Origin of the sequence: Pseudonocardia charpentierae (assembly GCF_031845345.1) — a bacterium.
Classification (GTDB): domain Bacteria; phylum Actinomycetota; class Actinomycetes; order Mycobacteriales; family Pseudonocardiaceae; genus Pseudonocardia; species Pseudonocardia charpentierae.
In genome coordinates, this window is sequence record NZ_JAVREJ010000007.1 from 55783 (window position 1) to 111764 (window position 55982).

At 71.2% G+C, this 55982-nt stretch carries 56 protein-coding genes (1 of these 56 running past the window's edge); 22 read left to right on the forward strand and 34 right to left on the reverse strand.

Annotated features, from left to right (window positions below; genetic code table 11):
- From RM445_RS12220 to RM445_RS12230, 3 genes are all read right to left on the reverse strand, one after another.
- On the reverse strand, nucleotides 1-1428 hold the 5' portion of the coding sequence (locus RM445_RS12220) for an ATP-binding protein (RefSeq protein WP_311556322.1). The gene continues 1134 nt to the left of window position 1, outside the view; only the first 1428 of its 2562 coding nucleotides appear in the window; it begins with the start codon at nucleotides 1426-1428; its stop codon lies off the left edge, out of view.
- A gap of 61 nt (nucleotides 1429-1489) precedes the next feature.
- Entirely contained in the window at nucleotides 1490-2683 is a 1194-nt protein-coding gene (locus RM445_RS12225; RefSeq protein WP_311556323.1) for a serine hydrolase domain-containing protein, read from the reverse strand.
- Between the two features lie 40 nt (nucleotides 2684-2723).
- On the reverse strand, nucleotides 2724-3332 hold the full coding sequence (locus RM445_RS12230; protein WP_311556324.1) for a hypothetical protein: 609 nt from the start codon (nucleotides 3330-3332) through the stop codon (nucleotides 2724-2726).
- Nucleotides 3333-3498: 166 nt separating this feature from the next.
- Between RM445_RS12230 and RM445_RS12235 the strand changes: the two genes are divergently transcribed.
- The gene (locus RM445_RS12235) at nucleotides 3499-4413 is read left to right on the forward strand and encodes a slipin family protein (protein ID WP_311556325.1); all 915 of its coding nucleotides are present in this window, start codon (nucleotides 3499-3501) and stop codon (nucleotides 4411-4413) included.
- 171 nt (nucleotides 4414-4584) lie between these two features.
- Here RM445_RS12235 and RM445_RS12240 read toward each other — a convergent pair whose 3' ends face one another.
- The 5 genes from RM445_RS12240 to RM445_RS12260 form a co-directional block, all read right to left on the reverse strand.
- Complete coding sequence (locus RM445_RS12240; protein WP_397469287.1) at nucleotides 4585-7512, reverse strand: FAD-binding and (Fe-S)-binding domain-containing protein; 2928 nt, start codon at nucleotides 7510-7512, stop codon at nucleotides 4585-4587.
- A 24-nt stretch (nucleotides 7513-7536) separates the two neighbouring features.
- The gene (locus tag RM445_RS12245) at nucleotides 7537-7965 is read right to left on the reverse strand and encodes an FmdB family zinc ribbon protein (RefSeq protein WP_311556326.1); all 429 of its coding nucleotides are present in this window, start codon (nucleotides 7963-7965) and stop codon (nucleotides 7537-7539) included.
- 7 nt (nucleotides 7966-7972) lie between these two features.
- Nucleotides 7973-9262 carry a hydroxyacid-oxoacid transhydrogenase gene (locus tag RM445_RS12250; RefSeq protein ID WP_311556327.1) on the reverse strand — a complete coding sequence of 430 codons (1290 nt, stop codon included), beginning with the start codon at nucleotides 9260-9262 and terminating at the stop codon, nucleotides 7973-7975.
- The gene (locus tag RM445_RS12255) at nucleotides 9259-10071 is read right to left on the reverse strand and encodes an N-acyl homoserine lactonase family protein (protein ID WP_311556328.1); all 813 of its coding nucleotides are present in this window, start codon (nucleotides 10069-10071) and stop codon (nucleotides 9259-9261) included. The genes RM445_RS12250 and RM445_RS12255 overlap by 4 nt, the downstream gene beginning before the upstream one ends.
- A gap of 154 nt (nucleotides 10072-10225) precedes the next feature.
- Nucleotides 10226-10972: an IspD/TarI family cytidylyltransferase gene (locus tag RM445_RS12260; RefSeq protein WP_311556329.1), complete on the reverse strand. Its 747-nt coding sequence runs from the start codon at nucleotides 10970-10972 to the stop codon at nucleotides 10226-10228.
- Nucleotides 10973-11080: 108 nt separating this feature from the next.
- On the opposite strand from RM445_RS12260, the gene RM445_RS12265 reads away from it, so the two are divergent.
- The 7 genes from RM445_RS12265 to RM445_RS12295 are packed head-to-tail and all read left to right on the forward strand — an operon-like array spanning nucleotide 11081 to nucleotide 17605.
- Nucleotides 11081-12073 (forward strand): sensor domain-containing diguanylate cyclase, encoded by a 993-nt coding sequence (locus RM445_RS12265; RefSeq protein ID WP_311556330.1) that lies wholly within the window; start codon nucleotides 11081-11083, stop codon nucleotides 12071-12073.
- 4 nt (nucleotides 12074-12077) lie between these two features.
- Nucleotides 12078-12689 (forward strand): TMEM175 family protein, encoded by a 612-nt coding sequence (locus RM445_RS12270; protein ID WP_311556331.1) that lies wholly within the window; start codon nucleotides 12078-12080, stop codon nucleotides 12687-12689.
- A 40-nt stretch (nucleotides 12690-12729) separates the two neighbouring features.
- The gene (locus RM445_RS12275; protein WP_311556332.1) at nucleotides 12730-13569 is read left to right on the forward strand and encodes a S1C family serine protease; all 840 of its coding nucleotides are present in this window, start codon (nucleotides 12730-12732) and stop codon (nucleotides 13567-13569) included.
- A 40-nt stretch (nucleotides 13570-13609) separates the two neighbouring features.
- The gene (locus RM445_RS12280; protein ID WP_311556333.1) at nucleotides 13610-14626 is read left to right on the forward strand and encodes an AAA family ATPase; all 1017 of its coding nucleotides are present in this window, start codon (nucleotides 13610-13612) and stop codon (nucleotides 14624-14626) included.
- Nucleotides 14623-15546, forward strand: a complete 924-nt coding sequence (locus RM445_RS12285; RefSeq protein WP_311556334.1) for a DUF58 domain-containing protein — start codon at nucleotides 14623-14625, stop codon at nucleotides 15544-15546. The genes RM445_RS12280 and RM445_RS12285 overlap by 4 nt, the downstream gene beginning before the upstream one ends.
- Nucleotides 15540-16541, forward strand: a complete 1002-nt coding sequence (locus RM445_RS12290) for a vWA domain-containing protein (RefSeq protein ID WP_311556335.1) — start codon at nucleotides 15540-15542, stop codon at nucleotides 16539-16541. Before RM445_RS12285 ends, RM445_RS12290 begins: the two co-directional genes overlap by 7 nt.
- Complete coding sequence (locus RM445_RS12295; RefSeq protein ID WP_311556336.1) at nucleotides 16541-17605, forward strand: vWA domain-containing protein; 1065 nt, start codon at nucleotides 16541-16543, stop codon at nucleotides 17603-17605. Before RM445_RS12290 ends, RM445_RS12295 begins: the two co-directional genes overlap by 1 nt.
- 39 nt (nucleotides 17606-17644) lie before the next feature.
- Here the strand turns inward: RM445_RS12295 and RM445_RS12300 are convergent, their stop codons facing one another.
- The 3 genes from RM445_RS12300 to RM445_RS12310 all read right to left on the reverse strand — a co-directional run bounded on the left by RM445_RS12300 (nucleotide 17645) and on the right by RM445_RS12310 (nucleotide 22363).
- On the reverse strand, nucleotides 17645-18328 hold the full coding sequence (locus RM445_RS12300) for a toll/interleukin-1 receptor domain-containing protein (protein WP_311556337.1): 684 nt from the start codon (nucleotides 18326-18328) through the stop codon (nucleotides 17645-17647).
- Nucleotides 18329-18734: 406 nt separating this feature from the next.
- Nucleotides 18735-19349, reverse strand: coding sequence for a hypothetical protein (locus RM445_RS12305; RefSeq protein ID WP_311556338.1), 615 nt, complete (start codon nucleotides 19347-19349; stop codon nucleotides 18735-18737).
- A gap of 1331 nt (nucleotides 19350-20680) precedes the next feature.
- Nucleotides 20681-22363: a hypothetical protein gene (locus tag RM445_RS12310; RefSeq protein WP_311556339.1), complete on the reverse strand. Its 1683-nt coding sequence runs from the start codon at nucleotides 22361-22363 to the stop codon at nucleotides 20681-20683.
- A 508-nt stretch (nucleotides 22364-22871) separates the two neighbouring features.
- Between RM445_RS12310 and RM445_RS12315 the strand changes: the two genes are divergently transcribed.
- Nucleotides 22872-23219: a hypothetical protein gene (locus RM445_RS12315; protein WP_311556340.1), complete on the forward strand. Its 348-nt coding sequence runs from the start codon at nucleotides 22872-22874 to the stop codon at nucleotides 23217-23219.
- Nucleotides 23220-23606: 387 nt separating this feature from the next.
- Here RM445_RS12315 and RM445_RS12320 read toward each other — a convergent pair whose 3' ends face one another.
- The gene (locus RM445_RS12320) at nucleotides 23607-23975 is read right to left on the reverse strand and encodes a hypothetical protein (protein WP_311556341.1); all 369 of its coding nucleotides are present in this window, start codon (nucleotides 23973-23975) and stop codon (nucleotides 23607-23609) included.
- A gap of 334 nt (nucleotides 23976-24309) precedes the next feature.
- Here RM445_RS12320 and RM445_RS12325 point away from each other — a divergent pair, with 334 nt between their 5' ends.
- Nucleotides 24310-24672 carry an alpha amylase C-terminal domain-containing protein gene (locus RM445_RS12325; protein ID WP_311556342.1) on the forward strand — a complete coding sequence of 121 codons (363 nt, stop codon included), beginning with the start codon at nucleotides 24310-24312 and terminating at the stop codon, nucleotides 24670-24672.
- A gap of 66 nt (nucleotides 24673-24738) precedes the next feature.
- Here RM445_RS12325 and RM445_RS12330 read toward each other — a convergent pair whose 3' ends face one another.
- Together RM445_RS12330 and RM445_RS12335 are read right to left on the reverse strand one after the other, a co-directional pair.
- Nucleotides 24739-24942 carry a cold-shock protein gene (locus RM445_RS12330; RefSeq protein ID WP_311556343.1) on the reverse strand — a complete coding sequence of 68 codons (204 nt, stop codon included), beginning with the start codon at nucleotides 24940-24942 and terminating at the stop codon, nucleotides 24739-24741.
- Between the two features lie 167 nt (nucleotides 24943-25109).
- Nucleotides 25110-25724: a class I SAM-dependent methyltransferase gene (locus RM445_RS12335; protein WP_311556344.1), complete on the reverse strand. Its 615-nt coding sequence runs from the start codon at nucleotides 25722-25724 to the stop codon at nucleotides 25110-25112.
- 254 nt (nucleotides 25725-25978) lie between these two features.
- Here RM445_RS12335 and RM445_RS12340 point away from each other — a divergent pair, with 254 nt between their 5' ends.
- Genes RM445_RS12340 through RM445_RS12350 form a run of 3 tightly spaced genes read left to right on the forward strand, consistent with a single transcriptional unit; the run spans nucleotide 25979 to nucleotide 27455 of the window.
- Nucleotides 25979-26857 carry an endonuclease/exonuclease/phosphatase family protein gene (locus tag RM445_RS12340; protein ID WP_311556345.1) on the forward strand — a complete coding sequence of 293 codons (879 nt, stop codon included), beginning with the start codon at nucleotides 25979-25981 and terminating at the stop codon, nucleotides 26855-26857.
- Nucleotides 26858-26862: 5 nt separating this feature from the next.
- Nucleotides 26863-27273 carry a hypothetical protein gene (locus tag RM445_RS12345; protein ID WP_311556346.1) on the forward strand — a complete coding sequence of 137 codons (411 nt, stop codon included), beginning with the start codon at nucleotides 26863-26865 and terminating at the stop codon, nucleotides 27271-27273.
- Complete coding sequence (locus tag RM445_RS12350) at nucleotides 27270-27455, forward strand: hypothetical protein (RefSeq protein WP_311556347.1); 186 nt, start codon at nucleotides 27270-27272, stop codon at nucleotides 27453-27455. Before RM445_RS12345 ends, RM445_RS12350 begins: the two co-directional genes overlap by 4 nt.
- Nucleotides 27456-27465: 10 nt before the next feature.
- Here the strand turns inward: RM445_RS12350 and RM445_RS12355 are convergent, their stop codons facing one another.
- The 5 genes from RM445_RS12355 to RM445_RS12375 all read right to left on the reverse strand — a co-directional run bounded on the left by RM445_RS12355 (nucleotide 27466) and on the right by RM445_RS12375 (nucleotide 31751).
- Nucleotides 27466-28374 (reverse strand): carbohydrate kinase family protein, encoded by a 909-nt coding sequence (locus RM445_RS12355; protein WP_311556348.1) that lies wholly within the window; start codon nucleotides 28372-28374, stop codon nucleotides 27466-27468.
- A 66-nt stretch (nucleotides 28375-28440) separates the two neighbouring features.
- The gene (locus RM445_RS12360) at nucleotides 28441-29661 is read right to left on the reverse strand and encodes an RNA polymerase sigma factor (protein WP_311556349.1); all 1221 of its coding nucleotides are present in this window, start codon (nucleotides 29659-29661) and stop codon (nucleotides 28441-28443) included.
- 10 nt (nucleotides 29662-29671) lie between these two features.
- Nucleotides 29672-30019: a YciI family protein gene (locus tag RM445_RS12365; protein WP_311556350.1), complete on the reverse strand. Its 348-nt coding sequence runs from the start codon at nucleotides 30017-30019 to the stop codon at nucleotides 29672-29674.
- 107 nt (nucleotides 30020-30126) lie between these two features.
- Entirely contained in the window at nucleotides 30127-31389 is a 1263-nt protein-coding gene (locus RM445_RS12370) for an RNA polymerase sigma factor (RefSeq protein WP_311556351.1), read from the reverse strand.
- A gap of 2 nt (nucleotides 31390-31391) precedes the next feature.
- The gene (locus tag RM445_RS12375; RefSeq protein WP_311556352.1) at nucleotides 31392-31751 is read right to left on the reverse strand and encodes a YciI family protein; all 360 of its coding nucleotides are present in this window, start codon (nucleotides 31749-31751) and stop codon (nucleotides 31392-31394) included.
- A gap of 223 nt (nucleotides 31752-31974) precedes the next feature.
- Here RM445_RS12375 and RM445_RS12380 point away from each other — a divergent pair, with 223 nt between their 5' ends.
- The 3 genes from RM445_RS12380 (at nucleotide 31975) to RM445_RS12390 (ending at nucleotide 34122) form a co-directional block, all read left to right on the forward strand.
- Nucleotides 31975-32850 carry a LysR family transcriptional regulator gene (locus RM445_RS12380; RefSeq protein WP_311556353.1) on the forward strand — a complete coding sequence of 292 codons (876 nt, stop codon included), beginning with the start codon at nucleotides 31975-31977 and terminating at the stop codon, nucleotides 32848-32850.
- 77 nt (nucleotides 32851-32927) lie between these two features.
- On the forward strand, nucleotides 32928-33530 hold the full coding sequence (locus RM445_RS12385) for a dihydrofolate reductase family protein (RefSeq protein WP_311556354.1): 603 nt from the start codon (nucleotides 32928-32930) through the stop codon (nucleotides 33528-33530).
- Nucleotides 33531-33534: 4 nt separating this feature from the next.
- On the forward strand, nucleotides 33535-34122 hold the full coding sequence (locus tag RM445_RS12390) for a dihydrofolate reductase family protein (protein WP_311556355.1): 588 nt from the start codon (nucleotides 33535-33537) through the stop codon (nucleotides 34120-34122).
- Between the two features lie 12 nt (nucleotides 34123-34134).
- Here RM445_RS12390 and RM445_RS12395 read toward each other — a convergent pair whose 3' ends face one another.
- From RM445_RS12395 to RM445_RS12460, 14 genes are all read right to left on the reverse strand, one after another.
- Nucleotides 34135-34941: an endo alpha-1,4 polygalactosaminidase gene (locus tag RM445_RS12395; RefSeq protein ID WP_311556356.1), complete on the reverse strand. Its 807-nt coding sequence runs from the start codon at nucleotides 34939-34941 to the stop codon at nucleotides 34135-34137.
- Nucleotides 34942-34952: 11 nt separating this feature from the next.
- Nucleotides 34953-35606 carry a spherulation-specific family 4 protein gene (locus RM445_RS12400; RefSeq protein ID WP_311556357.1) on the reverse strand — a complete coding sequence of 218 codons (654 nt, stop codon included), beginning with the start codon at nucleotides 35604-35606 and terminating at the stop codon, nucleotides 34953-34955.
- Entirely contained in the window at nucleotides 35603-37039 is a 1437-nt protein-coding gene (locus RM445_RS12405; RefSeq protein WP_311556358.1) for a hypothetical protein, read from the reverse strand. The genes RM445_RS12400 and RM445_RS12405 overlap by 4 nt, the downstream gene beginning before the upstream one ends.
- A complete protein-coding gene (gene pelF / locus RM445_RS12410; RefSeq protein ID WP_311556359.1) occupies nucleotides 37036-38505 on the reverse strand; it encodes a GT4 family glycosyltransferase PelF in 1470 nt (489 codons plus the stop codon). Before pelF ends, RM445_RS12405 begins: the two co-directional genes overlap by 4 nt.
- The gene (locus RM445_RS12415; RefSeq protein WP_311556360.1) at nucleotides 38502-40502 is read right to left on the reverse strand and encodes a hypothetical protein; all 2001 of its coding nucleotides are present in this window, start codon (nucleotides 40500-40502) and stop codon (nucleotides 38502-38504) included. Before RM445_RS12415 ends, pelF begins: the two co-directional genes overlap by 4 nt.
- A 1-nt stretch (nucleotide 40503) precedes the next feature.
- Nucleotides 40504-41457, reverse strand: a complete 954-nt coding sequence (locus RM445_RS12420) for an NAD-dependent epimerase/dehydratase family protein (protein ID WP_311556361.1) — start codon at nucleotides 41455-41457, stop codon at nucleotides 40504-40506.
- Between the two features lie 272 nt (nucleotides 41458-41729).
- The gene (locus tag RM445_RS12425) at nucleotides 41730-42542 is read right to left on the reverse strand and encodes an alpha/beta hydrolase (RefSeq protein WP_311556362.1); all 813 of its coding nucleotides are present in this window, start codon (nucleotides 42540-42542) and stop codon (nucleotides 41730-41732) included.
- Nucleotides 42539-42847: a cupin domain-containing protein gene (locus tag RM445_RS12430; RefSeq protein WP_311556363.1), complete on the reverse strand. Its 309-nt coding sequence runs from the start codon at nucleotides 42845-42847 to the stop codon at nucleotides 42539-42541. The genes RM445_RS12425 and RM445_RS12430 overlap by 4 nt, the downstream gene beginning before the upstream one ends.
- A 10-nt stretch (nucleotides 42848-42857) precedes the next feature.
- The gene (locus RM445_RS12435) at nucleotides 42858-43031 is read right to left on the reverse strand and encodes a cupin domain-containing protein (RefSeq protein ID WP_311556364.1); all 174 of its coding nucleotides are present in this window, start codon (nucleotides 43029-43031) and stop codon (nucleotides 42858-42860) included.
- A gap of 23 nt (nucleotides 43032-43054) precedes the next feature.
- Nucleotides 43055-44467: an argininosuccinate synthase gene (argG, locus tag RM445_RS12440; RefSeq protein WP_311556365.1), complete on the reverse strand. Its 1413-nt coding sequence runs from the start codon at nucleotides 44465-44467 to the stop codon at nucleotides 43055-43057.
- 32 nt (nucleotides 44468-44499) lie between these two features.
- A complete protein-coding gene (locus RM445_RS12445) occupies nucleotides 44500-45285 on the reverse strand; it encodes an amino acid ABC transporter ATP-binding protein (RefSeq protein ID WP_311556366.1) in 786 nt (261 codons plus the stop codon).
- The gene (locus RM445_RS12450) at nucleotides 45282-45950 is read right to left on the reverse strand and encodes an amino acid ABC transporter permease (RefSeq protein WP_311556367.1); all 669 of its coding nucleotides are present in this window, start codon (nucleotides 45948-45950) and stop codon (nucleotides 45282-45284) included. Before RM445_RS12450 ends, RM445_RS12445 begins: the two co-directional genes overlap by 4 nt.
- 62 nt (nucleotides 45951-46012) lie before the next feature.
- Nucleotides 46013-46780: an amino acid ABC transporter substrate-binding protein gene (locus RM445_RS12455; protein WP_311556368.1), complete on the reverse strand. Its 768-nt coding sequence runs from the start codon at nucleotides 46778-46780 to the stop codon at nucleotides 46013-46015.
- A 303-nt stretch (nucleotides 46781-47083) separates the two neighbouring features.
- A complete protein-coding gene (locus RM445_RS12460) occupies nucleotides 47084-47797 on the reverse strand; it encodes a GntR family transcriptional regulator (RefSeq protein WP_311556369.1) in 714 nt (237 codons plus the stop codon).
- 113 nt (nucleotides 47798-47910) lie between these two features.
- On the opposite strand from RM445_RS12460, the gene manD reads away from it, so the two are divergent.
- Genes manD through eda form a run of 6 tightly spaced genes read left to right on the forward strand, consistent with a single transcriptional unit; the run spans nucleotide 47911 to nucleotide 54605 of the window.
- Entirely contained in the window at nucleotides 47911-49119 is a 1209-nt protein-coding gene (manD, locus tag RM445_RS12465; protein WP_311556370.1) for a D-mannonate dehydratase ManD, read from the forward strand.
- Nucleotides 49120-49126: 7 nt separating this feature from the next.
- Nucleotides 49127-50581: a mannitol dehydrogenase family protein gene (locus RM445_RS12470; RefSeq protein ID WP_311556371.1), complete on the forward strand. Its 1455-nt coding sequence runs from the start codon at nucleotides 49127-49129 to the stop codon at nucleotides 50579-50581.
- A 34-nt stretch (nucleotides 50582-50615) separates the two neighbouring features.
- Nucleotides 50616-51998: an MFS transporter gene (locus tag RM445_RS12475; protein ID WP_311556372.1), complete on the forward strand. Its 1383-nt coding sequence runs from the start codon at nucleotides 50616-50618 to the stop codon at nucleotides 51996-51998.
- On the forward strand, nucleotides 51995-53029 hold the full coding sequence (locus tag RM445_RS12480; RefSeq protein ID WP_311556373.1) for an L-idonate 5-dehydrogenase: 1035 nt from the start codon (nucleotides 51995-51997) through the stop codon (nucleotides 53027-53029). The genes RM445_RS12475 and RM445_RS12480 overlap by 4 nt, the downstream gene beginning before the upstream one ends.
- Entirely contained in the window at nucleotides 53026-53988 is a 963-nt protein-coding gene (locus tag RM445_RS12485; RefSeq protein WP_311556374.1) for a sugar kinase, read from the forward strand. Before RM445_RS12480 ends, RM445_RS12485 begins: the two co-directional genes overlap by 4 nt.
- On the forward strand, nucleotides 53985-54605 hold the full coding sequence (eda, locus tag RM445_RS12490; protein WP_311556375.1) for a bifunctional 4-hydroxy-2-oxoglutarate aldolase/2-dehydro-3-deoxy-phosphogluconate aldolase: 621 nt from the start codon (nucleotides 53985-53987) through the stop codon (nucleotides 54603-54605). The genes RM445_RS12485 and eda overlap by 4 nt, the downstream gene beginning before the upstream one ends.
- Before the next feature lie 141 nt (nucleotides 54606-54746).
- Here eda and mftD read toward each other — a convergent pair whose 3' ends face one another.
- The gene (gene mftD / locus RM445_RS12495; RefSeq protein WP_311556376.1) at nucleotides 54747-55952 is read right to left on the reverse strand and encodes a pre-mycofactocin synthase MftD; all 1206 of its coding nucleotides are present in this window, start codon (nucleotides 55950-55952) and stop codon (nucleotides 54747-54749) included.
- Nucleotides 55953-55982 lie beyond the last annotated feature (30 nt).

Here is a 55982-nt window from a genome sequence, read left to right on the forward strand (position 1 = left end):
CGCGCCGGCCCGCCGCGCCTCCGCGGCGTCGCCGCGCCATGCCGCGAGAAAGGCGTGCCAGGCCAGGGCGAAGCCCAGCGCCCGGTGGTCGTCGGTGCCGGCAAGGATCTCGATGGCGGACCGGGCATGCCGTTCGGCGAGGGCACGCTCGGCCGCGCCCCACGCGAAGTGGGCGAGCGCGGTGTGTCCTATGCCCACCGCCACGACATCTCCCGACCTCTGCCGCATCTCCAGGGCCCGCTGGCGCGTCGTGATGGAGTCGCGGAGCCGGTCGGCGAGGTACAGCTCGGTGGACAGGGCCTCGAGCAGGGTGGCGCAGGTGGCGGCGTCGGCCCCGGTGTGCCGCAGGGCGGTCTCGTAGAAGGCGACGGCCTCCCGGCGCGCCCCGGATCGGGAGGCCTCCGCCGCCGCGGCCGGCGCGTACTCGAGGACCCGCGCGGCGTCGCCGGCCGCTGCGGCGTGGTGGGCCAGCACGCTCGGATCGCCGCCGACGGCCTCGAGCGCGTCGATCATCGCCGCGTGCAGTGCCTGCTCGGAGCCGGGTGCCGACGCCTCCAGGACCGCGGACCGGGCGATCTCGTGCCGGAACGCGACCCCCGTTCCGTGTCGGTCGACCAGACCGGTGGCCGCGAGCACCCCGACCGTCGCCGTCGACACCCCGAGGGCCCCCAGCAGTTCCCGCCCGATCGGCTCGGGCGTGCACGAGAGCAGCTCCAGGCAGTGCCGGACATCCGGGGCCAGCCCGGCGATCCGCGCGAGCACGGCGTCGCGGACGCTCTCGGGCAGCGGGGACTCCGGCTGGGCGAGGATCTGGCTGACGAAGAAGGGGTTGCCCGCCGTGCGGCGGTGCACCTCGGCCGGGTCGGGCCCGTGCCCGTCGAGGAGCGTGCCGACGGCGTCGCGGCTCAACGGGGTCAGCTGGAGCCGTCGCGCGTCCGGAGTGGCGACGAGGTCGCCGAGGACGGGCCGCAGCGGATGGTCGACCTCCAGCGTGTCGCGGTAGGACAGCACCAGCAGCAGGGGAAGCGTCGTGATCCGGCGGGCGAGGAACCGCACGAGGTCCAGCGTCGCCTCGTCGGCCCAGTGCAGGTCCTCCACGACCAGTATCCGGGGGCAGGTCCGGAGTGCGTCCAGCGTCGCCGCGAAGATCTCGTGCTGGGCCGCCGTGCCGCGGAGCAGGGCGGCCACGGCGGGGGCCAGCTCGTCCGCGACGTCACGCAGCGGCCCGAGCGGGCGCGGTGTGCTGAGCGAGTCGCACATGCCCCACAGCGCCGGTGCCCGGGGTCGCTCGACGAAGGCGCGCAGCAGAGCGGTCTTGCCGATCCCGGCGTCGCCGGCGACGAGGACGGCGGAGCCCCGGCCGGTGACGGCCCGTCGGGCATGCTCCTCGAGCACGTCGAGGGGATGCTCGCGCTCCAGCAGGCGCACGGGCCGATCGTACTGTGCGAATCGGGCTTTTCCGGTAGGTCAGGAGTACGGCTGCACGCCGTCAGGGCCAGGACGGCAGCGAGTCCGGATAGAGGATCTTGACGATCTCGCCCCACAGCGCCTGCGACGGCACGGCCTGCGCGTCCGCGACGTTGCTCGCCACCACCACGGTGGCCTGCTGACTCGGCAGGTAGAACACCATGTCGCTGTAGCCGAAGATCGAGCCGTCGTGGCCGACCCAGTCGCCGAGCTGCGTGACGCCCAGGCCGTACTGCAGCCGGATCCCGGAGTTCGTCAGCGGCGTCCAGCTCTGGCGCTGTGCCGCGGTGGCCGGCGCCAGGCCGGTACCGGTGGCCAGCAGGGCGGCGTAGCGCGCCATGTCCGGGACGGTGGAGACCATGGCGCCCGCGGCTCCGGCCACCGCCGGGTTGCTCGCGGTGACGTCGCGGTAGCCCCCGGGAGGTGCCGGCGACGCGCCGTCGCCGAGATAGCCGTGCAGGGCCGGCTCGGGCAGCGCGTCGTCCGACGGGTAGGACGTGGCCGGCAGGTCCAGCTCCCGGATCAGGCCCGCCAGGTACTGCGGCGTCGGTTGCCCGCTCGCCCTGGCGATCACCAGGCCGAGCAGGACGTAGTTCGAGTTGTCGTACTTCGTCTGCTGGTTCGGCGGCGTGAACTCCGCAGCGTGTGCGCGGATGATCGCGAGCGTGTCGTCGTCGGTCCACGGCATCGTGGGCTCGGCGAGGTAGCGGGCGAAGAACGCCTTGTCGTCGGTGAAGTCGTAGCCGCCGCTGCGCATGGCGAGCAGGTCCCGGACGGTGATCGTGTCGCCGTTGGGGATGTCGGCGACGTAGCGCGAGACGGGGTCGGTGAGCGCCACCTTGCCCTCGTCGACGAGCCGCAGCACCGCGTACGCCGTGAACGTCTTGGTGACGCTGGCGATGCGGTAGTGCGCGTCGGGACGCAGCGGTGTGCCCGCCGTGTCCGCGCTGCCGTACGCCTTCAGGAGCGTGCCGTGCGCCGGGTCGACGACGCTCACCACCGCCCCGGTCATCCCGTTCACGAGGCTCTTCGCGGCGGCGTCGTCGATGCGGGCCAGCTGGTCCGCGGTGAAGCCGGCCGTCGCCGTCGCCGTCGCCGTCGCCGTCGCGGACGCCGACGGGGCGGCCGATTGTGCGGAAGTCGTCGGGCCGGTCGGGGCGCAGGCGGCGAGCGTCAGCAGTCCGGCGACGGCGATCAGGACCTTGCAGCGCAGCACGATGTCAGTACCTCGCGTTCCGGGTGGTCACGGGCACGGCTCAGGACGTTGCCGGGTCGGCCGCGCGGTCGACGCGGTCGGGGTAGGTGGCGGTGAACTTCATCGCGCCCCAGATCACCGCGATCGGGACGACCCAGTTCAGCAGCAGGTCGACGGTGTTGTTCCGGGTCGCGTCCGTGGCGTGGGCGTCGAGCGCGGTGACCGCGACGGCGGCGAGCCCGATCACGAGGATCCCGGCGCCCCAGACGGCGCTGAGCACGGTGTTGATCCGTCGGAACGTCGGCGAGCCCCAGTACTCGCGCGGCACGCTCTGCCGCGCGTACTCCTCGGTGAAGGGCCGCACGGGAGCAGTCGCGAGGACGAGCAGCCCCAGCACCACGCCGACGAGCGGCCGGCCCCACTCGAACAGCCACCGGTCCACCCCGGGCCCGCCGACGAACCCGACCACGGCGATCACACCGAACAGGACCAGCGACGCGATGCTGAGGAACGTCGGTCCGTGCTTCCTTCGTGCGCCCACCAGCGCGACCACGGTCATGACCACGGCGATCGTCGCGCTCCACGCCACCCCGTTCGCGTCGAGGCGTTGGGCCACGAGCGAGAACACGATCCAGGGCACGAACCCGAGCACGAACCCCAACTTGTTCACGTCTGCGGACGCTAGTGGATCATCGGCCGTCGGAACATAGGCCGGCCTGCGGATCCTTCTTCTGAACCGGGGCCGCCGCTGCGGTCGAATCCTCGCCGAAGTCCTGGTCGCGGCCTATCATCTGAGTCCTCCGTCGGTACACGACGGGTGCAGGACGGGGAAGATCATGATCCTCATTTGGGCGTTGATCGCCATCGTCGGTCTGATCGTGCTGGTGCTGGGATCCAGCGTCCGCGTGATCAACCAGTACCAGCGCGGGGTCGTGCTGCGCTTCGGCCAGCTCCGCGAGGCCCCGCGCGGGCCCGGGCTCACCTTCATCGCACCGGTCGCGGACCGCCTGCACAAGGTCAACATGCAGGTCGTCACGATGCCGGTGCCCGCCCAGGACGGCATCACCCGCGACAACGTCACCGTCAAGGTCGACGCGGTCGTCTACTACCGGGTCACCGACCCGGTGAAGGTCGTGGTCGACGTCCAGAAGTACGACGCCGCGATCGCGCAGGTCGCGCAGGCGTCGCTGCGGTCGATCATCGGCAAGAGCGACCTCGACGACCTGTTGTCCAACCGGGAACGCCTCAACCAGGGTCTCGAGCTCATGATCGACAACCCGGCGCTGTCGTGGGGTGTGCAGATCGACCGCGTGGAGATCAAGGACGTCGCGCTGCCGGAGTCGATGAAGCGGTCGATGTCGCGGCAGGCCGAGGCGGAGCGGGAACGCCGCTCGCGCATCATCACCGCGGACGGTGAGCTGCAGGCGTCCCGGACGCTCGCCGAGGCCGCCGAGATCATGGCCGAGCACCCGGCCGCACTGCAGCTGCGGCTGCTGCAGACCGTCGTCGAGGTCGCCGCCGAGAAGAACTCCACGCTCGTGCTGCCGTTCCCGGTGGAGCTGCTGCGGTTCCTCGAGCGCGCCACGCCCGGGGCTCCGGCGGCCGCACCTGCCCCGCCTGCTCCCGCTCCGCCTGCTGCCGCCGAGGTGGCGGTGCAGCCCCTGCCGCCGCTCGCGTCCCCCGGCGGCCGCAACGGCCACGAGCCCCTCCCCGACGACACGGCCCCGGCGGCCCAGGCCGACCCGACCTGACCTGCCGGCCGGGAGCGTTCACCCCGCACGATCAACCCGGCTGATCGTGCGGGGGCTCGAGCCCCTGATCCGGGCGTGATATCGCCCGGACGATCAACCCGGCTGATCGTGCGGGGGCTCGAGCCCCTGATTCGGGCGTGATATCGCCCGGACGATCACGTCGGACGCGCTCTAGCGCAGCCCGAGCGCCCGCGCTGCGAGCTGCGCCAGGTGCACCGGCTCGCGGGTGCCCGCCTGGCGGAGCTGGGTGCGGCAGGAGAAGCCGTCGGCGAGCACCGCGACGTCGGGATCCGCGGCGCGGACCGCCGGGAGCAGCACGCGCTCCGCGCACGCCATCGACACCTCGTAGTGGCCGCGCTCGAAGCCGAAGTTGCCGGCGAGGCCGCAGCAACCGGAGTCGAGCACGTCGGCGTCGATCCCGAGGGCGGCCATGGCGGCATGATCGGCCTCGGTGCCGAGCTCCGCGTGCTGGTGGCAGTGGACCTGGACCAGCGCACGCTGCCCCGGGGTGACGACGGCCGTGCGCAGGGCGTCGGCATGGTCGGCGAGCACCTCGGCGAAGGTGCGCACGCCCTGCGCGAGGCGGACGGCGAGGGGCTCGTCGGGCAGCAGCTCGGGCCCGTCCGACCGCAGGGCGGCGGTGCACGACGGCTCCAGCCCGACGACCGGAACGCCGGCGGCGAGCCACGGCTCGATGGTGCGCAGGCTGCGCCGCAGCACGCGCCGGGCGGCGTCGACCTGGCCGGTGGTGGTCCAGGTCAGGGCGCAGCAGACGGTGCGGGGCGGGAGCTCGACGGCGTAGCCGAGGGCCTCGAGCACGGCGACGGCGTCGGTGGCGACGGCGGGGTCGAAGTGGTCGGTGAAGGTGTCGGGCCACAGCAGCAGGCGGGGGCGGTCGGCGTCCGGTGAGCTCAGCATGGTGGCTTTGCTGCGGTGGGAGTGCAGCAAAGCCACCATGCTGCGAACCCCGGAACCCACGGCGGACGCCGCGAGCCCTCTGCGCCGGGTGAACCGCCGCCGGGCGATCGGGGGGATCGCGCGCTCCGGGGCGATGCCCCCCACCCGCTTCGCCACCGCTCCCAGCGGCCCCCGGGCCGCGGCGTTCAGCGCGTCCACCACCCTCGCCGGCAGCCGACCCACGATGTGCAGCCACCGGGGGAGCGCGCCCATCGAGTAGTGCGCCGCCGGGCGGCGGCGCCCCCGGTAGCGCTGCGCGAGGAACTCGGTCTTGTAGGTCGCCATGTCGACACCCACCGGGCAGTCGCGCTTGCAGCCCTTGCACGACAGGCACAGGTCCAGCGCCTCGGCGACCTCGTCGGACTGCCACCCGTCCCGGATCACCTCGCCGTTCGCCATCTCGAACAGCAGCCGGGCCCGCCCGCGGGTGGAGTGCATCTCCTCGCCCGTGGCGCGGTAGCTCGGGCACATCACCCCGCCGTTCGCCGTCACGCACTTGCCCACGCCCAGGCAACGGCGGGTCGCGCGGGCGAAGCTGCCGCGGTCGTGGCTGAACGCGAGCTGCGGGGCGTCGCGCATCGTGGGCAGACCGACGAAGACGCGCAGGTCGTCGTCCAGCTTCGCCGGCCGCACCACGCGGTCCGGGTTCAGGCGGCCGTCGGGGTCCCAGATCCCCTTGAACTCCTCGAACGCCCGGATGATCGACGGCGGGTACATCCGCGGCAGGAGCTCGGCGCGGGCCGCGCCGTCGCCGTGCTCGCCCGACAACGACCCCCCGTGCGCCACGGCGAGGTCCGCGGCGTCTTCCAGGAAGGCGCGGAAGTTGGCGATCCCGGGCCGGGAGGCGAGGTCGAAGTCGATCCGCACGTGCAGGCAGCCGTCGCCGAAGTGCCCGTAGTAGACGCCGCGGCGGCCGTGCCGGGCCAGCACCGTGTCGAACTCCCGCAGGTACGCCCCGAACCGCTCGGGCGGCACGGCCGCGTCCTCCCAGCCGGGCCACGCCTCGCCGCCGTCCGGCGATCGGGTGAGGATCCCGGCACCGTCTTCGCGGATCCGCCACAGCGCCTTCATCCGGGCGGGTTCGCTCACGACCAGCGACGAGATCGCGTACGGCTTCATCGCGGTCGCGACGGCCTCCGCGGCGGCGTGCGCCTCGGCGCGGTCCGCCCCACCGGTCTCGACGTAGAGCCAGCCGCCGCCCTCGGGCAGCTGGCGGGACGCGGTCTCGACGGGGTTGGTCGCGCGCAGCGCCGCGATCAGCCCGGCGTCCATCCCCTCGATCGTCAGCGGTCCGAGCGCGCGGACGACCATGACGTGGTCCGCAGCGGTGTAGGCGTCCGGGAAGCCGAGCACGGCCAGCGCTCGGGCCGGCGGCGACTCGACCAGCCGCACCGTCGCCCCGGTCAGCACCGCACACGTGCCCTCGGTGCCGACCAGCGCCTTGGCCAGGTCCACCTGGCCGGGGAGCAACTGGTCCAGGTTGTAACCCGAGACCCGGCGGGTGAGGTCGGGGAAGCCGACGCGGACGTCGTCGGCGGTCCGCTCGCCGAGGGCACGCAGGGCGTCGGGGATCGCGCCGTCGCCGCCCGCGCCGAGTGACAGCCGGTCGCCGCGGTAGGTGAGCACGTCGAGCCCGACGACGTTGTCGACGGTCTTGCCCCACGCCACCGAGTGCGACCCGCAGGCGTTGTTGCCGATCATCCCGCCGAGCGTGCAGCGGTTGTGCGTGGACGGGTCCGGGCCGAACGTCAGCCCGTGCGGCGCACCGGCGTCGCGCAGGGCGTCGCAGATGACGCCGGGTTCGACGCGTGCCGTGCGGGCGTCCGGGTCGATCGACAGGATCCGGTTCACCTGCCCGAAGTCGAGCACGACGGCGGTGTTGACGGCCTGGCCCGCGATCGACGTCCGCGCGCCGACCGGCAGCACCGGGACGTCGTGCGTTCGGCAGACCGACACGGCGGCCTCGACGTCCGCGACATCGCGCGGCGCGACGACGCCGATCGGGACCCGGCGGTAGTTCGACGCGTCGGCGGACCACATGGCCCGCGACGCGGTGTCGAACCGCACCGGGCCGTCGACGGTGCGGAGGAGATCGGCCCGCAGAGCGTCCGCGGCGGCACGATCGACGGGTTGCAGGCTCACCCGCTCAGTCTGCCGCCCGCGCGGTCAGGAGGCGTCCCCAAGTGCGTGGCCGTGTCCGTGACCGTGTCCGTGACCGTGTCCGTGACCGCGCTTCCCCCCGAGCGCCGGGTCGCCGAGGCGCAGCGGCGCCTTCTCGTAGCGGCCCTCGTGGGCGAGGATGGGCCGCTGATCGCCGGCGATCTCCGGGTGGCGCTCCTCCAGCTTCTGCCGCTGCTCCCAGGTGCGGCGCATCCGGTCGACGTACTCGGGGCTGCCGTCGTAGACCCCGCGCCACGTCTGCGGCATCTCGTTCTTCGACAGGCCCGGGTCCGCCTGGCCGCCGAGCGAGAACCCGGCCGGCACCTTGCGGGTCTCCCCGCCGCACAGCGGGCAGCCCGGCGCGGCGGTGGCGGTCATGGCCGCGAGGTGCTCGAAGCGCACGCCGCAGCCGCACCGGTAGACGTAGATCGGCACGGCCCACTCACCAGTTCTCGACGGACTTCGTGAGGATGTCGGCGATGTCGTCCTCGGTCGGCGTCTTCGGGCAGGTCGCCAGCAGCCGCTGCTGCTTCATCGTGCCCGGCACCAGGTCCGGCACGTCCGCCTCGGTGTAGCCGACCCCGCCGATCCCGTTTGGGATCCCGATGTCGCGCATCAGCGAGATCAGCACGGACGGGAGCTGCTCGCGCTGGTCGTTCCCCTTGTCCGCCCGCGGGTCCAGCAGTTCCGCCGCCTTGAGGTGCCGTTCCGGCGCGCTCTCGAAGGAGAACCGGAACGCCTCCGGTGCCGTCAGCGACACCGACTGCCCGTGCGGGACCATCGGCTCGTCCTGCGGGTAGCCCGCCGGCCGGTAGTCCTTCACCATCCCGGCGATCGGGTAGGCGTTCGCGTGCGGGATGTGCACGCCGGAGTTGCCGAAGCCCATCCCCGCGAAGGTCGCGGCCATCATCATCTCGCTGCGCGCCTCCACGTCGTCCGCACCGCGATGCACCGCGTTGCGGAACGACCTCGCGATCAGCGACATCGACTTCTCGCACCACAGGTCCGACACCGGGTTCGAGCCGCAGTAGGTGACCCGCTCCTCGGGCTTCTTGCGGTCGAAGTCCGCATACCAACGGGCCGTGTACGACTCCACCGCGTGGCAGACGATGTCCATCCCGGACGCCGCGGTGACCTCGGGCGGCAGGGTCATCGTCAGCAACGGGTCGACGACGGCCAGGGTCGGGCGCAGCCGCCAGTGGCTGATCCCCGTCTTGACCTTCATTGACAGAATGTCCATCACGCACATCGCGGTGGACTCGGAGCCGGTGCCCGCCGTCGTGGGAACGGCGATCAGCGGTTTGAGCTGGCCCGGGGGAGTCTTGGCGTTGCCGATCGGCTTGTTGATGTAGTCCATCAGCTCGCCGGGGTGGCTCGTCAGCAGGTTGATCGCCTTGGCGGTGTCGATCGCCGACCCGCCGCCGACGGCGACGAACCCGTCCCAGTCGCCCTGCGCGCGGGCGTACTCGACGGCCTTGTTCATCGAGTCGTCGGTCGGCTCGACGTGCACCCCGTCGAAGATCTCGGCCTCGATGTCGTAGCGCTTGAGGGAGTCCGCGATCCGGGACGGCGCCCCGACAGCGTTCACGCCGGGATCGGTGACGATCAGCACGCGCCGCACGCCGTAGCCGGACAGATCGAACCCGATCTCGTCGGTGGACCCCGCGCCGAACTTGAGCGGGGGCGCACCCCACGTGAAGATCGTCTCGTCGCGGAGCAGGGGATCGGTCATGAGTACCACTCCTTCGGTGCCACCCGCAGCTGGTGGATCTGCTCGGCGTCGTGCCCGAAGACCATCGTCGCGTTCGTGCGGTCCTGGACGCCCCGCAGCTTCTCCACCGACGAGTACCACTGCTCGAGGTTGTTGACGATGGCCGCGGGCGTCGACGGCGGGCCCCAGCTGTCGCCCATGTAGACGGCGTCGGAGGTGAAGATCATGGTGCCGCTGTCGGGCAGCTCGACCTGCATCGACATGCAGCCGACGGTGTGGCCGGGGGTCTCCAGCAGCGTGACGCCGGGGAGGATCTCGGTGTCGCCGGAGACGGTCTCGAACTCCAGGCCCTCGTAGTCCGTCTTCAGGTGCGCTCCGGTGAACAGGCCCTCGAAGCCGAGGGCGAACTCCTTCTCACGCTGGTGACAGACGAGCTTGGCGTTCGTGCCCTCGAACATCTTCGCGTTGCCGGCGTGGTCGAAGTGCAGGTGCGAGAGCACCACGTAGTCGATCTCGTCGAGCCCGACGCCCAGCTGCTGCAGCCGCGAGTCGAGGTACTCGTCCTCGCTGACCTTGTCGTAGGGGAAGAAGTCCTGGAGCCCGGTCGGCTGCCAGCGCTCCTCCCAGTCACGCGGGCAGCTGGTGTCCCAGAGCAGCCGGCCCTCGGGCGTCTCGACCAGCACGCAGTGCGTGGGGCAGTCGACCCACGGCGCCGGGCTGTCGCGGTGGTGGCGATCGGTGATGGACCGGCCGGGCTTGAGCAGGAGCCAGGTCAGGTCGGTCGTCATCGCCCCGCACGGGATGACGCTCAGCTTCGTCGCGGTGGCCATCGAGGTCCCTTCGGGACAGGAGGGTTGCGTGCGTCACACGAGAACTGTCGCGACCGTGGCATGCGACGTGCCCCTCGTCAACGGGCGTCGCTCCGAGCCTCACCGACACGGCAGGTCGACGAGGAGCGCTCCGTCGCGTGCCGGTGGCGACGCGTCACGACTGCGCGTCGCGCCGCCGGATGAGCTCGTCGGCGATCAGCAGGTCGTGCGGGTAGGTGATCTTGAAGTTCTGTTCCTCGCCGGCGACGTAGGCCACGGTCACCGACGAGAACCGCTCGAGGCACGCGGCGGTGTCAGTGCCCTCGAACCCCGCCTCGGCGGCCCGGTGGTAGGCCTCGAGCAGCGGGCCCGCGGCGAAGACCTGAGGCGTCTGGATGCGGACGTGCCGTCCGCTGAGGGGGACGAGGGTGCCGTCGTCGCCGACCGCGGCCAGGTCGTCGGCCACGAGGCCCGGCACCGCACCGCCGCTCTGCGCCGCGGCGCGGACGAGCGTCGCCACCAGGTCCAGGGAGCACATCGGCCGCGCGGCGTCGTGGATCAGCACCAGATCGAGTTCCGCCGACCGGATGGCGGGTTCGAGGTGCCGCAGCGCCCGCTCCTCCGAGCCGTGGCGGCTGCTGCCGCCGACCACGAGCTCGACGGGCACCGGCGGCCGCGGGAACTCCTCGTCGAGCGTGCGTTCCGCGAGGTCGAGGTCGTCGTCGCGGACGACGAGCACCAGGCGCCGCAGGCCCGGGGTCGTGGCGGCGGCCATGGTCTGCAACGAGATCCCGACCGCCGTCCGGCTGCCCAGCGGCAGGTAGGCCTTGTTGCGGTCCTTGCCCACGCGCAGCCCCGATCCGCCGGCGAGAACGACGACGGCGATCGCCTGCTCGGGCTCGGGCGGACCTGTGAGTGGCACGGCGGAACTGTAGTTCGACCCGCTCCGCCGCCCGTCGGCACGCGACGTCACGGACAGGTGTGACAACTCCGCCGTGCAATCTCCGCCGGTCGTCGGCAGTATCGCCGGGTGGCCAACCCGAGCGAGGACGGCGGTGCGCCGATGCAGGTGGCTGCGCACCTGATGCCGGTCCGGTCGTTCGACGCCGCGTGCGCACAAGTGATCGACTACCTGGCGCAGGTCGCGCCGATGGGTCTGTGGGCGGTGATGCGGGTCAACGAGGGCACCCAGCTCGTGCTCAGCTCGACCGGCGACACCTACCCGGTCCACGCCGGCGACGTCTTCCCCTTCGGTACGTCGCTGTGCAGGCGCATGGTCTCGGGTGACGCCCCCCGGATCGCTCCGGACGTCGCGCAGGTCGCGGCGTACGCCGAAGCCGCCGCGGCCGCGCCGATCACCATCGGGGCGTACGTCGGCACGCCCATCACGGGCCCTGGCGGCGAGCTGTTCGGCACCGTCTGCGGGTTCGACCCGCATCCCCTGTCCGAGTCGCTCACCGAGCACCAGCCGCTGCTGGACCTGTTGTCGAGCCTGCTGGCCGCGGTGCTGGCAGGCGACCTGCGCGCGACCTCCGCCGCCCGCGAGCTCGAGCACGCCCGGCGCGAAGCCGACGTCGACGCGCTGACCGGGCTCCTCAACCGCCGCGGCTGGGACCGGTACCTGCACGCGGAGGAGGAGCGGTTCCGGCGCTTCGGCGACCCGGCCTGCGTCGTCGTGATCGACCTCGACCGGCTCAAGGTCGTCAACGACACGCAGGGGCACGAGGCGGGCGACAACTACATCCGGCGGGCGGCGCGGGCACTCGAGAGCGGAGTCCGGCAGGGGGATGTCGTCGCCCGGCTCGGGGGCGACGAGTTCGGCGTCATCGCCGTGGGGGCGACCCCCGAACAGGCGCGCGAGATCGTGGAGCGTGCGGACGAGGCCATGCGCACGTCCGGGATCGCGGGGTCCTTCGGCTTCGCCCCGTACACGGTCGTGAGCGGCTTCCCCGGGGCGTTCGAGGCGGCGGACCGGGCGATGTACGAGCAGAAGCGGCGCCGCCGCGCGTGCGTGAGGGCCTGAGCGAATGGCCGCCGGACGTGAGCGCGACCTCGAACGGCTGCTGACCTTCATCGACGCCGTCGTCGCCATCGCCATCACCCTGCTCGTGCTCCCGCTCGCCGAGGCCGGCAGCGAGATCCAGAGCCGCACGGTGAGCGAACTGCTGCGCGACCACGTGGACGATCTGCTCGGGTTCTTCCTGAGTTTCACGGTCATCGCCCGGCTCTGGCTCACCCAGCACTTGATCGTCAGCTCCCTCGTCCGGCAGAACGGTGCCGTCATCCGGCTGCTGTTCGCCTGGTGCCTCACCATCGTGTTCCTGCCCTTCCCGACGACGCTGGTTACCGCCACCTCCAACGACGGCATCGCGAAGCTGCTCTACATCGGCACCATGGCGGTGAGCTCGGGCCTGCTCGCCCTCCTCGGCAGGGTGATCGACCGCGACCGGACCCTGCGCGACCGCGACGAGGGGCCGGACACCGCGATCACGATCGCGGTCACCGTCACGTTCCTGCTGGCGCTGATCATCTCGATCGTCTTCCCGGCCACGAGCTACTGGCCGCTGTTCCTCCTGATGCTGACCGACCCCGTCGTGCGTCGCCTGCAGCGGTGGGCCGGCTCGCGAAGCGACGCCTGACTCACCGCGATTGACCGGCTTCGGGCGTAGCGTGCGGGACATGCGACCGGTCGGGGCGACGTCGGTCGGCGAGCCCGAGGGGGCGCCGCCGGAGCGGCCCCGACGGCGCCGGCGGGCCGTGCTGATCGTCGCCGTCGTGCTCGCCGTCGCCCTGGCGGCCGGACTGTGGTGGGTCTCGTCCGGTGCTCCCGCCCCGGTGACGACCGCGGATGTCGACCAGGCGGTGCAGCGCGGCATCGAGCAGGCCCAGGAGGCCGAGCGCAACGTCCCGCCCGAAGCCACCACCGCGTACCGGATGATCACGCCCTCGCTCGTCACCGTGACGACGCAGCGCACGGGGGGCGCCACCACGGAGACCGGCCTGGGCAGCGGGGTGGTCGTCAACGCGGGCGGTGCCGTGCTCACGGCCCTGCACGTCGTCGACGGCGCGACGCAGATCCAGGTCGACTTCGCCGACGGCACGCGGGCGGCGGCCCAGGTGACGGCCAGCCGGCCGGAGCACGACGTCGCGGTGCTCGCGGTCGACCGGCTCCCGGAGGTCGTCGTGCCCGCGGTGCTGGCCGGTCCGCCGCCGGTCGGCGGCACCGTCTTCGCCGTCGGCAACCCGCTCGGCCTGCAGCGCAGCCTGACCGCGGGCGTGGTCTCGGCGAACGACCGCACGATCACCCCGCCCCGGGGCCCCGCGCTGCAGGGCCTGATCCAGTTCGACGCCGCCGTGAACCCCGGCAACAGCGGCGGTCCGCTGCTCAACGGCGCAGGTCAGGTGGTCGGCATCGTGACCGCCCTCGCCAACCCCGCGAACCAGGACTTCTTCGTCGGCGTCGGCTTCGCCGTCCCGATCACCACCGCCGGCGGCGCGGCCGGCGGGCCCCAGCAGTAGACCGACAGTGCAGGACGACGAGGGGCGACCCGGGAGACACATGGATCACGACACCGACCCCCGGCTGCCCCTCGAGGCCACGCTCTACCAGGTCAAGAAGACGATCGTCGGCCAGGACGGCCTGCTGGAGCGCATGCTCGTCGCGCTCCTGGCCCGCGGGCACCTGCTCGTCGAAGGGGTGCCCGGGCTCGCCAAGACGATGGCGATCAAGGCGCTGGCGCAGGCGATCGGCGGCCGGTTCCAGCGGATCCAGTTCACCTCGGACCTGGTGCCCGCGGACGTCGTGGGCACGCGCATCTACAACCAGCGCGCGGGGGAGTTCCAGGTCGCGCTCGGGCCCGTCTTCACCAACCTCCTGCTCGCCGACGAGATCAACCGGGCGCCCGCGAAGGTGCAGAGCGCGCTGCTGGAGGTCATGCAGGAGCGGCAGGTGACGATCGGGCGCGACACCTATCCGGCGCCCGACCCGTTCCTGGTGATGGCGACACAGAACCCGATCGAGTCGGAGGGGACCTACCCGCTGCCGGAGGCGCAGCTCGACCGGTTCATGTTCAAGGTGCTGGTCGGCTACCCCACGCCCACGCAGGAGTACGTCGTCGTCGAGCGGCAGACCACGGCCCAGGAGGCGCCGGAGCCGGTGATCGACGTGGAGACCCTGATCGGGTACCAGCGCGGCGCGGACGCCGTGTACGTCGACCCGCAGATCATCGAGTACGCCGTCCGGCTCTCCACGGCGACCCGCGACCCGGCCTCGGTCGGCTCGTCCGACCTAGCCCGATACGTGACGTTCGGGGCCAGCCCGCGGGCGTCGATCAACATGGTGCTCGGTGCGAAGGCGCTCGCGTTTCTGCGCGGCCGCGACTACGCCCTGCCCGGCGACGTCCGGGAGCTCGCGCGCGACGTCCTGCGGCACCGGGTCGTGCTGTCCTACGAGGCGCTCGCCGACGACGTGTCGCCCGACGACGTGCTCGGCCCGATCCTGTCGGCGGTCCCGCTCCCGGAGCTCGACCCCGGGCTCGGCACCCCGGGGCGCGGCGCGTCCGCGCGGCGCCCGTGACGGAGCCGGCCGCCGCCGCGGCGGTCCTCACGCCCGAACGCGTCCTGCGCCGCCTCGAGTGGCGGGTGTTGCGCCGTCTCGACGGGCGGCTGCAGGGCGACTACCGGACGGTGTTCCGCGGCACCGGAGTCGACGTCGCCGACCTGCGCGAGTACCAGTTCGGCGACGACCTGCGCCACATCGACTGGAACGTGACCGCGCGTACGGACGTGGCCCACGTGCGGGAGTACCTGGAAGACCGCGAGGTCACCGCCTGGCTCCTGCTCGACCTCTCGGCGTCGATGGGCTTCGGGCCGGTGCAGCGTCAGAAGCACGTCGTGCTGACCGAGGTCGCGGCGACGGTGGCACAGCTGCTCTCCCGCGGGGGCAACCGGGTCGGCGCGCTGCTGTTCGACGCCGCGGTGCGGGAGACGATCCCGCCCGCCTCGGGACGCAACCAGGTGCTGCGGATCCTGTCGCGGCTCCTGCGGCCCGGCGGTGCTCCTGCGGCCGGACCCACCGACATCGGTTCCGCGCTCCGCGCGGCGCTCGGGATCCTGCGGCGCCGGTCGCTGGTCGTCGTGGTGTCGGACTTCCAGTCCGAGCCGGGCTGGCAGGGGCTCCTGGGGCAGCTGGCCCGCCGCCACGACGTGGTCGCGATCCAGGTGGTCGACCGCCGCGAGTTCGAGCTGCCCGCCGCAGGGATGATCTACGTCGAGGACGCCGAGACCGGTGAAGTGATCTTCGTCGACACCGACGACCCCGGGTTCCGGCAGCGGCTCGCCGCCGCGGCCGACGAGCGGCAGGCGGCACTGGTCGGCGACCTGCGCTCCGCCGGGCTCGACCTGCATCCGGTCGCCACCGACGACGACCTGGTGCGGGCGCTGTTCCGCATCACGCACCTGCGGCGCCGCGCGAGATCGGGAACCGGGCGATGCTGACCTTCGCGTGGCCCTGGATGCTGCTCGCGCTCGCGGTCGTGCCGCTCGTCGTGCTCTGGTACCGGAGGTTGCAGCGGGCCCGCGCCGCCCGGCGCGCCGAGCTGGCCGCCCTCGGCCTGGTCGGCCCGGCCCCCGTCGCGGGCTGGCGGCGCACCCTGCCTCCGGCGCTGCTGCTCGGCGCCCTCGTGCTGCTGCTCTCGGCGCTCGCCCGCCCCGAGATCGGCGTGCCGCTGCCCCGCCGGGAGGGCACCGTGATGCTGGCCTTCGACGTGTCGTCGAGCATGACCGCCACCGATCTCACGCCCACGCGGATGGACGCCGCGAAGGCCGCCGCACGCACCGTCGTCGAGCGCCAGCCACCCACCGTGCGGATCGGCGTCGTCGCGTTCGGCTCCAGCGGGCTCGTCACCCAGCAGCCGACCGCGGACCGCGCGAGCGTGCTCGCCGCGATCGACCGCCTCCAGCCCGCAGGCGGCACGGCGCTCGGCAGCGGCCTGCAGACGTCGCTGAGCGCCATCACGGGGAAGCAGGTGCTGGTCGACGCGCCCGGGAGCCCCGGCGGATCCGGCGGAGTCGAGCCGCAGGGCCCGGACCTCGGCTACCACGGGTCCGCGGCCGTCGTCCTGTTCTCCGACGGCGAGAACACGGCCGAACCCGACCCGGTCGACGTCGCCGAACTGGCGTCGAGTGCGGGAGTGCGGGTCTACCCGGTCGGCATCGGTTCCCCGCAGGGCACGGTGATCGAGGTCGACGGGTTCCAGCTCGCGACCGCCCTGGACGAGCCGACGTTGCGCACGATCGCCGACCGGACGGACGGGCGCTACGTCGCCGGGGCCGATCCTGCCGCGCTCGCCGGGGTGGCCGACGCGATCGACCTGGAATGGAAGGTGGAGACGGAGCACATCGAGGTGACGGCCCTGCTCGCCGCAACGGCCGGACTGCTGGTGCTGGCGGGCTTCGGCCTCTCGCTGGTGTGGTTCGGGCGGGCCGTCTGATGGGCTTCACCTGGCCGCTCGCACTCCTGGCGCTGGTCGCCGTGCCCCTGCTGGCCGGGGTGTACGTCGGGCAGCTGCGCCGGCGGCGCCGGCAGGCGGTGCGGTACTCCAGCGTCGCGCTGATCAAGGCCGCGACGCCGCGGCGGGCGGCCTGGAAGCGGCACGTGCCCGTCGCGCTGCTCCTGGCCGCCCTCGCCGCCCTCGGCCTGGCCGCGGCCCGGCCGCGAGTGAATGTCGACGTGCCGGTCTCGGAGTCGGCCCTGATCCTGGCGCTCGACGTGTCGGGGTCGATGTGCGCGACGGACGTCGAGCCCAACCGGCTCACCGCGGCACAGGCGGCGGTGCGCGACTTCGTGCAGGCCCAGGACGGTCACACGAGCATCGGCCTGGTCCTGTTCGCCGGCTTCGCCCAGGTCGCGGTGGCGCCGACGACGGACCGGCAGCCGCTGCTGCAGGCGATCGACTCGCTGACCACGGGCCGGGGCACCACGATCGGCGCGGCGATCCTCAAGTCGGTCGACGCGATCTCCGAGATCAATCCCGACGTCGCGCCCGCGGACACCGACCGCACCCCACCGGGCCCGGCCCCGCCGCGGGCCGCCGGCAGCTACGCGCCGGAGATCGTCGTCCTGCTCACCGACGGCGCCAACACCCGCGGCGTCGAACCCGTCGACGCAGCCGAGATCGCCGCTCAGCGCGGGGTCCGGGTGTATCCCATCGGGTTCGGGACGCCGAACCCGACGTCGATGGTCTGCACGGCGGCCCAGCTGGGCGGCCGGGGCTTCGAGGGCCGGGGCGGCATCGCCGGGGGCGGCGCCGTCGGCGGCCGGAACTACCTGGTCGCTGACGAGGCCACGTTGCAGCAGGTCGCGGACGTGACCGGCGGCGAGTACTTCGCCGCGGCCGACGCGGACCGGCTGCAGCGCGTGCTGGAGGACCTGCCGCGCACCGTGCAGACCCAGCACCGCGAGATCGAGGTCAGCGTGTGGCTGGCCGGCATCGCGGCGCTGCTGCTGCTCGCGAGCGTGTGGGCGGCGGCGCGCTGGACGGCGTTTCCGGCCTGAGTAAGACGTGAAAGAGCCGGTTGGACGAGATCGACGATCTCATTGTAGTCCGACGTACGGGCGGAGTGCGTCCACGATTTCTCGGATATCAGCTTCGAACCTGGTGTCGTGGATCTCACTCTTCTCGAAGAAGCTCAGCCCGCGAAGGTCTTCAGGAAGCTCTTCAGGCTTAGGCATGTCGACTTTTCGAAACAGTACTGGGATGACAGGAATCTCCAGTTGTAAGCCAGTCCTGATCTCGTAACGGACGTGGTCGCGTTGAAGGTCGAGCCGACGCGTTTGTTCTTCCTGTTTGATAAGTGGATTCCATGCGGGACCGATGACGACCAGCATGGCCGTGCTGGACTCCAGCTCCGCCTTGAGGCGAACACGGAAGTCGACGCCGAGCTGGCGGCGGCTGCGGTCTAGGAATACCCGCTCCGGCCCGAACTCTCGAGAAAGTTCGACGTAGAGGTAATTGGCAAGCTCTTGGGCGTCCTCCCGTCGATAGCTGATGAATACCTTCCCTCTTGGCCGAGGTGGTGCATGGCTTCGCTCCGGCTCGGAACGGCGTGAAGTAGGAGGCAGTGCACTTACGGCCCACTGAGAGCCGGCAACTCTTCGCGGCACACCGTCAGCATCGCTGAATGAAAAATTTACTACGCGAATCTCGAGCTCGCCGACGTCCGTAACCTCCACAGTGAAGTAGTGATCGTATCGTTGGCCAGATTCAAGGCGGTGCACGTGAAATCGGCTCGATCCGGTTACTAAGAGTAAGCCACTTCCGAGGGAAAATCGAACGTTGATGTTCGTGCACATTCCCTTCCCATTATTGTGTGCCGTAATTTTAAGCTGGGCCAATTCACCCACACGAAGGCTATCGGGATGCGAAAAGCTGAGCTGAACCACGCCTACCGACGCCCTCGGCTCTGGAAAATGACTGGATGATGACGGCGCCTACAGTCTTGGCAATGAACAGCTTTTCGCGTAGGCTCCGAACCGCCGGAGAAGGCATCATCCGTTATATCAATCTGGTGACGACGGCAAAGCGCTTTACCGCAGTGGTGACAGACCGCATCAATAACTACGCTTCTGCCACGCTCAGCTCTGCCGCAGTCAGCGCACCGCCACTGCATTACTTAACGACCTCTCACTCGTACAGCCCGAATTCAGCACGAATCTGTTCTATCAGCTGAGCGGCCAGATCTGGGGCAAGCCTACCGGATTCGAGCAAGTCTGCGATCAACCTCTGCGTAGATCCATGCTCCAGGATGCCTGGCCGCTCCCTGCATGAGTTGAGGGCCGACTCCACCCTTCTGCGCAGGCTCCGCCACTCGTCGTGAATTCTACGATCGATGTCCTCGGAGGTGAACGCTCCACGCACAGAAAGCGCCATCTCGGTTCGGCCCGATGTGGCGATACCGCCGTCGTGAAACTCTTGACCGCTGAGCACAAGGTGAAAGTCAATGGGATAGACGCCGTCGTACTTCCGGCCAGAGATGTCCCAATAGCGGTTGACTGCTGAAGCCTTCTTGCTAGGTTGTGGCGGATTCTCGACTACTCGTTTTACGTAGTAGTCGTCGTCGCTGAGGCGCGCGGTTACTCGGGCGACAGTGGCTCCATTCGGAATGACTGTTTGAAAGGTCTCTTGGATAACGGGAGACCTGTTGTCGACTGCGCCATTGCTAAGTGACGTAGCGTCCTGTTTTTCTGGCGGTGGAGGCAGCACTCGGACCGCTTCGTATCGTACGGCGGCCAGGCTCATCTTGAATGTTAGGTGCACCTGAGTGTGCAACTTCCTTCGAGGCCGATCTCGTCGGATCGCGCCATTCGAACCGTGAATGCGGGCGCCCGTGATCCGGCATATGTTTCCGGCGAACCTCGCTATAATGCGGCCGTGGACGACGTCCTGCGACCGGATTTCATTCTTGAAGGTCAACGAAAGTGGATATCGACCGCGCACCGATCTATCGATACTGTCCGCAATATTGCGCCACTCGATCGTTCGCGTTTGCGTTCCGTCTCCCGGACTGATACTGACGAGCGGGTAGTCTGTAGCGCTTTGCACGGATCCCCAAGCAGTAGGGACCGTAAGCTCGAGAAAGTCAATTGAGATGAGAGGGATACCGTCCTTGACGGCTCCGAACTTCGTCCATTGAAACTCGAGTTCGAGAGAGCGCCGGTCCGATCCGGGTACAAGTGTAGGCGTCACCCAGATTGGCATAGTCCAACTCTTGTCATGTTCCGGAGTCACAGAGTAAGTTGCACTAATCTTCCAGTTACGGCGCCCGCGCCCGTCCGCCGAGCTGAGCAGCTCATGGCTTTTCACCTGATCTGTGAATAGAAGCATCGAATTGCGCACCAAGCGGCAACCTCGAGTTGACATTGGAGTCAAGCCCACCGGTCCACGCAACACCAGTGCGCCAGCCGTAAATGCAGTACTTCTAGATTGAATATGGTTACGGCGGCGATGCGACTGCACACTGCCCCATGATGCATCGTTCCACTCTGCATCCACGGCTAGCGACCCAGACACTTCGATGCCACGTACAGAGTAGTGCTGGCTTTCGTCGAGCTCGGCGTACCCGCGAACCTCATCGATTATAGATATCGAACTTATTGCCGGGTCGATCAACAGCCGTCGAGACAGTCGCTTGCGCACCTTCCTAACCTCGCGCAGGGAGGTGTTCAGTGCAAAGTATGTCGAGATCAATGCTGCCAGCAGCAGGATGAGACCAGCGAAGATGCTGAACAGTGCAGTCAAAGTGCCCAGGATTATGCCAAATATACTTGCGAGGCTCCAAATCAGGTATTTCCGCTCGTAGTGCACACATTTGGTACAGAAATACTTCTTCGTTCTCGGCCGACGCTTCGCGCGGGCCATTGGGTGCAGGGTGAAGTCTTGAAGGTAGATGACTGCTCTGCGAGAACTGTGACGCCCATCGTGCATTTCACACATCAGTCGGTGGCAGATGCAGCATGACTTGCGGATGTCCGGTGAACCGCACTCATGACACTGGCTCGATGGCGGCCGGGATCTTAGGACGAAGATGTCCGATGACTCAGTTATCTCGCTCTCAGGATCGGTTTCACTGGTCATCGCTGAGCCTGCATGTGGCTGAAGCGGGTGCTGAGAGACTTTCGAAGTTCGTTAACCTCAGACGTTAGTTCACGGTTGTCGCGAGGAACGCGCCCATAAATGGTTACGCGAATATCGCCGCTCTCAAATTTGCTCACGTACCTGTGCCAACCGGGCGTTTCTGCCCGACGACGCGTCGTATAACGTCGGCCACGAACCACGAGGAGGAGTAGAATTTCGTTGGGCCCTTCGTCGCGTGAGGCTTGGATGAACCACCGAGGAGAGTCGTCCGCTCCCTGCTTCGGGAAGGTTTCTAGACTGAAGCCCCGATCTCGCAGGGCGGCCATGATGTCGTCTACACGCCCCTCCTCGGGCACTACTTCGTCGAAATGCAGAGTATAGGTTGCGCTCACGTCTCGCCGATTGAATTCATCTTCCAAGTAGACTCGGAAGCTTAAATGCAACGTCGTCTTCAAAGAAAGAGTTCCGCGGGGCTGTCGCTTACCGGCAGCGCTGAACAAGCGCGCGTCCATCCCGGAGTAGAGCTCATCGCCCACCTCAACTTCAATTTCGCCGTCTAGAGTTGTTTCATTACGTAATTGGCCTGGCTGTTCGACGATAAGTTGCATCTCGGCGCTGCGCATACGCCACATCGTGCCGTCCTCGAGATCGTCATGTTCCTCATCTTCGAGGTTGTCGTCGCCGCTGGTCTCGCTGTCCTCGATGGGTTCCGGACCTGTAGTTGAATCTGCATCGTCGGGCTTGGAGTTTGGAGGCGTGGCTTCTGCGCCGGACTCGTTACTTGCCGGGGGTCCGTCTTGATTCTCAACCTTGTCTTTCACGCTATCGGTAGGTGTGCCCGGGTCGGCATCATCAACTCGGTCGAGAGGAATGGTGACCCACTCCAGGCATCCCTTTTCAGGATTGTAGAGCATTTGGTACTTCTTGTCGCCCAAAGTAAAGCGAAGTGAACTCGGAGCAAGTGAGGTAATTGTTGGCCAGGTCAGCGAAACCCGTTTGATCACTGCCGATGGTTCCGCTTTGGACCGCCGCGGCCAAAGTAGATTGATGCTGAGAATCAACCACAACTCAGAAGAGAAGGCTGGCTGGCGAATGATCTGCTCAGGCACGAAGCCGGCTCGGCTCTTCTTCCCGGGCCGAATCTGCAACTCATCAGGGGTCACGGGTTGGTCTTCGGGGTCGACTACGCGAAAGTCGATCTTGATGGGGAAGGGATAGTTTCCGGCGTCCGGTGGGAAGTAGTCGATGTTCAAGACGGCTTCGTGCACCCCGGAGTACCTCTGGGTATGTTTTAACTCGGAGCAGCGTACGGGCACTCGAAGCGGAATTGCATCATGCAATGCAGCGAGAGGGCTTCCGTCCTTCCTTCGCGTGTCCCGAATATTGACAAATGCAAGATGGCCGATTGTCGCTTCCAGGCGGGCGTCTGGATCATCGATCTGCAGTTGTTCTATCTGTTCCTGCGCATCTTCGATCGCGTTACGTGTGAAATACTGATAACCGTCATATGGTACGTGCGCGCTTATTCTTCCCCTGTGTGCATCGCCCCGCAGCTGGCTTATAAATGGATTTGCTGAAAGTTCTTGATGATAACTGTACGCCTCAGTTACGGATACTTTCTGGGGACGAGCTCTGGCGAATATATTTTCGGACGTAACAGTATATTGCGTGGTCATCATGTACCGCCTGCGTCGACGGATTTTGTTCAAGATCCTGCGACACGCCCTTGAAAATTGGCGGTAGCTGTTCGTACGCCTCGAGCGAGTCCCCGCAAACCTCGGCACGGGCCGATCGTAAATCAGCGATGCGGCAGCGGTCAATCGACAGCGCTCGCCGATGTAAACCTGCGCGGTACGATTCTGGGCGTCTTTGACAACGTCCCGTGGGGTTGCGAGGACGGCTGGTTCGGCGTATGTTGCCGACTCCTCGTGGCGGCCGCCTCCGTCGACGAGGAGCCCGAACACTCACAGCACACGAGGATGTTGTAGTGCGGCTCGAAGAGTCAAGCTTGATCTCATCGGTCCCTAGCCAAGCCGGTGTTCTTAGGTCGGTTCTGCCTCGGCAGCTTGTGGGCGAGGCGCGCTTGACTCCGTTCCCGGCCTGAAAGCGGTACGTAGTTGTCCGTATTGCCGCAGGTCTCACCGGTCCGTGCTGCGATGCCCGGCCGACGACACGAGAGGGCGGACCATGGACCTGGCCGGACGCATCGACTGCACGCTCACCGCGGCTGGGGCCTTCTTCCGGGTGTGGGCCCCGCATGCGGTGGCCGTGTCGGTCGCTGTGCAGGACGGGCAGGACTGGGCCGGTGGCCCCGGCGTGACGCACGCACTGAAGCGGGCCGCCGACGACTACTGGAGCGCGACGGTGCCCGGTGTGGCACCCGGGCAGCTCTACCGGTTCCGGATCATCACCGACGACGGCGTCGCCCTCGAGCGGCTCGACGCCGCGGCGCGCGACGTGATCAGCTCCGAGCTGACCCGCACCGGCGACGGCCGCAACGCCTCGATCGTGCCGGACTCCGGTCCCTACCCGTAGGCGCCGTTCTACCCCCCGCGCTTCGAGGACTTCCTGATCTACCAGTTCCACGTCGGCACCTTCGCCGGGCGCGGCGACCAGCACGACACGGACTGGGCGACGTTCCCGGAGGTGGAGAGCAAGCTCGGCTACGTCAAGGAGATGGGCTTCACCTGTGTGCAGCCGCTGCCGGTTCAGGAGTACGCGATGAACCGCTCCTTGGGCTACAACCCGGCCACGTTCTTCGCTCCCGAGTCGTCGTACGGATCCCCTGCGGAGCTGCGGCACTTCGTTCGACGCCGCGCACCGGAGCGGCTTGGCCGTGATCGTCGACGTCGTCTACAACCACTTCGGCAAGGACGACAACGTGCTGTGGGCCTACGACGGCTACGCCACGGACGGCGGCATCTACGTCGAGGGCGGTCGCGACACCTGGTGGGGCCCGGGCCCGCGTGGTGGAAGCGGGAGGTGCAGGACTACTTCCACCAGAACGCGCGCATGTACCTGGAGGAGTACCGGGCCGACGGGCTCCGGTTCGACGTCACCACGCAGATCGACGGCGAGCACCTGCGGATCGTCGTGGACCGGCTCCGGGTGGAGTTCCCCGACCGCTACCTCGTCGCCGAGCACCTGCCCGACGGCCCGTGGATCGTCCGCGACGGCCGGTTCGCCGCGACGTGGACCGCCTGGGCCCATCACGAGACGCAGCGGGCGCTCGCCGGGCAGGATCCGGTCGACAAGGTCCTGGGCGTGCTGGGCTGGGACGGCTACGACCACGCCTGGAACCTGGTGAAGTACACGCTCGGGTCGCACGACGACATCGGTGACATGAACGAGGGCGACGCCGAGGGCGGGCTGAGCAACTGGAACCGCCGGCACCGCTACCTGGTCGACCAGCTCGGCAGCCGCGACGACCCGGCGGCGCGGGCGAAGTGCCGCCTGGAGTGGGCGCTGAACGTCACGATGCCGGGCACACCCCTGCTGTTCATGGGCTCGGAGTGCCTCCAGGCCGCGCCGCACGTGGGGTGGGGCTACTGGCAACGACGGCACCGACCGCAACGGCGACCACCGCTTCGACTGGACCATCGCCGGCGACCCCCTGGGCATCGAGATGCGCCGGCTTGTGGGGGCGGCGAACGCGCTGCGCCGGGCCCACCCCGCCCTGCGCGCCGACTCCCTGGACGTCACGCACGAAGACCGCGACAACGGGGTGCTCGCCTTCGTGCGCGAAGCCGGCGACGACGTTGTCCTGGTCGTGGTCAACCTGGGCGACCGGACGTTCAGGGACCATGGCTACGGGGTCCGGACCGGCGGGCGTACCGGGCGGTGGACACAGGCGCTGTGTACGCAGGACGCCGCGTTCGGCGGCTGGGACGGGGCCGGCAACGCCTACCACCAGCCCTGGACGCAGGCCGACGGGATGGCGTACGTCAACGTCCCGGCCTGGAGCGTGGTGGTGATGCGGCGTACGTGAGCCGCGACGGCAGGAGCCCGCCCCCACGAGGGGGACGGGCTCCTGATGGTCCGGTGAAGGACTGGATCAGACGGCGCGCACGGCCTGGGCCTGCGGGCCCTTCTGGCCCTGGCCGATCTCGAACTCCACGCGCTGACCCTCTTCGAGGTTACGGAAGCCCGCACCATCGATCTGGGAGTAGTGCACGAAGACGTCCGGGCCGCCACCGTCCTGGGCGATGAAGCCGAAGCCCTTCTCGCCGTTGAACCACTTCACGGTTCCCTGTGCCATGTACAAGCTCCTTGCAGGTGCTGAACCCCGCACTTTGCGGGGCCCGGCCGACCTTACGGTGACCCAGGCAGCGACGTCCCTGTGACGCCCCACCTCGGCCACCTACTGTTCCGCGAGCGTGCAAGACACGAACACCGAAACCGAACGACCTGCTGTATTGAACGACATCAACGCCGTTTTCGTTCCTCCACGCGCCGATCCAGCGCACGCAGTCGGTGAACGGTCACTCCGGCGTCGTCCTGATGGGCTCCGCAGCTCTCCGCCCAACGGGTGCACGCTGTGACGAACGCCGCGGCGGGCGGCCGGCCCGGGTCCGCGAGCCACACCTCTCCACCCGCGGTGACCAGGCGGGGAAGCAGCTCGGCGAGGTCGGTCAGGTCGGCGTGGGGGTAGAGCACGTCCGCGCCCAGCACGAGATCCCACGGCGCCCGGCTCGACACCGACTCCGCGTCGGCCCACGAGCAGACGCCCACCTCGACCGACGTCCCGTTGAGCGCGGCGTTGTAGGTGGTGAAGGTGAGGGCGTCCGTGGAGCGGTCGGTGGCGAGCACGTGTGCACCACACAGCGCGGCGGCGATGCTCGGGAGCCCCAGCCCGCACCCCAGCTCGAGCACCCGGGCGCCGACCGGTGCAGCGGCGGCCACGGCCCGGGCCAGCGCGATGCTGCTGGGCCACAGCTCGGCCCAGTACGGCGGGTACTCGTCGTTCGCATCGAAGTTCTGCTCGTAGAGCAGCTCCATCGCCCCGCGCGGGTGGACCATCTCGATCTGTCCGCCGGGCACGGCGATCGAGCTGCGGATGAGCTGCCTCAGGCGAGGGGGCGCACTGGGCAGGGGGGCGTCGACGGGGATGGCCCTACTCCTGGTTCCCCGGACGTCGTCCGGTGTCAGGCCGATCGGGGACGACGAGGTGCCGGCCCCCGGGGAGTCTCGACACTCCCGACCGTACGCGCAGAAGACCGGACGGCCCGTGCGGCCCGGGTCGGGCGGGCGACGGACCGCACGTAGGGTCGGTGGCCAGGAGACCGGAGGTGGGCATGCAGGACCGGCCGTACCGACGGTTGCTCGTCGCGGCCGTCGGCTGCCTCGTCGCGTGTCTGGCCGGATGCACCGCAACCGTGCAGGGGCCGAACGCGGTCGACCCCGCACCGGGCCCGTCGGCGCAGGCTGCCACCGTCCCGGTCGCGTCGGTGCGGGTGCTGCAGTTGAACCTCTGCAACAGCGGTATCGCCGGCTGCTACACCGGCAGGTCCACCGCCGCGGCCGCCGCCGCGATCCGCGCGCAGGTGCCCGACGTGGTCACGCTCAACGAGGTCTGTGACGACGACATGCCGGCCCTCGAGCGCGCGCTGGCCGGTGTCGTGCCGGGCGGTGCAGCGGTGTCGAGGTTCCAGGCGGCGCGCAACGGGCGCACCGGCGAGCCGTACCGGTGCCGCAACGGCCGGCAGTACGGGATCGGCATCGTGTCGCGGTGGCCGTCGGTGCCCGGGTCGGTGGCGGGTGGCGGGATCTACCCGGCCCAGGACCTGGACGACCCGGAGGAGCGCGCGTGGTTGTGCGTCGACGCCGCGGCGAGCCCGGCGGTCGCGGTGTGCACCACGCATCTGGCCTACACCAAGCGGGAGGTCGCGGGCGCCCAGTGCCGGTACCTCTTCGGCACCGTGATCGCGGGGATTCGGGCGCGGGACGGCGCGGCTCCGGTGGTGCTGGGCGGGGACCTGAACCTCGGCTCGGGCGACAGCCCGGATCTCCAGGCCTGCCTGCCACCCGGCTCCGCCCTGGTCGACGACGGTGGCCCGCAGCACGTCGTGGGGACGCCCGAGTTCGTCGTCGACGCCTTCGAGACGATCGACCTGCGCGGCACCACGGACCACCCCGGCCTGCTCGTCACGCTCGGCCCGCGGCCGGTCGGCTGATCGTCATGCTCGCGGCGGTGTCGTTCATGTGGCTCGGGATGGTGCTGGCGATCTCTTTCCTCGAGGCGCCGTTGAAGTTCCGGGCGCCCGGGGTGACGGTCCCACTCGGCCTCGGCATCGGACGGATCGTGTTCCGCGCGCTCAACCGCGTCGAGCTCGTCCTGCTCGTGGCGGCGGTCGTTGCGGTCGCCCTGGCGCCGCGGCCGGCCCTGGTCGGGGTCGTCGCGGCGCTGGTGGTGCTGCTCGGCGTGCAACTCGGACTGGTCCGGCCGGCGCTCAACCGGCGCTCGGGCCGCGTGCTGGCGGGGGAGGAGCTGCCGCGGTCGCGGGGACACCTGGTCTACGTGGCGCTCGAGGTTGCGAAGGTCGCATTGTTGGTGGCGGCGGGCACGGCGGCGCCGGTGGAGGTGGCATGACCGGGGAGCAGGGCGCCGACGAGCCGGGTGGCGACGCCGTCTGCTGGCTGCACGAGCTGTGCCCGGAGTGCGGGGCGATGCCGACCGCCGAGCAGCCCGATCGGTGCTGGCGCTGCGGGTACCCGGCCGCACGGGACGCGGCGACCGTCGGTCCGGAGGAGCCCCGGGCCGACGGAGGCTGAGGGCGCGGCGCTACGACGCCGGTGCGGTCAGCGCACGCCCCGCGGTGCGCATCGCCACGTCGAGGGCGCGCGTCGGGTCGACACCGGACAGCAGACCGAAGAGCAGTCCGGCGGTCGCGGCGTCGCCCGCCCCGACCGTCGTCCGCACCGCCACGTCCGGCGCCACCGCACGGATGTCGCAGTCGCTCCAGGCCGGGATGTCCACGTCCCCGAGTACCGCTCCCGCCGCGGCGAGGCGCTCCGGTCCGGCCGTGCAGAGGCGCGCGCCCGCGCTTCCGGCGGTCACCATCACCACCGCCGGCCCCAGCTCGACCAGCGACCGGGCGGCGTCGAGATCGTCTCCGGACAGCCCGAGGACCGAGCGCAGGTCGTCGGTGCTCGGGGTGAGGACGTCGACGAGCGGCAGCACTTTCCGCAGGAGCGCCGGCCAGTCTTCGCGCGCCGCGGGTGAGGCCGGGTCGAGCACCGCCAGGTCGAGCGACGTGGTGAGCCCGGCCGCGCGGGCCCGGGAGAGCAGGGCGTGCAGGCCCGCTCCTGCGTCCGCGGCCAGGGCCGGCAGCAGTTGCGGGTAGCCCAGGTGCAGCAGACCGGCGTCGGCCAGGTCGATCGCCGCGCCGTCGAACTCCGCGTTCGCGCCCGCGTGGTGCCAGAACGACCGGTCGAGGCCGGTGGGCTGCACGACGACCGAGTACGACGTCGAGCGCCCGGGAACGAGCCGGATCCCGTCGGTGTCGACGCCGCGGGTCGTCAGGAGCCGGACGAGGGTCCGCCCGAGCTCGTCGCCGCCCGCGTCGCCCACGACCTCGACCGGCGCACCGAGCGCAGCCAGCATGCCGCCGGTGTTGGAGACGCACCCGCCCGCCGTCATGCCGAGAGGGCCGACCAGCTCCAGGTCGCCGGGGGTGCTGCGGGGGAGCACCTCGAGCCGGGGGCCAGGTCGACGCAGACGTGCCCGGCCACGACAGTGCGCCGCATCCTGCCTCCTCTACCCGGCCAGCTGGCCGCGGCGGCGGGCGAGGAACGCCCGCTCCGCCGGATTGTCCGTCGCCGCGATCGCCGCGTCGTAGGCCGCGCGCGCCTCCCCGGACCGGCCCAGGCGGCGCAGCAGGTCCGCGCGGGTGGCGTGCCAGGCGTGGTAGGCGGTCAGGCCGAGCCGGTCCACCGCCGCCAGCCCGACGGCGGGCCCGTCCAGCTCGGCGACGGCGACGGCCCTGTTCAGCGCGACCACCGGCCCCGGGTCCACCGCGGCGAGCTGGTCGTAGAGCGCCGCGATCTGGCTCCAGTCGGTGTCGGCCCAGGTCGGTGCGTCGGTGTGCACGGCGTTGACCGCGGCCAGCAGCTGGTAGCGGCCCGGCGGGCGCCCCGTGCGACGGGCGCGGTCGAGGCACTCGCGGACCAGCGCGTGGCCCTCGGCGATCAGCGCGCGGTCCCATCCTCCGCGGTCCTGCTCCGGCAGCGGCACCAGCTCGCCGTCCGCCACCCGGCTGGGCCGGCGGGAGTCGATGAGCAGCATCAACGCGAGCAGGCCCGCGATCTCGGCCTCGTCGGGCAGGAGCGTGCGCAGCACCCGGCCGAGCCGGATCGCCTCGTCGGTCAGCTCCGCCCGGATCGGGGCGTCGCCCGCGCTGGCCAGGTAGCCCTCGTTGAAGACGAGGTAGACCACGGTCAGCACGGCGGCGAGCCGCTCGGCGAGGTCGGCCGCCGAGGGCACCCGGTACGGGATGTGCGCGCCCTTGATCTTGGCCTTGGCGCGGGTGACGCGCTGCGCCATCGTCGTCTCCGGCACCAGGAACGCGGCCGCGATCTCGGCGACCGTGAGCCCGCCGAGCAGCCGCAGGGTGAGTGCGACCCGGGCCTCGGGCGCCAGCGCCGGGTGGCAACAGGTGAAGAGCAGCCGGAGGCGGTCGTCGTCGACGGCGCCGGTCGGCTCGTGAGGTGTGTCGTCGTGGATCATCAGAGCCGCCTGGTGCTTGGCGTCGCGCTGCTGCTCGCGGCGGATCCGGTCGATCGCCCGACGGACCGCGGTGGTGGTCAGCCAGCCGCCCGGGTTGGGCGGCACCCCGTCGACCGGCCAGCGTTCGAGAGCGGCCAGGAGCGCCTCGCCTGCGGCCTCCTCGGCGACGTCGAGGTCGCCGAAGCGGCGGGTCAGCGAGGCGACCACCCGGCCGAACTCGTCGCGGAAGATCCGCTCGATGTCCCTGCTCATTCTCCGGCAGTCATTCGCCCTGGAACGGCCGCACCTCGACCTTGCCGCGGCAGGCCGCCGAGCCCTCCTTCGCCCACTGCAGCGCCTCGTCGAGGTCGGCGGCCTGGATCATCCAGAAGCCGCCGAGGTACTCCTTCGACTCGGCGTACGGCCCGTCGCTCACGATCGGGGTGTCGCCCGTGTTGTCGACGGTCGTGGCCTGCTGGACCGGCGTCAGACCGCCCGCGAACACCCAGGCGCCCGCGTCGCGGACCTTCTGGTTGAAGCGGTCGACGGCCTCGAACACCGGCTGCATCTCCTCCAGGGACGGGAACTCCGTGTCGTAGTCGTGGTGCACCGACAGCAGGTACTCGGCCATGTCGTCCTCCTCGGGTTCGGGCGGCCCTGTCGGCCGCCTGACACTCCCTCCACGGACAGGAGCGGACGGATACGACAGCCTGGCAGAAGAATCTTCCGGCAGATTCCTCATGACTCCACCGACCCGAGCATGCGCTGCAGGTAAGCCCGCTCCGGCGCGCTGCCGACCAGCTCGAGTGCCTCCCGGTACGCGACCGCGGCCTCGGCGAGCCGGCCGAGCTCACGCAGCAGCTCCGCCCGGGCCGCCGCGTAGGGGTGGTGGGTGCGCAGCCGCGGGTCGTCGGCCAGGGCGTCGAGCAACTGCAGGCCCGCCTCCGGCCCGTCGCGCATGGCGACGGCCACCGCCCGGTTCACTGCGACCACCGGCGACGCCACGAGCCCGAGCAGCACGTCGTAGAGCGCGACGATCTGCGGCCAGTCGGTGGTCGCGACGTCCGCGGCCTCGTCGTGCAGGGCGGCGATCGCGGCCTGCACGCCGTAGGGGCCCGGCGGGCCACCCGTGAGCGCGACGACCACGAGGCTGCGGCCTTCCTCGATCATCGAGCGGTCCCAGCAGCCCCGGTCCTGGTCGTCGAGGAGCACCAGCTCGCCGTCGGGCCCGGTGCGGGCGTCCCGCCGGGCATGGACCAGCAGCATCAGCCCGAGCAGGCCGGCGACCTCCGGCTCGGCAGGCAGCAGCCGGCGCAGGATCCGGGCCAGGCGGATCGCCTCCTCGGCGAGGTCGAGCCGCTGCAGACGGGGCCCCGAGCTCGCCGCGTAGCCCTCCGTGAAGATCGAGTAGAGGACCTGGAGCACACCGGGCAACCTGTCGGGCAGCTCGTCCGCGCCCGGCACCCGGAAGGGGATGCGCGCCGCGCGGATCTTCTTCTTCGCCCGCACGATCCGTTGGGCCATCGTCGCGGGCGGCACGAGGAACGCCCGCGCCACCTCCGGCGTCGTGAGTCCGGCGAGGCAGCGCAGGATCAGCGCGCCACGGTCGTCGGCCGCGAGGGCGGGGTGGGTGCAGGTGAAGAACAGGGCGAGCCGTTCGTCGGGCAGCCCGTCGCCGTCCGCCGGCGGCGCCGGGTCCGCCCGGTCCGCCTCGGCCTGCAACACCGCCAGCCGGGCGGCGTAGGCCTGGTCGCGACGCAGGCGGTCGACGGCCCGGCGGCGGGCGGTGGTCAGCAGCCAGGCCCCGGGCCGGGTCGGCACGCCGTCGACGGGCCAGGTCTGCAGCGCCGCCTCGATCGCCTCGGAGGTGACGTCCTCGGCGAGGTCGAGGTCACCGAAGCGGTGGACGAGCGCGGCGAGCAGCCGGCCCCGTTCCTCGCGGAACACGGCCTCGACCGAGGTGTCGATCCCCTCGACGGCACCGGCTGCCCGCTCGCCCATCCTCAGCCCTGCTCGAAGTCGGCCACCGGCCGCACCTCGATCGTCCCGCCGGCCTGCGAACCGGGGCAGCGGGCCGCCCAGTCCAGCGCGACGTCCAGATTCGGCACGTCGACGACGTAGAAGCCGCCGATCAGCTCGCGGGTCTCGGCGAACGGCCCGTCGGTGACGGTGCGCTCGCCGCTGTTGCCGACCCGGACAGTCGTCGCGACGGTCGGGTCCTGCAAGGCCGCGTCCGAGACCACCACGCCGGCGTCCTTGATCGTCTTGTCGAAGAGCATCCACTCCTCGATGGCCGGAGGCGTGCACGCGGAGTCGGAGGCGTCGGTCATCCGGGGCGGGTAGATCAGCAGCATGTACTTCACGGTGGCTCCTGTCGTCGGGGCACGGCCGGGTCGCCGTCCAGCATGGCGACGAACCGGACACCGCCGCATCGACACGGCCCGGGAAATTCTCGACGGGATTTTCTCGACGGCGACGCGCCGCGGGAGCGCGGCGGGAAGTCGCCCGGCGCGGCATACCCTTCGGCCCCGTCGGCTGCGCCCGATCGAGGGGCCGATCGAGGGGCCGATCGAGGGGGTGCGCGAGATGGGGCTCGATCTGCGCAAGGTCGCCCACTTCGTCGCCGTCGCCGAGGAACGCAGCATGACCCGCGCCGCGGCCAGGCTGCACCTGTCGCAACAGGCCCTGAGCATGTCGATGCGCGCGCTGGAGCGCGAGCTGGGTGTGCCGCTGCTCGACCGGAGCAGCCGCGGGGTGACCCTGCTGGCGTCCGGCGAGGCGTTCTACGCCGACGCCGTGCCGTTGCTGGCGGCCGCGACCGCGGCGGTCGGGCGGGCCCTGCGGGCGGACCGCGGCGAGCCGGAGCTGCTGCGGATCGGCCACACCCCGTCGGTCACCGACATCGAGGTCACCGAGCTGCTCGCGGCCGCTCCCGCGCACCACGCCGGAGCGGCCGTGCAGGTCGTCGCGGTGTTGCCGGAGGACCTGGGTCACCGCCTGCGCGACCGCTCCATCGACGTCGCCCTGAGCCGGGCCGCGGCGCCGCCGGGCGACATGGCCGGGTACGTGGTGGCCCACCACCGGCTGCGGTTGGCGGTGCGGTCCGGCCACCGGCTCGCCCGGCGGGACGCCGTGACGCTGCCGGAGATCGCCGCGGAGACCCTCGTCGTCGGGGCACCGCCGGGCGTCTGCCCCTACACCGACCTGCTGCTCGGCCTGTGCCGGCGGGCCGGGTTCGAGCCGCGCCACCGGGTCGCCCCGGTGCAGGGCATCCCGCCGGTGACGACGGTTCTCGGCAACGACGGGGCTGCGCTGGTCACCGAGCTGCCGGGACCGGCGCTCGGGGGAGCGGTGCGGGTGGTCGACCTGGCGCCCGCGACGACGGTGCCGGTGCTGGCGACCTGGCGCCGCGACACGCACTCCGCGGTCCGTGACGGCCTGCTCGCCGCGCTGGCCGGGTGACCGGATCCGCGCAGAGCGACGAGTTGGACCCGCCCGGACCGTCTACGCAGGATGCGCGATTCCCGGGAGGCGAGAAGATGAACAAGGCCGTGCTCTACATGTCGATGTCGGTGGACGGATTCATCGCCGGGCCCCACGACGGCCCGGGCAACGGGCTCGGCGACGGGGGGCACCGTCTGCACGAGTGGTTCCTGAAGGACGCGGACTCCGACCACAAGGAGGTCGTCGGCCACCTGGACGGCGTGAACCGCGAGATCATGGACGAGGTCATGTCCACCGGGGCGGTGGTCGTCGGGCGGCGGACCTTCGAGGTCGCCGGCGGCTGGGACGGCGACCACCACGACGGCGTACCGATCTTCGTCCTGAGCCGACATCAGCCCGATGAGGCGTTCCGGTGGCCCGGGGTGACCTACGTGAACGACGTGGCGGACGCCGTGCACCGGGCCAAGGACGCCGCCGGCGACAAGGACGTGCTCGTGCACGGGGCCGTCACCGGCCAGAAGGCGCTCGCCGCAGGCGTCCTCGACGAACTGCAGCTCCACCTGGTGCCCGTGCTGCTCGGGCAGGGCCGCCGGCTGTTCGACGACATGCCGCCGGACCACGTCGAGCTGGAGCTGCTCCGTGCCCAGGACGGGCCGGGTGTGCAGCACCTGCGCTACCGCGTGCGGTCGGAGGCCTGAGCAGATGGCGACCATCCGGCTCTACATGACCACGTCCCTCGACGGCTACGTCGCCGGACCCCACGACAGCGTGGACGCGCCCATGGGCGACGGCGGCTTCCGCCTGTTCAACTGGCTCGACCGGCGCGACGACCCGGGACCGAGCGGCCAGGTGTACGCCGAGTCGATGGCCACCCGGGCGGTCATCGCCGGGCGCCGTACCTACGAGCACGCCGGCCGCTGGAAGGGCGACCACCACGACGGCGTACCGATCTTCATCCTGACCCACGACGTCCCGGACGACCCGCCGCCGGGCAGCGTCCGCTACGTCACCGACGTGCACGAGTGCGCCGCGCAGGCCCGCGCGGCGGCCGGCGACGGCGACGTGATGGTGCACGGCGCCGGGGCGGCGCAGGCCTTGTTGCGGGCCGGGCAGCTCGACGAGCTCGAACTGCACGTCGTGCCGGTCCTGCTCGGGCAGGGACGACGGCTGCTCGACGACCTGCCGGCCGAGCAGGTCGAACTCGACCTGGTCCGCAGGTTGACCGACCCGGAGGTCGACGAGCCGGCGCAGCACGTCATGCACCTGCGCTACCGCGTCCGGCGTCCCTGACCCGGCGGGGTGTCAGGCGGCGTCGGCCGCGGGGCACGGCTCCACCGGCGCCGTCAGCCCCACCGGTTTGCGGATCGACCGGAACCCGAGCGGAGCGGTGACGGGGCAGAAGGTGGCCGTGTCCAGCTCGTACTCGACGTGCAGCACCGGCTTGCCCTGCTCGACGAACGGGGTCAGCGCGTCGCACTCGCGATACTGCACGCAGCTCTCGTTGACCGCGAAGTCGAAGTCGTCCACCAGGTCGTCGATCTGGTCGAGGTCGTTCTTGAGCCCGATCGTGAGTGACCGCTCGTGGGCGAGCTCGGCGAGCATGCGGTTGAAGCTCAGCTGGTCGTCGTCGGTCAGCTCGAATCCGCTGTCCTGGGTGTAGCCGTCGACGTTGTCCGCCTCGATGCCGGTGAACCCCTTGCTGCGGCACATGTCGAACCGCTCGGCGAGGATCGGCGAGATCGCGTCGGTCCGGCGGATGTCGAGCCAGCGCTCGCCCTTCCAGCCGTCCAGCGGATCGCCGACGACCTCCTCGGGGTACCGGCTCGCGTCGGGCCGCCAGTCCTCCTTGGCGCCGGCGTTGATGTAGCAGATGACGGTGCGTCCGCGGTCCTGCAGGTCGGCGACCGTCGCCGCGTCGACGTCGAACCCGTCGACGATGAACGTCCCGGTGTCCACGGCGGTGTCGACGCGCCCCTGCAGCTGGTACTGCCAGCCGCGGGAATCGACGGCAGGCGCGCTGATGTCCGGCGGCCGCGGGGTGCACCCCACGAGCGCGAGCAGACAGCACGCGATGATCGCTGCGCAGCGCCCCCCGGCGTCCCTCGCCACGTGGACGGACACTACGCGGGAGCGGTCGCCCACCCGCTCGGCAGGCCGTCCCACGGGTTCGGCAGCCGCCGGTCGGTGACGAAGGCGTAGGCCGCGCCCAGGCGGGCCGCACGGGCGAGGACAGCGCGGTGGGTGGCGGCGGGCGCGTCGTGGACGAGGTGGCAGAGCGCCGCCGGGCCGGCCGGGGCCGAAGGCAGCGGGCGGGCGTAGGCCTCGGCGGTGTCCTCGAACGTCACGACGATGTCGGCGAGCTCGAGGTAACCCGGATCCGGCACCGTGCCCGGGTTGAGCACGATCCGGGCGCACCCCGCGGACCGCAGGCGTGCGGTGAGCTCCTGGTAGTACCCGAGGTGGGCGGCGCCGGAGGTGACCTGGTCGGCGAAGACCGCGTCGACGCCGTAGTGCCGCCGATAGGCGAGGGCCTCTCCGACGACGTCGGCCACCGGTCGGGTCGCGTACGCGGTGTCCATGTAGCCGGCGATCGCGCTCCGCCATTGTCCGGCGCACAGCGTCCGGTACGTGGTGTCGGTGCCGTCGCCGGCACCCGAGCACGGGTTGACCACCACGAGCCCGACCGCGGTCGCCCGGCCCGCCAGCAACGCCCACGCGTGGGCCTCGCGCTCGGGGTGGAAGTACGCCGGGACGGCCAGCTGCGGCGCTCTCACCGGTGGTGCACCGGCACCACGACGCAGCGCCGGACGAGCACGAGGAGCACGAGGAGCGTCGCGGCGCCGACCACTCCGAACCAGATCAACGCCTCGATGTCGGTCGCCGCCTGCACCGCCGCGTGCAGCTCGAAGGCCGCCAGCGCGACGACGGCGAGGGCGAAGATCTCCAGCACCCGCCCGGCGCGGCCCAGCATGCTGAGCAGCATGGCCGCGAACAACGCGGGGCCGATCACGGCGTAGTCGAGCGCCAGCAGGAGGTAGCGCGTGTCCACCGCGCCGGACAGGGCGGCGACGGCGCCGCCCACCAGCGCCGACAGCGCCACGAGCGAACCGGCGAAGACGAGCTGGTACCGGCGCAGGGTGCGCAGGGCCGCCCGGGCGAACGTGGTCGCCGACGACGTGGCATCGAGCAGGCTCTGCGTCCGCGCCCGGTACCGGTGCAGCAGGCCTTCCGCGACCCCCATCGCGAGGACCAGCGGGAGCGCCGCGAGCGTCACCGACAGCGGCAGCGCGTCGTAGTTCTCGACCACGAGTTCGTTGACCGCGGGGAACAGCACCAGGAGGGCGACGAGCAGTCCGAAGCCGAACTGCTGCAGCCCGCGCATCCACGTCGGCGCGCCGAGCCGCTGCACCGGCCGCGCCGCGCCGCGCGTCGCGACCAGCGCGAACACGCCCGCCAGCGCGACGCTCCCGCCGATCCAGTGCAGGGGCCCGATTCCGGTCAGCGCAGCGACCTGTCTGCCCGCCTGATCGAGCGCCAGTGCTGCCAGCGCGGGCAGGAGGGCGACGAGCAGCAGCAGTTCGTGCCCGGTCATCAGCAGGACGGCGGCCGCCATCAGGTACGCCGACTGCCCGGCCAGCAGCAGCACCGTGGCCAGCGTGACTTCCGTCGTCGCCGTCAGGATCAGCGCCGCGTACACGGCCACGGTCGCCACCAGCACCGCGAGCACCACGCCCACCAGTAGCGAGCGGCGCAGGAACCGCCGGGCGGCGGCCGGGTCGCGGTCGCCCAGGTAGGCCCAGGCGACGCTGGCGACGCCGTAGCTCCACGCCCAGCTGACCACGAGGCCGCCGAGCACGAGCGCCGACTCGATCGGATCGACCGCAGGCACCAGCGCCAGGGCGACGAGCATCGGGACGGCGTAGAGGATGCCGCGGACGTGGAACCAGCGCGTGCCCGGCGGGGCGGACAGCTCGGCCGGTGCGGGCGGTGCGGCCTCCGGCTCGGTGGCCGTCCGGTCCGGCCCGGCCGCCCGGATCTCGCGCTCCGCCAGCGTGACGACGTCCGCGACGCCGAACACGTCGCGGGCGACGCGGTCGTTGACCCCCTGGCTCTCCAGGACGACCGCCGCCTCCAGCACGTCGACGGACGACGCGACCGCGTGGTCGAGCACCGTGCGCGCGTGCGCGGCCTGCGGGTGGTCGGTCATGCCTGCACCTCGACCGCGGCTCGGCGCGCCCGCCAGGTCGAAGGCTTCTTCGCCGGTGCGTGTTCCCGGTAGACGTCCCGCACGTCGGCGAGGAAACGGGAGATCGTGAAGCGGGCCATGGCGTCCTCGCGACCGGCGGCGGCCAGCGCCCGGCGCGTCTCGTGGGCGGTGAGCAGCGTGACGCAGGCCGCGGCGAACGCGGCCGGGTCCCCGGGCGGCACGACCACCCCGCCGCGGCCCGCCGCCTCGGGCATCCCGCCGACGTCGGTGACGACCGTCGGCCGCCCGGCCATCGCGGCCTCGATGACCGTCAACGGCAGCCCCTCCGACAGGCTGGACTGCACGACGACGTGCCCGGCCTCGAACGCCTGCGACACCGGCGACACCGGCCCCTCGAACGTGGCGCAGCCCTCGAGGTGCAGGTCCGCGACGAGCTGCCGCATCTCCGTCGCGTAGGCCTCGTTGCCCGTCGGGACGCCGCCGAACAGTTTGAGTCGGGCGTCTGGAACGTGCTCGCGGACCAGGGCGAAGGCGCGGACCAGGGTGGCGATGTCCTTGAGCGGGTCGATCCGGCCGGCGAACACGAGAGTCGGGACGCGGGGTTCGTCCTCGAGCAGGGGGAGGTCCCGCGGGTCGACGCCGTTGTGCAGGGTGCGGACGCGGTGCGCGGGGGCACCGCCCCGCACGGCCCACCGGCCGTTGAAGTCGCTGACCGGCAGCACGGCGTCGGCGCTGCGGTAGCCGAGCTCGCAGAGCCGGTGGAAGAACCGGACCAGCACCGTCCTCACCGTCCGCGGGTAGCCGTCGCGCCGGACCGCGAGGAGCCGTTCCCGCAGGTACACGCCGTGCTCGGAGAGCAGCACCGGCGTGCCTGCCGACCACTTCGCCGTCAGCCCGACGAGCATGGACGGGCCGTTAGCCGTGGCGTGCACCAGCTTCGCCTTCGGCGGCGTGAGCTGCAGGGGGCGCAGGAAGTGCTCGACGAGATCGGTGACGGCGAGCGCGTCGTCGAGGCTCATCGTAACGTCCGCGGCCGTCCCCGGTACCGACGTGCGCGACCACACGTCGAGCAGCACGTCCACCGCGAGCTGGCTGCGCATCGCACCGGTCAGCGAACCCCGCCGCGACAGGTCGCGCAGGGTGCGCAGCGACGTCTCGAACCAGTCGGCGGCCTGCGGGCCGCCGCGCAGCACCGCCTCGAACATCTGCGCGTAGGCGCCGACGAACCGTTCGACGGTGCGTCCGGTGAACGGCCTGCCGGGTGGCACCCGCGCCCACAGGCCGACCCGGCGCACGGCGGTGACGTTCGAGGGCGGGGTGAGGGCGAAGGGCTCGCGACCCGATCCCGACAGCGCCACGACCTCGAACCGCAGCTCGGGCAGGCCGCGCACGAGCTGGTCGCACCACGCGGCGACGCCGCCGTGGTGCAGGGGATAGGTCCCCTCGGTGACGAGTGCGACCTTCACGTCCGCTCCGGTGCCGTGGTCGAGAGCTGTCGTTCGCCCGTCACCGGCACCCAGGCCGACCGGCCCGCCCCGTACGGCGTGCCGAACGCCGCGCCGTCCGGCGTCCGACCGGCAGGGCCGGTGGTGAGCGGCACGTCGAGCGGGGCGCCGTCCACGACGACCGTGACCGCGCCGCCCTCGAGCCGGCCCTGCACACGTCCGGCGGCGACCGCCTCGGCCCACCGCTGTTGCCGCCCGAGTTCGTGTCCGCTCTGGGTCATCGTCGGGGTGATCAGCGGCCGGGCGTCGGCGAACCAGCCGCGGTAGTCGCCGATGGCCCGGTCGAGCAGGGGGTAGAGCGTGCGGTCCTCGGTCAGCTGGGGCTGGTGGACGTAGTGCGGCCGCGGGTCGTTGGTCAGCATGTGATCGAGGACCTTGTCCGCCTCGACCGGGACGATGTGGTCGGTGTATCCGGTGCCGGGGGCTGCGGGTCTCTGGCAGCCGCCGTCGGCCTCGCACTCGCCGTTGCCGCCGTCGGCGCGGGAGGTGTGCACCCAGTTGTACTGGTCGATCGTCTCGGTAAGTGTCGCCGTGTCGAAGTCGAGGTCGATGGGATGCCGGGGAACGGCCACCGCGTCGCCGACCGGCCGCAGGCCGGGTTCGATGGAGCCGTCCGCCGCGATCGTGCGGATCCCGGCGTCCGCGAGCGCCCCGGCCAGGTGCGGGTTGTCGTCGGGGAGCTGCGGCGGTGCCCGCAGGCCGCCGTGCTCGCCCGTGACCAGCTCCGTCGGGTCGATCGGCAGCCCGTTGCGCCGCGCGAACTCGACGTTGCGGGTGATCTCCGACTCGATGATGCCGCCGCTGATGTAGCGGGTCCAGCCCAGGATCGGCAGCGTGGCGCACGACCACGGCGTCAGGTCGTGGTCGCGGACGCACCCCAGGTACCGGTGCGACCAGGTGTGGTTGATCCAGCCGAACTCGCCCTTCGCCGCGACGAGGGCGGCGGTCAGCGGATCCGTGCCCGCCCCGGCGTCGGCGGCGACGCTGCCCGCTCCGTTGAAGGCGAGGTCGAGCCGGAACCCGGTGCGCCGCTGCCAGTCGACCGCGTAGGCCACGTCCGCGGCGGTCATCCTGATGTCCGGCGGGGGAATGACGGAGGGCGGGCAGTCCGCGCCGGGCGTGCAGTGCACGCCGGGCACCCAGCGGACGTTGGGCAGCAGCACGTCGTCGATGTGGACGGCGAGGTAGCTGCGGTCGAAACCGAGGTGCACGCCGCGGGTGAGCCAGCTGACGAGGCCCGGGGCGAGCACCTGCAGCTGCCGCGCGTCCGCGTCGAAGGAGAAGGTCAGGACCAGTTCCTCCCGGCCGGCGTCGGTCAGGATTCCCGCCAGGGCGCCGCTGCGCGTCCCGTCCGGGGAGGTCGCGGTCAGCAGCGGCCGGAACCCGGGCAGCGGTGTGGCCATCTGAACGTAGGAGTCTTCGACGGCGGGATCGTCGTCGGAGAACGGCACGGGCCCGCGGGCGTACGCGAAGTCGCCTGCCAGCGCCTCGGGCGTCAGCTGCGCGGTGCCCCCATCGAAGGCGCCGCCGTAGCCGACGGCGGGGGTCGGCTCGACGAGCCCGGTCGTCGGTTTCGCCGTCGCGGAGGCGTCGAGCTGCCGGATCCCGAACCGCCGCTCGTAGGCGTACAGCGCGGCGAGTTCGGCGGCCGACAGGCCGGGTGGTGCGTGATCGGGCAGGACGACGCCCTGGTAGTGCGCGTGCGCTCCGTCTACCAGCAGCGCGGCGTCGATCCGGCGTCGCCCGGGGTCGTTCAAGTCGAGCACGTCGACGGGGATCCCGACGCGGGCGAACAGCGTGCGCAGCGCCTCGACCGAGGGGCCGGCGTCCGTGACGACGAGCAGGCGCAGGTCGACCGTGTTCGCCTGGGCGGAGGCGGTTCCGGGAAGAGCAGCAGGGACCAGGAGCAGGATCACTGCGGCGACGAGGGCGCGCCCTGCGCGCCGGGTGCGGGTCATCTCAGCGGGATCGGATCCAGTCGAGGGTGCGGCGCAGGCCGTCGACCAGCGGCACGGGTCGGCCGAGGCCGAGTTCCGCGACGGCGCGACGGACGTCGAGGCAGCTGCGGTGCACCTCGCCGGGCCGCGGTGGTGCCGGGACGGCGACGACCGCACCGGGGTCGGCTCCGGCGGCTTTGACGGCCGCCCGCAGCAGTTCGTGGATCGACACCTCGGTGCCCGTGCCCACGTTGTAGACGCGGTGCGGCAGCACCGCCGCGTCGGCCGCGGCGAGGTTGGCCGCGGCGACGTCGGCGACGTAGACGAAGTCGCGGGTCTGCGTTCCGTCGCCGAAGACGACGGGTCGGCGACCGGTGAGCAGCCGTTCGCAGAAGATGGCCACGACCCCGGCATCACCGGTCGGGTCCTGGCGCGGGCCGTAGACGTTGCCGTAGCGCAGGGTCACGACGTCGAGCCCGGAGCTCGACCGGAACCAGTCGGCGTACTGCTCGACGACCCGCTTGCTCAGCCCGTAGGCCGACAGCGGCGCCACCGGTGCCGTCTCCGGGGTCGGGATCGGGGCTGCCGGGCTGTAGATGGCGCCGCCGGTCGAGGTGTTGACCAGGCGTCGCACGCCCGCCGCCGCAGCGGCCGAGAACACGTTGATCGACCCGAGGACGTTGACCGACGCGTCGTCCTGCGGGTCGGACATGGACGCCCGAACGTCCGTGCGCGCGGCGAGGTGGAAGACGAGGTCGGGCCGGAACGCCGCGACGGCGTCGCGCAGTGGTGCACCGTCGCGGATGTCGTGCTTGAACAGCTCCACGTCGCCGGCGATGCGATCCAGGTTGGCCGCCGAGCCGGTGCTCAGGTCGTCGACGACCAGGACGGACGTCCCTCGTCCCGCCAACGCCTCGACCACCGACGACCCGACGAACCCGGCGCCCCCGGTCACGACCGCGCGGTCGACAGCCATGCCCCACCCCCACGCACCTGCCCCCATGGAGGGCGTGGAGATCATCGCGGTGCGCTGGGCGATTCGTCACCAGGCTCGCGAGAGGTTGCGGTGACCAGCCCAACGCGTTGTGCCGTTCGGTCCACTGCGGACACAAGGCCCGGTTGTGGCCGGACAAGGATCCGTTGTCGCTCAAGGGGTCAGGAGGCGGCGGGAGAAGTCCACCGCGGCGGCGAGGATCGCGTCGGGGTCGGTCGCGTCGCGCCACATGTGATCGGCGCCGTCGACGATCGTCAGCTCCACCGCGACGCCCGCATCGCGGAGTGCGGCGGCGAACTCGCGGCTCTGGCCGACCGGGACGAACCGGTCGTCCGCGCCGTGCGCGAGATGGAACGGGGAGCGCCCGCGTGCACGTAGGTCACCGGGCTGGCCCGGCGGGCGAGCTCGGGAGCGCCGGGCAGCGTGGCGCCGATCAGCAGCGACTCGCGGGAGTCCGGCGCGTCGGAGCGGGCGACGGCATCGGGGCGGGCCTGGTCCTGCAGGGTTTGGAGGTTCGCCGGGCCGTACCAGTCGACGACCCCGGCGACCGGGGCCGTCGGACCGCCGGTCAGCTCGACCAGGTCCGCCCGGTCGGCGGTGAGCCCGAGCAGGGCGGCCAGGTGCCCGCCCGCGGACTCGCCCCAGGCGATCACGCGGTCCGCATCGACACCCAGCTCGGCGGTACGCGTCCGTAACCAGCGCAGTGCGGCGGTCGCGTCCTGCAGCTGCGCGGGGAAGACGGCCTCGCCGGACAGCCGGTAGTCGACCGACGCCACCGCGAACCCCGCACCGACCAGGCGCTCGAACGGGTCGGGTCGCCAGTCGCGCCAGGTCGGGCAGAAGACGCTGCGGGTGCCCAGCCGCCAGCCGCCGCCGTGCAGGAACAGGACGACCGGGGCCGGTCGTCCGGGCGGGGTGTAGAGATCCAGCAACAGGGGCCGGTACCCGGGCGGCGCGGCGTACTCGACCGCCCGCCGCAGCTGTCCGATTCCGCCGGGAAGCTCGGCGGCGCCGGGCAGCGGGTCGGTGTCGGGGCGGGTCAGTCCGGGTGGTGCCGGCGCGCTCACGCCCTGTCCTCGGGCTGCGGGTCCCCGGGCTGCGGGCCTTCCGGGAGGGGCCACGGATAGTCGGGCATGAACTGCATGCCGTGCTGCTGCGCCGCTGCCTGCATCCGCGGGAAGTCCGGGATGAACGGGGGCTGCTCGGTGGTGTTGTGGTCGGTGAGCGTGCCCATGTGCTGGAAGAACCGCTCGAAGCCGCCGATCATGGTCCCGGTCAGGCGTGCGGCCTCCTCCACGCGATAGGCGTGCGGTGTCCCGGCCGGCACGAAGGCGAAGTCGCCTGCGGCGAGCAGCTCGTGCCCGGCGGGCACTCGGAGGTGATCAGCCGAACTGCCCGTCGGTCTCGTCCCCGGAGAGGAGCACGGTGAACAGGTCGGTGAACAGCATGGCGTGCTCACCCTCGCCGCGGCGCAGGACGTAGGGCTCGGGCCTGCCCGGCAGAACCCCTTTCCACCGCGGGCCCTTCTCGGGGTCGACCAGGTACTCGAAGCTCATCTGCGCCCTCCCTGTGTGCGTGCTCAGTCCGTGCCGGACTCCATCGCCGCACGGTCGAGCGCGTCGTCACGGGCCGTGTCGCCGTCGGCGGCGGCGATCGCCGCGGCGCCGGCGGGCGGCAGCTCGCCGATCAGCCCGCGGACCGCCTCGAGCTGGTCGTGGGCGGCGTACTGCTCGAGCTTGCTGCGCGAGTCCGCGATGTCGAGGTTGCGCATGGTCAGCTGCCCGATCCGGTCGTCCGGACTGAACGCCGGGTCGACGCTGCGCTCCATGGACAGCTTCTCGGGGTGGTAGCTGAGCAGCGGGCCGCGGGTGTCGAGCACCGAGTAGTCGTTGCCGCGCCGCAACCGCAGGGTGACGCTGCCGGTGACGGGATACCCGATCCAGCGGTACAGGCTCTCGCGCAGCATGAGCGCCTGCGGGTCGAACCAGCGGCCCTCGTACAGCAGCCGGCCGAGCCGGCGGCCCTCCACGTGGTAGTTCGCGACCGTGTCCTCGTTGTGGATGGCGTTGAGCAGCCGCTCGTAGGCGATGTGCAGCAACGCCATCCCGGGCGCCTCGTAGATGCCCCGGCTCTTGGCCTCGATGATCCGGTTCTCGATCTGGTCCGACATGCCCAGCCCGTGGCGGCCGCCGACGGCGTTCGCCTCGCGGACCAGGTCGACCGCGGTCGCGAACTCGCGACCGTTGATCCGGACGGGCCGCCCGTGGGTGAACTCGACGGCGACGTCCTCGGTCTCGATCGCGACCGCGGGGTCCCAGAACGCCACGCCCATGATCGGCGAGACGATTTCCATCGAGGTGCCGAGCAGCTCGAGGCGCTTGGCCTCGTGCGTCGCACCCCAGATGTTGGCGTCGGTCGAGTAGGCCTTCTCGGCGGAGTCGCGGTAGGGCAGGTCGCGGTGCGCCAGCCACTCCGACATCTCCTGCCGGCCGCCGAGCTCGGCGACGAACTTGCGGTCCAGCCAGGGCTTGTAGATCCGCAGGTTGGGGTTGGCGAGCAGGCCGTAGCGGTAGAACCGCTCGATGTCGTTGCCCTTGAACGTCGAGCCGTCGCCCCAGATCGACACGTCGTCGTCGCGCATGGCGCGGACGAGCAGCGTGCCGGTGACGGCCCGGCCGAGCGGGGTGGTGTTGAAGTAGGTCTGGCCCGCCGTCCGGATGTGGAAGGCGCCGCACGTCAGGGCGGCCAGGCCCTCCTCGACCAGCGGCGCGCTGCAGTCGACCAGCCGTGCGGCCTCGGCGCCGTAGGCGAGACCGCGGTCGGGCACGGCGGCGAGGTCGGGCTCGTCGTACTGGCCGATGTCGGCGGTGTAGGCGTAGGGGATCGCGCCATGCTCGCGCATCCAGGCGACGGCGACGGACGTGTCGAGGCCGCCCGAGAACGCGATCCCGATCCGCTGGCCGACCGGGAGCTCGCTGAGGACCTTGGACATGCCGGTCAGCCTACGAAGCGGCGTCGTCGGCGCTAGATCGGGTCGAGGATGCGGTGCAGGAACTGCCGCGTCCGCGCCTCCTTCGGCTCGGTCAGCACCTGCGCGGGCGGCCCCGACTCGAGCACCACGCCCCCGTCGATGAACAGCACCTGGTCCGCGACCTGCTGGGCGAACCGGATCTCGTGGGTCACCACGACCATCGTCCAGCCCTCCTGGGCCAGGTCCTTCATCACCTGCAGCACCTCGCCGACCAGCTCCGGGTCGAGCGCGGAGGTGGGCTCGTCGAACAGCATGAGCTTGGGCCGCAGCGCCAGCGCGCGGGCGATCCCGACGCGCTGCTGCTGCCCGCCCGAGAGCTGGTAGGGGTACTGGTCCGCCTTCTCCGCGAGCCCGACCTGCGCCAGCAAGGCCAACGCCTCCTCGCGGGCCTCGGCCTTGGCCCGGCGCTGCACCAGGACCGGCCCCTCGAGCACGTTCTGCAGCACCTTCATGTGCGGGAACAGGTTGTGGCTCTGGAAGACCATCCCGCTCTGCGCACGGAAGCGCGCGAGGGTGGAGCGGTCCGGGGCGACGGCGAAGTCGACGGACAGGTCGCCGATCGTGATGACCCCGGAGTCGGCCTGGTCGAGCGCGTTCAGCGTCCGCAGCACCGTCGTCTTGCCGGAGCCCGACGGCCCGATCACCGCGGTGACCGTCCCCGCCGGGACGTCGAACGAGATGCCCTTGAGCACCTCGTTGTCGCCGAACGCCTTGTGGACGTCCCGGACGGTCAGCAGCAGATCGGGCTGTTGCACTGATTCGCTCGCAAGCTCGCTCACCGCAGCACGTACCTTCCCAGCCGGGTCTCCAGTCTGCCCTGGAAGAACGAGAGGATCACGCAGATCACCCAGTAGTAGATCGCCGCGACGCCGTAGAGCGCGAAGAAGTCGAACGTCGGCGCGGCGGCCAGCTGGGCCACCCGCAGCAGCTCGGTCACCAGGATGGTCGACGCCAGTGAGGTGTCCTTGACCAGCGAGATCAAGGTGTTGGACAGCGGCGGCACGGCGGTGCGGGCGGCCTGCGGGAGGATCACCCGGCGCAGCGTCGTCGCGTAGTTCATGCCGATCGTCTGCGCGGCCTCCCACTGCCCCCGCGGGATGCTCAGGATCGCTCCGCGGATCACCTCGGCGGCGTAGCCGCCCACGTTGAGGCTGAAGGCGATCACGGCCGCCGGGAACGGGTCGATGACGATGTCGAACTGCGGCAGCGCGTAGAAGACGATGAACAGCTGCACCAGCAGCGGCGTCCCCCGGATCACCGAGATGTACCCGCGGGCCAGCAGGGACAGCGGGGTGATCCGGGAGATGCGTGCCAGTGCGACGAACAGCGCGATCACGAGACCGAGCACGAAGCTCACCGCCGTGAGCGGGATGGTCGCCACTAGTGTGGCCCGCAACATGGGCCACAGGTTCCGCAGGATCAGCTCCTGGGTGGCGTCATCCATCTAGGCCTCCACCTGCGGACCGTCGCCTTGCTTCGCTGCGGCGTCGATCCGCAGGACACGCATCAGGCAGCTGCGCTGACGTCGGAGCCGAAGTACTTCTCCGAGATCTGCTTCAGCGTGCCGTCGGCGCGGAGCTCGCCCAGCGCCCGGTTGACGTCGGCGATCACCCCGCTGTCCTTGCGCGCGGCGAACGCCTGCTCGCTCGTGTCGCCGGTCGTCCCGGCGATCTTGATGCCGGCGTCGTTGTTGGTGCGCTGGTACTCGCCGACGGCCAGGGTGTCGTTCACGGTGGCGTCGACGCGGCCGTCCTTGAGCAGCTGGATGGCCTGGACGAAGCCCTCCACCGCCTCGACGTTCGCGCCGGCGTCGCGGGCCACCTGCGCCCAGTTGCTGGTGGCCGACTGTGCGGTGGTCTTGCCGGCCAGGTTGGCGAGCGTCGTGATCGAGTTGTCGTCCGCGCGGGTGACGATCACGCCTTCGGAGACGGTGTAGGGCTCGGACAGGTCGTACTTGGCCTTGCGGTCGTCGTTGATGGTCACCTGGTTCGCGATGAGGTCGAACCGCTTCGCCTCGAGACCTGCGAAGATCGCGTCCCACGGGGTCTGGACGAACTCGACCTGCTTGCCGAGCTTCGCGCCCACGGCCCGGGCGACCTCGACGTCGTAGCCGGTGAGCTGGCCGTCGGTGCCCTGGTAGCTGAACGGGCTGTAGGTGCCCTCGGTGCCGACACGCAGGGTGTCGGAGCTGGCGGCGTCGTTGCTGCTGCCGCAGCCGACGATCGAGACCGCGGCGAGCAGAGCTGCTGCGGCGGCGAGGAGTGCGCGGCGCACGGGGGTTCTCCTTCGGTTGGCAGGGGTCGTGCGGTGGCGTCCGATGTCATGTTCGACCGGGACGACCGTCGTCGAAGCGGAATGCCGCAGGCGCGGGTCGGGCAAACGGCCCGAACGGGCACGCGCGCGAACGGCGAGATCGTCGCCGGATCAGGACGGAGCGGGACAGCCCGTGGTGGTGCGGCGGCACTCGTCGATGACCCGCCGGCACACGAGGATCCCTGTCCCGGGTGCGTGCGGCGGAGTCCACATGATCGCGCATTCAACACACCCGTCACGCTGCGGCGCAACCACGCGCGGTCGTCACTCCCAGACGACGACGTTGCGTCGCACAGGCACCGAGCCGTCGTCCGTCGCGAACAGCTCCGGCGCGTGCTCGCGGAGCCGCTCGATGTCGTCGAAGACGGCCCGCAGGTGCGTGCGCATCGTCTCGCGGGCACGCGGGAGGTCGCCCGCCACGACCGCGTCGAAGATCTCGACGTGCTGGTCGGCGAACGGCGTCGTGGTGTTCTTCTCCTTCAGCCCCAGCCGCCGCGCGCGGTCGAGGTGCCCCTTCGCCGACACCACCGTCGACCACGCCCGCGCGTGCCCGCTGAGCTGCAGCAGGCCGTGGTGGAACGCCTCGTCGAGAGCGAAGAACTCCTCCAGGTCGATGCCGGGTGCCCGTTGCCGGTCGAGGTTGGTCCGCAGTTCGGCCACCACGTCCGGATCGAGCTCGGCGGGGACGTCGTCCAGCGCGGCGAGCTCGACGGCCTCGCGGAGGAACTGCGCGTCGCGCACGCGGTCCGGGTCGACGCGCGAGACGAATGTCCCGACCTGGGGGAACACCTGAACCAGGCCCTCGTCGGCGAGGAGTATGAGGCTCTCCCGCACCGGCGTACGACTCACACCGAGTGCCGCGGCCAGTTCGTTCTCCGACAGCGCCGTACCCGGAGGCAGCTCGAGCGTCAGCACCTTGCGGCGCAGCGTCTCGTACACGACACGGCGGTTGGTGCGTGGGCGGGGCGGGGCGGCCATGTCTTCGATACTAGTACACAAGTCTTGTACATCAGCTCTTGACTCCACTGCTCGACCAACGCTTGTATACCAGTGCTGCACACCAGCGTCGTCCAGAGTCGGGAGCCGTATCCGTGAGCACCATCGAGCGCGCAGAGGTCTTCGTCGCCTCGCCGGGCCGCAACTTCGTCACCCTGCGAATCACGACCTCCGACGGCGTGACGGGCCTGGGCGACGCGACCCTGAACGGCCGCGAGCTGGCCGTCGCGAGCTACCTGCGCGACCACCTCGTCCCGCTGCTCATCGGCCGCGACCCAGCGCGCATCGAGGACATGTGGCAGTACCTCTACCGCGGCGCGTACTGGCGGCGCGGCCCGGTCACCATGACCGCGATCTCCGCCGTCGACACGGCGCTCTGGGACATCAAGGGCAAGGTCGCCGGGCTTCCCGTCTACCAGCTCCTCGGCGGCCGCAGCCGCGACGGCGTGCTGGTCTACGGGCACGCCAGCGGCACCGACGTCCCGTCGCTGCTCGACGACGTCGCCCGCTTCCGCGACCTGGGCTACCAGGCGATCCGCGCTCAAGCCGCGGTGCCGGAGATCGGCGGCAGCTACGGCGTGCGCAAGGGCGCGATCTACGAGCCGGCCGCCGGCTCGCTGCCGGACGAGCAGCCGTGGTCCACCGAGGCCTACCTCAACTTCGCCCCCGGCTCGCTGCGGGCGGTGCGCGAACGCTTCGGGTTCGACTTCCACCTGCTGCACGACGTGCACCACCGGCTCACGCCGATCGAAGCCGCCCGGTTCGGCAAGGAGGTCGAGGACTGCCGGCTGTTCTGGATGGAGGACCCGACGCCCGCGGAGAACCAGGACGCGTTCCGGCTCATCCGCCAGCACACGACCACCCCGATCGCCACCGGCGAGATCCTGAACTCGATCTGGGACGTCCAGCAGCTCATCACCGAGCAACTCATCGACTACGTGCGCACCACCGTCGTGCACGCCGGCGGCATCACCCACCTCAAGCGGATCTTCGACCTCGCCGCGCTCTACCACGTCCGTTCCGGCTCACACGGCGCGACGGACCTCTCGCCGATCACCCTGGCCGCGGCCGTGCACCTCGACCTCGCGATCCCCAACTTCGGGATCCAGGAGTACATGGCCCACGCGGACGAGACGATGGAGGTCTTCCGGACGAACGTCCACCTCGAGGACGGCCTGCTCGACACCGCCGAGGTGCCCGGCCTGGGCGTCGAGTACGACGAGAAGGCCGCCGAGCGCTTCCCGTACGACCCCCGCTACCTGCCGGTCGCCCGTCGCCTCGACGGCTCGATCCACGACTGGTGACGCCGCGATGACCATCCTGAACCACGCCGCCCTCGCCGGCCTCGCACCGGCCCGCCGCCCGCTCGTCGACCCGCGTGACCTGCGGCCGCGCATCGTCCACTTCGGTCTCGGTGCCTTCCACCGGGCGCACCAGGCCGTCTACACCGAGGCGGCCGCCGCCCGCACCGGCGAGCCGTGGGGCATCGTCGCCGTCGCCCCCCGGTCCTCCGTCGCGCCGATGCGGGCGCAAAACTGCCTCTACTCCGTCACCGACGTGGCGCCCGACGCGGGCGCGACCCGGGTGATTGGCGCCGTCGTCGAGGCCCTGAACATGCGGGCCGACGCCGCGCGGCTCACCGAGCTGCTGCGTTCGCCCGAGATCACCACCGTGACCCTGACCGTGACCGAGAAGGGCTACTCGCGGCGCCCGGACGGCGGCCTGGACGCCGCTGCGCCCGGCGTCGACGACGACCTGGCCGCGACCGCGGCGGCCGACCCGGACCTCGTCACGGTCGTCGGGCGGCTCTCCGCCGGTCTCGCGGCCCGGTTCCGGGCCGGGGGCGCGCCGGTCGACGTGGTGTCGTGCGACAACACCGCAGGCAACGGCGCCGCGCTGGCCCGTGCCGTACGAGAGTTCGTCGAGGCGTCGGCGTGGAGCGACCGTGACCCGGTCCTCGACTGGCTCGGGACGTCGGTCGGGTTCCCGGACACGATCGTCGACCGGATCGTCCCGGCCACGACCTCGGTCGACCGCGACGGCGCCGAGGCGGCGCTCGGGGTGCGCGACGAGATGGCGGTCGTCGGCGAGCCGTACCGGCAGTGGGTGCTGCAGGACGCGTTCGTCGCCGCACGCCCTCGCTGGGAGGTCGACGACGCGCTCGTCGTCCCGGACGTCGCGCCGTATCAATTGATGAAGCTGCGCCTGCTCAACGGGTCGCACTCCGCGATGGCGTACCTCGGGGCGGCTGCCGGCTGCACCACCGTCGCCGACGTGCTGGCGACGGAGTGGGGTGAGCCGCTGGTGCGGGCGTTCGGTGCCGAGGTCGTGCCGACCCTGCCGACCGAATCTGATTCCGGGGGCGGGCTCGACGCCGGGCGCTACGTCGACGACCTCGTCGCCCGGTTCCGCAACCCCGCCATGCACCACCTGCTGCGCCAGATCGGCTCGGACGGATCGCTGAAGATTCCCGAGCGGTGGTTCCCGGCACTGCGGGACCTGCGCGCGGCCTCGGTGGCGACGCCGGTGCTCGAGCTGGCCCTGGCCGGCTGGGTCAGCGCGACGCAGCCCGGAGCCACCCACGGCATGACGGACCCCGCCGCGGCGGCGCTGAACCGCTGCTGGACCGACACGTCCGACCCGAAGGCCCTGGTCGGTGCGCTGTTGCGCACCGTCGGCGCCGACGACCTCGCCGAGCAGGCGGACCTCACCGCGTCCGTCGCCACCCGGCTCCCGGCGCTGCGCGCCGGACAGATCGACCTCTGACCACACGACCGTTCACCGAGCAACGGAGCACACGATGACGGAAAGCACGCACGCGGCGCCCGGAGGCGTCGCGACGAGGACGACCCGCGACCTCACGAAGGCCGCGGTGTCGGGGTGGCTCGGTACGGCGATGGAGTTCATGGACTTCCAGCTGTACTCGCTGGCCGCCGCCATCGTCTTCAACAAGATCTTCTTCCCCAACGTCAGCCCGGCGATCGGGCTGATCGCGGCGATGGCGACCTACGGCGTCGGCTACGTCGCCCGGCTCGCCGGTGCCATCTACTTCGGTCGCATGGGTGATCGCATCGGTCGCAAGAGGGTGCTGTTCCTGACGATCGCCCTGATGGGCGCCTCGACCACGCTCATCGGCGTGCTGCCGACCTACGCGATGATCGGCATCGCGGCACCGATCCTGCTCGTCGTGCTGCGGCTGGTCCAGGGCTTCGGGGCCGGTGCGGAGATCGCGGGCGCCACCGTGATGCTGGCCGAGTACGCGCCGGTGAAGCGGCGAGGCGTGATTGCCTCGCTGGTGTCGCTCGGGACGAACTCGGGCACCCTCGCCGCGTCCGCGCTCTGGGCGTTCCTGCTCGGTGTGCTGTCCGAGGAGCAGTTGCTCAGCTGGGGCTGGCGCCTGCCGTTCCTGCTCAGCTTCATCCTGCTGATCTTCGCGGTGTGGCTGCGGATGAACCTCAAGGAGAGCCCGGTCTTCGAGGAGCGCCCGGACGTCGTCGACGGTGTCGCCCTGTCCCGCGCGGAGATCGAGGAGAAGGCAGCGGCGACGCACGCGAGCGTCCTCGAGGCCGGTCTCAAGCAGCGCAAGGGCAAGGCCTTCTTCCTGGCGCTGGGCCTGCGGTTCGGCCAGGCGGGCAACTCCGGTCTCGTGCAGACCTTCCTCGTGGGCTACATCGCCACGACGCTGCTGGTGAACCGGACCGTGCCGACCCAGGCCATCGTCTGGGGGTCGCTGCTCGGCTTCATCACCGTCCCGGTGGTCGGTCTGCTGGGTGACCGCTTCGGCCGGCGCCCGGTCTACATCGCGCTGACCCTGCTGACCATGGCGTTCGCCTTCCCGATGCTGCTCCTGATCACCAGCGGCAGCGTTCCCAGCCTGGTCCTCGCCATGGTCATCGGTCTGAACATCGGCGTGCTGGGCCTGTTCTCCCTGGAGAGCGTGACGATGGCCGAGCTGTTCGGCTCGCGTACCCGGTTCACCCAGCTCGCGCTGGCCAAGGAGATCGGCGGCATCCTGGCGACCGCGATCGGCCCGGTGCTCGCCGCGACCCTCACGGCCGTGACCGGCAGCTGGTGGCCGATCGCCGCGATGCTCGTCGTCTACTCGCTGATCACGCTCGTCTCCGCCTTCCTCGCGCCCGAGACCCGTGGGCGCGACCTGGTCCGGCTGGAGGATGCGGCATGAAGGCGGTGGTGGTGCACGGAGCGAACGACCTGCGTGTCGACGAGCGCCCCGACCCTGTGCCCGGCATGGGCGAGGTACTGATCGCGATGGAGTGGGGCGGGGTCTGCGGTTCGGACCTGGCCTACTGGCGGCACGGCTCGTCCGGCACGGCTGTGCTGCGCAGCCCGCTGGTGCTCGGGCACGAGGTCGCGGGCCGGATCGCCGCGGTCGGCGACGGCGTGACGGGCTACGAGGTCGGGCTCCCGGTCACGGTCCACCCGGCCGAGCTGGTCGGCGACGGCTGCCTGCCCGAGCGGATCGCCGGGCGCACCAACCTCTACCCCCGGATCCGGTACTTCGGTTCGGCGGCGTTCGACCCGCACACCGACGGCGGGTTCAGCGAGCTGCGGGTGGTCCGGGCGGATCAGCTCCGGCCGCTGCCCGACGGCGTGAGCACGGAGCACGGAGCGCTCGCCGAGCCGCTGGCCGTCGCGCTGCACGCCGTGCACCGGGCCGGCACCGTGCGCGGCCGGGACGTCGTCGTCAACGGGGCCGGGCCGATCGGGTCGCTGGTCGTGGCCGCTGCCAAGTACCGCGGAGCGGCCTCCGTCGTCGCCGCCGACATCAGCGACGCCTCGCTCGCGGTCGCGAAGGCCATGGGCGCCGACGAGGTCCGGAACCTGGCCGCGGGCGACACGCTGCCCGACGACGCCGAGCTGCTGTTCGAGGCCTCGGGCGCCCCGGCGGCGCTGGGGAACGTGCTCCGGGCGACCGCCCGCGGCGGCACGCTCGTCCAGGTGGGCAACCTGCCCGGCACGGCGGTGTCGGCGGTGCTCGGCGACCTGGTCACCCGCGAGATCACCTGGGTGGGCGCATACCGGTTCGTCGAGGAGATCAGCGACGCACTCGCCGCCATGCGCGACGGCCTGGATGTGAGCCCGGTGATCACCCACCGGTTCCCGATCGAGGAGGCCGAGGAGGCGCTGGCCGTGGCGGGGGACCGGAGCACGGGCAGCAGCAAGGTGATGCTGCGGCTGGGAGGTGCGTCGTGAGTGCGGTCGTCACGGTGGGGGAGACGATGGCACTGCTCGACGCGCCGGCCTCCGGTCGACTCGGCGGCTCGCTGCCGGTCGGCATCGGCGGGGCGGAGTCGAACGTCGCGATCGGCCTTGCCCGGCTCGGGGTGGACTGCGGCTGGGTCAGCAGGGTAGGCGACGACGCGCTGGGCACCTTCGTGACGCGGGAGATCCGCGCCGAGGGCGTCCGGGTGGTCGCCGTCCGCGATCCCGACGCCCCGACCGGGCTGATGCTCAAGGAGCACCGCAACGGCCGGCCGTGGCGGGTGCGCTACTACCGCGCCGGCAGCGCGGCGTCGCGGTTGTCGACGGCCGACGTCGACGCTGTCGCCGACGAGATCGGCGCGGCGGACGTCCTGCACCTGACCGGCATCACCGCCGCCCTCGGTGCCTCCCCGCTGGCCGCGGTCGAGCGGGCGATCGAGGTGGCGCGAGCCGCCGGGACCCTCGTGTCCTTCGACGTCAACCACCGCGCGACCCTGTGGGGCGACGAGACCGCGGCACCGGTGCTGGCCCGCCTCGCCGCGGCCGCCGACCTCGTCTTCGCCGGACCGGAGGAGGCCGCGCTGGTGCTCGGCCGCACGCCCGGACCGTCGTCGTTCGACGAGGGCGAGCTGCTGGCGCGGGAGCTGGCCAAACGGGGCCCGGCCACGGTGGTGGTCAAGCTCGGTGCCCTCGGAGCGTTGGCGCTGTCCGGCGACGAGGTCCACCGGGCGTCCGCCCTGCCGGTCGAGGTTGTCGACCCGGTCGGCGCCGGCGACGCCTTCGTCGCGGGCTACCTGAGCCAGGTCGTCGCCGGCGGATCGGTGCCAGACGCCCTGCGCACGGCCAACGCCTGCGGTGCGGCGGTCTGCCGGGTACCCGGCGACTGGGAAGGCCTGCCGACCCGCATGGATCTCGACCTGCTGAATGCCGATGGAGAGGTCGTGCGATGACCGTGACAACTCTCTTGACCCGCTGCCCGGTCGTCCCGGTGGTGGTGCTCGACCACCCCGACCAGGCCCTTCCGCTCGGGAAGGCCCTGCTCGCCGGCGGGATCGACGTCGTCGAGATCACCCTGCGCACCGACGCGGGACTCGAGTCGATCCGCCGGCTGGCGGAGCTGCCCGGCCTGCACGTCGGGGCCGGTTCCGTGCTGGTTCCCGACCAGGTCGACCAGGTCGTCGACGCCGGCGCCCTGTTCGTAATCAGCCCCGGGCTGTCGGTCGAGGTCGTGCAGCGCTGCCGACAGCGCGGAGTGGTGGCGCTGCCCGGGGTCGCGAGCGCGAGCGAGCTCATGACGGCGGTCTCGCTGGGCCTCGACGAGGTCAAGTTCTTCCCCGCCGGTCTACTGGGCGGCCCGGCCGCGATCCGCGCCCTCGCCGCCCCGTTCACCCGCATGTCGTTCATGCCCTCGGGCGGGGTGAAAGCCGAGAACATGGCCGACTACCTCGCCGTCCCGGCGGTCCCTGCCGTGAGCGGTAGCTGGATGGTCGACCCGACCCTCCTGCGCGCGGGCGCCTGGGACGAGGTCACGGCGCGCTCGGCGGATGCGATGGCGCGGGCGACCTGAGGTCTCTCTCGAGCGGGTCGTCGGTCGGGTGAGGAGCCGACTGGTGGCCCGCTCGGCGCGCCGCGATGATCGTTGCGAAAGTCGCCGCGCGGCCGTGACGCCGCCCCTGGGCGACTCTCGCGGCGATCACCGACCGACGACTCAGGTGCCCAGCGCGCGGTGGAAGCCGTCCGGGATCACCAGGTGCTCGGGGCTGAGCTCGTCGATCGACGAGATGCCCAGCCCGCGCATTGCGGAGTCGATGCCGCCACGCAGGATGTCGAGGACGTTCTCGACGCCGGTCTGGCCGTTGGCGGCCAGGCCCCACAGGTACGCCCGGCCGATGAGCACGGCGCGGGCGCCGAGCGCGACGGCCTTGACGACGTCGGAGCCGCGGCGGACGCCGCCGTCGAGGACGACCTCGACCTGGTCGCCCACGGCGTCGGCGATCGGCTTGAGCATACGGATCGCGGCGGGGGTGCCGTCGAGGTTGTTGCCGCCGTGGTTGGACACCGACAGCGCGGTGACGCCCGCGTCGACCGCGCGCTTGGCGTCGTCCACCCGGCACACGCCTTTGAGCAGGAACGGCCCATCCCACTCCTTGCGCATCCACTCGACGTCGTCCCACGTGGGGGTGGGTGTGGTCATCCACTCGTAGTAGGCGCCGAAGAAGGTCGGCGCGCTGCCCCCGGGCGGGGCCAGGTTGGGGGCGGTGAGGTCGGGGATGAGGCCGGCCCTGCCGAACTCCCACATCCACCGTGGCCGGGTCAGCACCTGCGGGGCGAACCGGATCGCGGTCTTCAGGTCGACCTTCTCCGGGATCTCCGGGCTGCCCCAGTCGCGGCCGATGGAGAACGACCAGTCGAGGGTGGCGATGAGGCCCTTCGCGCCGGCGGCGCGGGCACGCTCCATGCGCTGGACCACGACGTCGCGGTCACCGGTCCAGTACATCTGGAAGAAGGTGTTCGGGTTGGCCTCGACCACTTCTTCGATGGACTTGCTGGCGAAGTTGCTCAGGCTCATCACCGTGCCGCGGGCGGCGGCGGCGCGGGCGACGGCGACCTCGCCGTCGGGGTGCACGGCTTGGACGCCGGTGGGGGAGATGACCACGGGCAGCGAGATCGGCTGACCCATGATCGTGGTGTCCATCGCGCGTTCGGGCCGGGTGCCGACGACGTGCGGGGCGAAGCCGAGCTCGCGGAACGCGGCGGTGTTGTCGTCGGCGGTCTGCCCGCGCTCGGAGCCGGCGACCAGCGCGCCGTAGACCGACGACGGCAGGCGCTTCTTCGCGCGGCGCTGGGCGACGGCGACGGTCTCGAACCACGGGTTCTGCGCCCAGGGATTGGACAGCCAGTTCGGACGGGGCATCGTCGCCTCCTCAGTGGGGTGTGCCTGGCA

Bases quoted from the DNA above. Each gene is read 5' to 3' on its own strand.
- RM445_RS12235 (WP_311556325.1), top strand. From the start codon at position 3,499: ATGATCCTCATTTGGGCGTTGATCGCCATCGTCGGTCTGATCGTGCTG.
- RM445_RS12250 (WP_311556327.1), bottom strand. From the start codon at position 9,262: ATGACCGATCCCCTGCTCCGCGACGAGACGATCTTCACGTGGGGTGCG.
- RM445_RS12255 (WP_311556328.1), bottom strand. From the start codon at position 10,071: ATGGCCACCGCGACGAAGCTGAGCGTCATCCCGTGCGGGGCGATGACG.
- RM445_RS12270 (WP_311556331.1), top strand. From the start codon at position 12,078: ATGGCCGCCGGACGTGAGCGCGACCTCGAACGGCTGCTGACCTTCATC.
- RM445_RS12275 (WP_311556332.1), top strand. From the start codon at position 12,730: ATGCGACCGGTCGGGGCGACGTCGGTCGGCGAGCCCGAGGGGGCGCCG.
- RM445_RS12280 (WP_311556333.1), top strand. From the start codon at position 13,610: ATGGATCACGACACCGACCCCCGGCTGCCCCTCGAGGCCACGCTCTAC.
- RM445_RS12290 (WP_311556335.1), top strand. From the start codon at position 15,540: ATGCTGACCTTCGCGTGGCCCTGGATGCTGCTCGCGCTCGCGGTCGTG.
- RM445_RS12295 (WP_311556336.1), top strand. From the start codon at position 16,541: ATGGGCTTCACCTGGCCGCTCGCACTCCTGGCGCTGGTCGCCGTGCCC.
- RM445_RS12305 (WP_311556338.1), bottom strand. From the start codon at position 19,349: ATGAGCCTGGCCGCCGTACGATACGAAGCGGTCCGAGTGCTGCCTCCA.
- RM445_RS12310 (WP_311556339.1), bottom strand. From the start codon at position 22,363: ATGATGACCACGCAATATACTGTTACGTCCGAAAATATATTCGCCAGA.
- RM445_RS12315 (WP_311556340.1), top strand. From the start codon at position 22,872: ATGGACCTGGCCGGACGCATCGACTGCACGCTCACCGCGGCTGGGGCC.
- RM445_RS12325 (WP_311556342.1), top strand. From the start codon at position 24,310: ATGCGCCGGCTTGTGGGGGCGGCGAACGCGCTGCGCCGGGCCCACCCC.
- RM445_RS12330 (WP_311556343.1), bottom strand. From the start codon at position 24,942: ATGGCACAGGGAACCGTGAAGTGGTTCAACGGCGAGAAGGGCTTCGGC.
- RM445_RS12340 (WP_311556345.1), top strand. From the start codon at position 25,979: ATGCAGGACCGGCCGTACCGACGGTTGCTCGTCGCGGCCGTCGGCTGC.
- RM445_RS12345 (WP_311556346.1), top strand. From the start codon at position 26,863: ATGCTCGCGGCGGTGTCGTTCATGTGGCTCGGGATGGTGCTGGCGATC.
- RM445_RS12350 (WP_311556347.1), top strand. From the start codon at position 27,270: ATGACCGGGGAGCAGGGCGCCGACGAGCCGGGTGGCGACGCCGTCTGC.
- RM445_RS12360 (WP_311556349.1), bottom strand. From the start codon at position 29,661: ATGAGCAGGGACATCGAGCGGATCTTCCGCGACGAGTTCGGCCGGGTG.
- RM445_RS12365 (WP_311556350.1), bottom strand. From the start codon at position 30,019: ATGGCCGAGTACCTGCTGTCGGTGCACCACGACTACGACACGGAGTTC.
- RM445_RS12370 (WP_311556351.1), bottom strand. From the start codon at position 31,389: ATGGGCGAGCGGGCAGCCGGTGCCGTCGAGGGGATCGACACCTCGGTC.
- RM445_RS12380 (WP_311556353.1), top strand. From the start codon at position 31,975: ATGGGGCTCGATCTGCGCAAGGTCGCCCACTTCGTCGCCGTCGCCGAG.
- RM445_RS12385 (WP_311556354.1), top strand. From the start codon at position 32,928: ATGAACAAGGCCGTGCTCTACATGTCGATGTCGGTGGACGGATTCATC.
- RM445_RS12390 (WP_311556355.1), top strand. From the start codon at position 33,535: ATGGCGACCATCCGGCTCTACATGACCACGTCCCTCGACGGCTACGTC.
- RM445_RS12405 (WP_311556358.1), bottom strand. From the start codon at position 37,039: ATGACCGACCACCCGCAGGCCGCGCACGCGCGCACGGTGCTCGACCAC.
- RM445_RS12415 (WP_311556360.1), bottom strand. From the start codon at position 40,502: ATGACCCGCACCCGGCGCGCAGGGCGCGCCCTCGTCGCCGCAGTGATC.
- RM445_RS12420 (WP_311556361.1), bottom strand. From the start codon at position 41,457: ATGGCTGTCGACCGCGCGGTCGTGACCGGGGGCGCCGGGTTCGTCGGG.
- RM445_RS12435 (WP_311556364.1), bottom strand. From the start codon at position 43,031: ATGAGCTTCGAGTACCTGGTCGACCCCGAGAAGGGCCCGCGGTGGAAA.
- argG (WP_311556365.1), bottom strand. From the start codon at position 44,467: ATGTCCAAGGTCCTCAGCGAGCTCCCGGTCGGCCAGCGGATCGGGATC.
- RM445_RS12450 (WP_311556367.1), bottom strand. From the start codon at position 45,950: ATGGATGACGCCACCCAGGAGCTGATCCTGCGGAACCTGTGGCCCATG.
- RM445_RS12460 (WP_311556369.1), bottom strand. From the start codon at position 47,797: ATGGCCGCCCCGCCCCGCCCACGCACCAACCGCCGTGTCGTGTACGAG.
- RM445_RS12470 (WP_311556371.1), top strand. From the start codon at position 49,127: ATGACCATCCTGAACCACGCCGCCCTCGCCGGCCTCGCACCGGCCCGC.
- RM445_RS12475 (WP_311556372.1), top strand. From the start codon at position 50,616: ATGACGGAAAGCACGCACGCGGCGCCCGGAGGCGTCGCGACGAGGACG.
- RM445_RS12480 (WP_311556373.1), top strand. From the start codon at position 51,995: ATGAAGGCGGTGGTGGTGCACGGAGCGAACGACCTGCGTGTCGACGAG.
- eda (WP_311556375.1), top strand. From the start codon at position 53,985: ATGACCGTGACAACTCTCTTGACCCGCTGCCCGGTCGTCCCGGTGGTG.
- mftD (WP_311556376.1), bottom strand. From the start codon at position 55,952: ATGCCCCGTCCGAACTGGCTGTCCAATCCCTGGGCGCAGAACCCGTGG.